Here is a 57106-nt window from a genome sequence, read left to right as displayed (position 1 = left end):
CAAGATTATCGCGGAGGTGGACATTTCTCAGGAAGATTAACAGCTCCTATTGTAGCGGCCGGTAGTATTTGTCGACAAATCTTAGAAACAAAAAACATTTTAATTGGCTCACACATTGAGCAACTTTATGCCTTGTATGATGCTCCTTTTTCAAATAACATTGATGAATTAAAAAAACAAATCCAAACCTTAAACAAAAAAGAATTTGCAACCTTAGATGAACAAGTAGCTCAAAACATGGAACAAGCCATCCTGGAAGCTAAAAATGAGCAGGATTCCATTGGAGGGATCCTTGAAAGTGCCATCATCAATCTTCCAGCTGGAATTGGCGAGCCTTTCTTTGATTCCATCGAAAGCATCCTGGCCCATCTATTATTCAGCATTCCAGCAGTAAAAGGCGTTTCTTTTGGAGCTGGTTTTCAAATGGCTTCTAAAAAAGGCAGCGAAGCCAATGATGCCTTTATCATGAATGATACCATTCAAACAAAGACCAACAATAATGGTGGAATCAATGGTGGTATCTCGAATGGAATGCCTATCATCATTCACACTTGTATCAAACCTACACCATCCATATATAAAACTCAGGAGACGGTGGATTACAAGACCAAAGAAAGCCAAACGTTAAATATAAAAGGAAGACACGACCCATGTATCCTTCATAGAGCTCGTATTGTCGTTGACTCTATGATTGCCTTTGGCATTTTAGATCTATTGATGTCTAGCAATGCCAATAATATCTTAGAAAAGGAGATCCAACATGAAAGTTAAGATCACACCATCTAAAGTAAATGGAACCATAGCCATTCCCGCCAGCAAATCCATCAGCCATCGTGCGATTATCTGTGCATCTTTAGCACAGGGAAAATCAACAATTACAAATTTAACATTTTCCAAAGATATTGAAGCTACGATCAGCTGTATGAGATCCTTTGGAGCTAAGATTGAAGTACAGAAAAACAGCTGTATCATTGAAGGCTGTAATTTATTTGATTTACAAGATGGAATTTGCTGCGACTGTAACGAATCAGGATCTACCCTGCGCTTTTTAATTCCAGCAGGTGCTTTATCCAATAAGAAAGTTACATATCTAGGAAAAGGCAGATTATTAGAAAGGCCTATGGGAATCTATCAAAAAATATTTGATGAGCAAAAGCTGTTATTTGAACAATCACAAGATGCAATCCGAATTCAAGGGAAACTGCAGTCTGGTCATTATCAAATCGACGGAAACATTTCCAGCCAGTTTATCAGTGGCCTGCTCTTTGTTCTTCCTCTTTTAGATTCAGACAGTACGCTTACAATTAATGAACCCTATGAATCAAGATCTTATGTTGATCTAACGCTGGATATGTTGAAATGCTTCGGCATTGAGATCAAACAAGATAAAAATACTTACTATATCAAAGGAAACCAGAAATATATTGCTCATGATGTAAAGATCGAAGGAGATTATTCTCAAATGGCATTCTTTGGTGTTCTTGCAGGCTTGAACAACTCTTTGACCTGCTCAAACATGAACTTAAATTCTGTTCAAGGTGACAAGGCCATCCTTGATATCTTAGCCAGTGCTGGATGTAGTATTAATTCTAAAAAAGACTTTATTACGATTCATCCATCAAAGTTGCAACCAAAAACCATTGATCTATCCGATTGTCCAGATCTTGGACCTATTTTATGTGTACTAGCCAGCTATTGTGAGCAAACAACGACGATCATTAACGCACAAAGGCTTCGCATGAAAGAAAGCGACCGTATCGAAGCTATGGAAGTAGAACTTAAAAAATGGAATGTCGATATTCAAACTACTTTTGATACAATTACGATCCATGGAAAGAGTGGATATGCCTTAGATGATATTCCAATCATTGATTCACATAACGATCATCGTATCGTAATGGCTATGTGTGTATTTGGTTTATGTGCCAATACACCATGTATAATTGAAAATGCGCAGGCCATCACAAAATCATATCCAGATTTCTTTGAAGATATCCAACGTATTGGTGGAAAGGTAGAAATTTTATGAATATAGGTATTATCGGACTAGGTTTAATGGGTGCCAGCTTTGCGAAAAGACTCAGTCCTCAAAAAGATAAAACGATTTATGGCATTGACCAAAATGAGCAAACAATACAAACCGCTCTTGAATTAAACATTATCAAGGAAGGTAGTACCGATCCAGACAAGCTTATCAAAAAATGTAACTTGATCATCCTTGCCTTATATCCAACCATGATCAAACCATGGATCGTAGAAAACCAGCAATATCTTGAGTCTGGAACGATACTAATGGATATCAGCGGAGTAAAAACAAACATTGTAGAACCTGTTCAGGCAATTTTAAGAGAAGATCTTGAACTCATCAGCATCCATCCAATGTGTGGTCGTGAATCTAGAGGGATCGATTTTGCCCAGGCAGATATTTTTGATAATGCCAACTATATTATCGTGCCTACCGACAAAAACACGCCAAAGGCCATCAAAGCCGCTAAACAGTTAGGAAAAGATCTTCGCGTTAAAAATATTTCCATCCTATCTTGTGAAGAACATGATCGCATGATTGGCTTTTTATCCCAGCTTACCCATGTTATTGCAGTTAGCTTGATGAATACCCATGATAATTCCCATCTTGTCGAATATACAGGCGACAGCTTTCGTGACCTTACTCGCATCGCTACCATTAATGAAGATCTATGGAGCGAGCTCTTCTTATTAAATAAAGATATCTTATTAGATGAAATCGATCAGTTTTTAGATGCAACCAAACATTTTAGAGATTCTTTAGAAAAAGAAGATATTGATGAAATGAAGCGTTTGTTCATCCAATCGACAAACCGAAGAAAATTATTTAACAAATAACTCTGGAGAAATCTAGAGTTTTTTTATCAAATATCGCTAAATTATGGAAAGTTATGTGAAATTAGCACTCTTCTTGAAAAACTGCTAATTTGATGTATAATCTTCCTATAAAAATACTTTAGGAGGTTAAATATTTTCATGAATAAACAAAAGAAACCTTTGTATTGGTACTATTTCATCGTACTGATCATTCTTTTATTATTAGACTTTGTATTCATACCTATGTATACCAATAGCCGCATTGAAGAAACCAGCTATTCTTCTTTCTTAAATCAAATTGAAGAGAAGAAAGTGGATGAAGTACAAATTGAAAATACCGATATCTATTACACGCTCAAAAATGATGATAATGATAAAACGTATCAAACCGGTGTCATGAATGATCCTGATCTTGTAAATCGATTACAAGATGCAAACGTTGAATTCACTCAAGTCTACACAGAAGCAACCAACCCACTTCTTTACTGGTTTGCGACATTTGCAATCTTTGCCTTCTTTATATGGCTGGGTAACCGCATGTTTAAAAGAGCTCAAAAAGCTGGCGGAAATGATTCCATGTCATTTAATCAAGGTGGATTTGGCTTAGGAAATCTAGGCAAGAGCAATGCTAAAGTTTATGTTGGCCAACAAACAGGAAAAACATTTAAAGATGTTGCCGGACAGGAAGAGGCCAAAAACAGCCTAAAAGAAATCGTAGACTTTTTAAATGATCCTAAAAAATATCAGGCAATTGGTGCTAAGATGCCAAAAGGAGCTTTATTAGTAGGTCCTCCTGGTACTGGTAAAACTTTATTAGCTAAAGCTGTAGCTGGTGAAGCCGGGGTTCCTTTCTTCTCTATTTCTGGTAGTGAATTTGTTGAAATGTTTGTCGGACGTGGTGCTGCCAAAGTTCGTGATTTGTTCAAACAAGCCAGAGAAAAAGCACCATGTATCGTATTTATTGATGAGATCGATACCATTGGTAAAAAACGTGATGGCCAAGGATTAAGCGGTAATGATGAACGTGAACAAACATTGAACCAGTTATTGGCAGAAATGGATGGATTTGACGGTTCAAAGGGTGTTGTTTTGCTCGCGGCAACAAATAGACCGGATACATTAGATCCTGCCTTAACAAGACCAGGGCGATTTGACCGCCGAATTCCTGTAGAATTACCAGATCTAAAGGGTCGTGAAGATATCCTGCGATTACATGCAGGCAATGTAAAATGTTCTCCATCTATTGATTTTAATGTCATCGCCAGAGCCAGCGCTGGTGCCAGTGGTGCTGATCTAGCCAATATTATCAACGAAGGAGCCTTACTTGCAGTACGTGATGGGCGTAAGATGGTCGTTCAAAAAGACTTGGAAGAAGCCATTGAAACAGTCATTGCCGGTGAGCAGAAAAAAGGTGCCGTTATTTCTAATCACGAACGCATGATCGTTGCCTATCATGAAATCGGCCATGCCTTAGTGGCCGCAAAATGTAAAAACACAGCTCCTGTACATAAGATTACGATCATTCCTCGAACCAAAGGCGCTCTAGGATACACGATGCAAGTTGAGGAAGAACAGCACAATCTTGTATCAAAAGAAGAAGCATATCAAAGGATCATGGTGTATACAGCAGGACGTTGTGCAGAGGAATTGATCTTTAATTCAATCACAAGCGGTGCTTCCAACGATATTGAACAGGCTACAAAACTAGCTCGTGCCATGATCACGCGTTTAGGTATGAGCGACAATTTTGGTATGACAGCTCTAGAAACAGTAAACAATGCATATCTTGGTGGAGATACTTCATTAGCTTGTTCAAGCGAAACAGCTTCAAAAATTGATGAAGAAGTCGTCAACCTGATTAAAAAAGCACACGATGAAGCTTATCAAATCTTAAATGACAATAAGATGAAATTACATGAATTGGCAAAATTCTTATATGAAAGAGAAACGATCACAGGAGAAGAATTCATGGAAATCTTAAATAAACCAGCTGAAATCCCAGTTCAATCTACACGAGCATAAAATTGTCTTATATTTTCCCATTTTCTTTTGATTTTTTATACAATATTTTCTGATAGAGTCTAGACATAAGGTGGTAGAAATTTATGATTCAAAATGTATTCTTTTTTCTAAAAAACAAAGGGGAAGTCAAGTTTCTATACGATAATTTAAGTATTAGTGACGGCTTGAAACTCATGAATGAACATGGCTTTACCGCCATGCCTGTCATCAATAAAGATGGCATTTACAAAGGAAGCATATCAGAAGGAGATTTTCTGTGGTATTTATTAAACCACTCTTCAATTACTGCAGAAGATCTAGGAACAATTAAGATCAAAGAACTAATTCGCAAAGATTACATGCCTGCCGTAAGGATTGATGTGGATTTAAAGACATTGATTGAACGATCTTTAGAACAAAATTATGTTCCTATCGTTGATGACAGAGGAATCTTCATTGGCATCGTTACTCGTAAAAGCATCATCAAATACCTAATGAACCATACGATGAATGAAGCAATTCCATATGATTCAGAATGGAGTACTACTTTTGATGCAAGGCCTTCTAATTAACTTATATGCATAGAGATATAAATTCTCTATGCATTTTTTATCTTCTATTTATAATTTGAAAATATATGTATTTTATTGTTCAATCGCACAGGATAAAGTTTACTTTTTGCATAAAATATCTTAAAATTTAAGCGTATGTAGAAAACTAAGAGGAGGCTAATTATGAAAATTTCATCACTACAAACAGCTAGATATGAGTATTCTCCAAAATTGCCTGGAATGTTAAGACATGGAATTGCTGATATCTGTGTTAAAGAAGGTGAAGAAACTCAAAGTGTTGCAGATCAGGAAAAAATCAAAGCCCTTTTCCCTAACACTTATGGAAAAAAAGAAATCACTTTCGAAAAAGGAACAAACACTTCTGAAGCTAAAAAACAAGTTGTTGGTGTTATCCTTTCTGGAGGACAGGCTCCAGGAGGACATAATGTTATCTGTGGTCTATATGATGCTTTGAAAGCTACAAACAAAGAAAACGTATTATACGGATTCAAAAACGGTCCTATCGGATTGATCGAAGACGACTATATCATCTTTGATGATGAATATATCAACCAATACCGTAACACAGGTGGTTTTGATATCATCGGTTCTGGTAGAACTAAACTTGAAACAAACGAACAGTTTGCGATCGTTGCAGAAGTATGTAAAAAACATGGAATCACAGCTATCGTAATCATCGGTGGTGACGATTCAAATACAAACGCTGCTGTTCTTGCAGAATACTTTGCTGCACATGACACTGGTGTTCAAGTAATCGGATGCCCTAAAACAATCGATGGTGACTTGAAAAACGAAGACATCGAATGTTCTTTCGGTTTCGATACAGCTACAAAGACTTATAGCGAAATCATCGGTAACATCGAACGTGATGCTAACTCAGCTAAAAAATACTGGCACTTCATCAAAGTTATGGGACGTTCTGCTTCTCACGTTGCTCTAGAATGTGCTCTTGAAACGCAGCCAAACATCTGCTTGATTTCTGAAGAAGTTGCTGCAAAGAAAATGTCATTATCTCAGATTGCTGACTACATCGCTGATTCTGTAGCGAACAGAGCTGCAAAAGGAATGAACTTCGGTGTTGCAATCATCCCTGAAGGTGTTGTTGAATTTGTTCCTGAATTCTCTACATTGATCCAGGAAATCAATGAATTGCTTGCTGGCAGCAAAGCAGATGCATTCAATGCTCTACCAACTTGGAAAGACAAATACGAATTCATCGAAAACGGATTGACTAAAGAATCTATGAGCGTATTTGCTATTCTTCCTGAAACAATTCAGCAGCAGTTATTCTTAGAAAGAGATCCACATGGAAACGTACAGGTTTCTTTGATCGAATCTGAGAAATTATTCTCTGCTCTTGTTAAAGACAAATTGGAAGAAAGAAAGAAAAATGGAACTTATAATGGTAAATTCAATCCATTACACCATTTCTTAGGATACGAAGGAAGATGTGCATTCCCTTCTAACTTTGATTCTGATTACTGCTATTCGCTTGGATACAACGCATTTATGTTGATCCAATACGGATACAATGGATATCTATCAAAAATCTCTAACTTGTCTAAACCAGCAAGTGAATGGGTTGCAGGTGGTATGCCAATCACTAAGATGATGAATATCGAAAGAAGACATGGTGAAGACAAACCAGTTATCAAGAAAGCTCTTGTAGAACTAGATGGAAAACCATTCAAATATTTCGAAGCACATCGTGAAGAATGGGCAGTAGAGACTAGCTTCGTATATCCAGGTGCTATTCAGTACTATGGACCTACTGAAGTATGTGACATCACTACAAAAACTCTTGCTTTAGAACAGGAATAATCAATACTTACCATTTATTGGATCAGTTTGCATTTGCAGACTGATCCTTTTTTTCTGCCTTGACAAATTTAGTTAGTGTATGTTAACTTTTAGAAGTTAGTTTTATCTAACATTTTTAGGAGGGAAAAAATGAAAAAAACAGTCAATATGATCATGTTATTATCTTTGATTGTTGTATTTATATCTGGCTTATTATTAAAGCCAATGCCTATTACTTCAACTCGAATCCTGCATGTAGTATCCGGCTTTATTTTTGTGATCAGCGCCATTGTTCACATGCAACAAAACCATATGTTTAAAAGGAGAAAAGCATGATCAACAAGCGACTTATCAATACAGTCAAAGACAGTAAAAAATACATATTCTCAAATGTACTGTGTCAATGGGTCTCCCTATTAAGTAATTTTGTCTTTGTCACCTGCCTTGCCTTGATGATCGAAAAGCTCTGGCTTAAAGAACAATTTAATATCTTTGCATACTTGATTTACATGCTTATCAGCATTCTAGTCCGTGCAATCATGACAAAGCTTTCGATTCGAATGGGATATTTAGCTTCAAAAGAAGTAAAAAAAGTATTACGCGAAAAAATCTACCAAAAATTACTTTCTTTACAAGGCTCCTACAAAGAACAAATCAACACAAGCGAGCTTGTACAGATTGCCGTAGAAGGAGTGGATCAACTGGAAGTTTATTTCAGCTCATATTTACCTCAATTCTTCTATGCTATGTTAGCGCCACTTAGTCTATTTATTTACCTTTCATTCATTGATATAAAAAGTGCTATTGTCCTATTTATCTGTGTTCCATTGATTCCAGTATCGATCATTATCGTACAAAAATGGGCAAAGAAGCTCTTATCAAAATATTGGGGACAATACACAGCTTTAGGAGATACTTTTTTAGAAAACCTACAAGGATTAACAACTTTAAAAGTCTATCAAAGCGATCAGTATAAAAATGAAAAAATGAATGAAGAAGCAGAGAAATTCCGTGTTGTTACCATGAAAGTTTTGACCATGCAGTTAAATTCCATTACGATCATGGATTTAGTTGCCTATGGGGGTTCAGCCCTTGGTATCATTGTCGCCCTATTACAATTGAATAGTGGAAACATCGGTTTATTTGGATGCTTGTTAATTATCTTATTGTCTGCAGAATTTTTTATACCTATGCGGCAACTTGGTTCATTTTTCCACATTGCGATGAACGGTATGGCTGCCAGTGATAAGATCTTTCGCTTTTTAGATCTGCAAGAGCCAAAAAAAGTTAAAACCCCATGTCCAGATATCGATTCCATATCGATCAAAAAGCTAAGTTTTTCTTATGATGAAAACAAAGAAATTTTGCATAATGTTTCTTTAAACTTCAGCAAAGGATCCTTTAGTGCTATTGTAGGAGAATCCGGTTCAGGAAAGTCGACCATATCATCCATTTTGATGAAACGAAATCGAAAATACACAGGCCATGTTTTAATCAACGATACTGATCTTAATCAGATTTCTGAATCGTCTTTAATGGAAAACATTACTTACGTCTCTCATCAAAGCTATCTGTTTAAAGGAACGATCAAAGATAATTTATTGATCGTAAAACCAGATGCATCCGATGAAGAACTTTGGAATGTACTTGATAAGGCAAAACTTTCTGCATTTTTAAAACAGGAAAATGGTTTAGAAACATTTGTTGAAGAAAAAGGGTCTAACTTTTCAGGTGGTCAATGTCAAAGACTAGCCTTTGCTAGAGCCTTGTTACACGATAGTCCTGTTTATATCTTTGATGAAGCAACATCCAACATCGATGTCGAAAGCGAAAATGATATCATGCAGTTGATCCATGAATTGGCAAATGAAAAAACTGTGATTCTTATTTCACATCGTCTAGCCAATGTTAAGGATGCTGATACGATTTATGTTTTGGAAAACGGAAACATTGTCGAATCTGGCAAACATGAAAAATTGCTTCAAAATCAAAGTGTATATGCATCCTTATGGAATGCTCAAGTATCTCTAGAATCATATATAGGAGGTGGCAATGCATGAAAAAAAGAAATAGTCTACAAATCATGTTCCAACTTGCTGGTTTGATCAAAGGTTTGACTGGTTATATGTTATTAGCTATTTCTATGGGAACCATTGGTCATCTTTGTGCAACCTTTATTCCTGTTCTAGGTGTCATAGCCCTTTTAACGATTTTAAATGAGATTCATATCTTCTCAATCACAACATTATTTATTCTATTGATCATCTGTGGAATTCTTCGAGGTGCCTTGCGATATGGTGAACAGGCATGTAACCACTATATTGCCTTTAAACTTCTCGCAATCATCCGCGATAAAGTATTTGTTGCTCTTAGAAAATTATGTCCTGCCAAGCTTGAAGGAAAAGATAAAGGAAATCTAATTTCCATCATTACTTCGGATATAGAACTTCTTGAAGTATTTTATGCCCATACGATTTCTCCCATTATGATTGCTATCTTATTTGGTATCATCATGTGTACATTTATTGGAAGTTTTGATCTTGTACTTGCTATGGTCATGCTAATCTCTTATATAGTTGTTGGATGCATAATTCCTATCTTGATTTCTCGATCAAATAAGGATTATGGTTTGATCTTTCGTACAAAAACAGGTGATTTATCAAGCTTTGTCCTAGATAGTTTGCGTGGCGTCAATGAGACCATTCAATATGATGATGGCAAAAATCGTTTAAATAAGATCAAAGAAAAAACAGATTCCCTATCCATTGAAGAAGGAAAAATGAAGGATATCACAGGAACCAATATGGCTATTACGAATACTGTTATCTTACTTGCTGATTTGGCAATGTTATTTGTATCGATTCATTTCTATACAAACTTGCAAATTACATTTGCTCAGTTAATTATTTCCGTTGTTTCCTTGATGAGTTCCTTTGGCCCATTTGTTGCTTTGGCGAATTTAGGTTCTACTTTACAAAATACATTTGCGGCAGGAAATCGTGTGCTGGATATTCTGGAAGAAACGCCAGTTGTTGAAGATATTCAAGGGCAAAAAGAAATTAAATTTAATGATGCTAGCGTTAACAATGTTTCTTTCTCCTATGACAAAGAATTAATTTTAGATAATATTTCACTAACCATCCCAAAAGGAAAAATCATTGGAATTACCGGAAGAAGCGGAAGTGGAAAATCCACATTGTTAAAATTAATGATGCGTTTTTGGAAAGTTGATCAAGGTGAAATCAACATCTCAAATACAAGTATTGAACAAATTAATACAGATAATTTACGCAATATGGAAAGCTTTGTCAGCCAACAAACACATTTATTTCATGATAGCATTGCCAATAACTTAAGAATTGCTAAATTAGACGCCAGCGATGAAGAACTCATTGAAGCCTGCAAGAAAGCTTCTGTTCATGATTTCATCATGAGCCTTCCACATGGATACGATACGATGGTGGAAGAACTAGGTGATTCTTTATCTGGTGGTGAGATTCAAAGAATAGGTTTAGCTAGAGCTTTCCTACATGATGCCCCATTCATGTTACTGGATGAACCTACCAGTAATCTTGATAGTTTAAACGAAGCTGTGATCTTACGCTCCCTTCACAAAGAACATAAAAGCAAAAGTGTTGTTCTTGTTTCTCATCGTCAATCCACTATGAATATAGCTGATCAAGTATATTCAGTCGAAAATGGGAGAATGAGTTAATGAATATCGAAACAAAAAGACAAAAAGAAAAAGATACCGTTGCCTTGATGATCGAAATCTATTGTAAGAAACATCATAAATCCAAACACTTATGCCAGGAATGCCAACAGTTAAAAGACTATGCTTTTACAAGAAGTGATAAATGTCCTTTTATGGAAACAAAAACATTCTGTTCAAACTGCAAAGTTCATTGTTACAGATCTGATATGCAACAAAAAATTCGTGAAGTTATGGCATATTCTGGACCTAGAATGTTATTCTATCACCCTGTTATGGCAATCAAACATGTGATCGAAACACAAAAAGAAAAACGTAGATTGGAGAATGCTAAATGAATATTAAAAAAATCTTATACATTGTTCTAGGTACGATTGGATTGATCCTAGGTGCTATTGGAGCCGTTTTACCTTTATTGCCGGCCTTTCCTTTCCTGTTACTGGCAACCGTATGTTATGCAAAGAGTTCAGAAAGATTACATAATTGGTTTATTAATACCAAACTTTATAAAAATAATTTGGAAAGCTATGTAAAGGGCAATGGTATGAGCTGGCCGGTCAAATTTCGTGTGATGGGTATGATCACGATCGTTATGAGCATCGGTTTTATCATGATGGCTCTTAAAGAAATCACATATGGATGTATCATCCTTTTCATTGTCTGGATCTTTCATATCTTATATTTTAGTTTCCGCGTCAAAACATCCTAACTCGTTATCTGGTAACGAGTTTTTTTGATATACTTTTATCAAAAGGAGAACAAGTCATGATAGATACAGTAATATTTGATTTTGATGGTCTATTGGTTGATACAGAGATCATAGCCTACGAGACCTACCATCAAATTCTTGATAAACACGGTTTTGTTTTTACCAAAGAAGAATACACTCAATATTACAGTGAAAAAACAGATACTTTAAATGCCGAAAATATAATAAAGCATTATCATTTGCCTTATACGATCGAAGAGCTTTTGCAGATGACCTTTGAATTAGAAGAAAAGATATCCTCTAAAGGAGTTAAATTAAAGCCAGGTGCCAAAGAACTTTTAGCTTATTTAAAAGCCAATCATTATCATATTGCTTTGGCTACTTCAAGTTTTAAGAAACGAGCTGTCAACATCTTACAAGAACATGGTATTTTAAAGTATTTTGATACCTGTGTATTCTTAGAAGATGTCAAACATTCTAAACCTCATCCCGAGATCTTTTTAAAAGCATTAGAAAAATTGAATGTATCCAATAAAAATGCAATCGTACTAGAAGATAGTGAAAATGGGATCAAGGCAGCAATCAATGCCAAGATAGACGTCATCTGCATTCCTGATATGAAGATACCATCAAAAGAGTATCTTGATAAAACACTTTTTACAGGAAGATCATTGTTTGATATTCTGACTTATTTGCAAACAAATTCTTCTGATGATTTTACAAAGAAAGATGAGCAAATGAAAATCATTGAAATATTCAACAGAGATCCTTTGTTGATACAAAAACTTTTAGAAGTATAGGAAAGTTCTGTAAGAGCAACTCATTTATTTCTTTCAGACAATGATATCAATCATATCAAAGAGTATGTTCCCCAAGCTTTAAAAGAAGTTGATCATTTGTTGATCATTGAAACCATAAGAAAGTCCCTGTTGGTTTTATAGGAATTGATAATCAACATCTTGAAATGCTCTTTATTTCTAATAAAGAAAGAAAAAAAGGACTAGGAAAAATGCTTTTGAAATATGGAATCGAAAATTTTGGGATCAATGATCTAGCCGTAAACGAACAAAACCCTTTGGCAAAAGAATTTTATGAACATATGGGATTTATAGTCTATAAGCGAACAGAAACAGATGAACAAGGAAATCCCTATCCCTTGTTATATATGAAAAGAAAACAAATATAATGATTTTTCTTTTTTACAGAATATAAATGCGCCTTGGACCCAGTAAACGATCATACCTTCCAAGAGCTTAATCAAAATTACATTATAGAAAAAAGACTTGTATTTGACATCCAGATCAAATCAAGTCTTTTTCTTTTATAAAATCATTATAGATTTTGAATATAAACATAAGCTTCTAAAAAATCATCAAAAATATGATCTGCCAATGTCTGATCAAAATTAAATCGAAGATCTCTATGTGCTAAGGTATACATACCCGCTCTTTTAGCCGCCGTGATCCCAATTGTAGAATCTTCTAAAACAACACATTCATCGGATGATACCCCAAGTTGTTTTGCGGTATAAAGATATATCTCCGGATTTGGCTTACTTTCTTTAAAATCTCTTCCTGTGACCACCAAATCAAAATAACTATCGATAGAACACTCTTTTAAACATTTTGATATCAGTTCCATAGAGGATGATGACGCAATCGCAAGCTTATAGTCAGGCTTTAGTTTTTTTAAAATATACCGTATATATGGATTTAACATATCTGAATATGAATAAGTTACATCTTGCATCGTATCGTGATATAAAGATTCTATTTGTTTGCTAGTAATTCCTTTTCCATACCATTCAGCCATTTTTGAAAAGGTGAATTGATGAGAAGAGCCAGCTAATTGATTTATCTCTTTTAATGGTACATCGATACCTTGCCGTCTATAAAATTCAAACACTTTATTTCGAAAGAAGGGTTCTGAATCAACCAGAACCCCATCCATATCGAATATCACTGTTTTAATTTTCATAAAACAGCCCCTTATTTTAATAATCTAATGCTTTGTAGTAGCGGCGAATATCGATTGGATGTCTTCTACAATGTTCAAGATGAACATTCAATCGCATAAATGCTGAACGCATTACAATTGGAGACAACATTCCTCTAAATTCATCACTGATACCGTTCAACTTAAAGTCTTTTGTATCAAATGTAGTAACTTTAGCACTAACACGATGAACAAACTTTTCAGCACGATCCATTTCTGGACGTGTCTTATCTTCTCCCTTGATCAAAATAACCGGAATATCTCTTTCAATAACTTCCAAAGTTCCGTGGAAGAAGTTTGCTGCTGAGATTGGTCTTGTTCTCATCCATTGCATTTCTTCCATGATACACATTCCATAACATACAGCCCAATCTTCCAAGTTTCCTGAACCAATCAAATATGTTAATGGTTCATCACAATATTTTTCAGCATATTCCTTCATCATTGGATCTGCATCTTTATAGATTTGTACAACATTTTCTGGCATATTCTTTAATTCAGAATAGAATTTGTCATATTTATCAAATTGTCCTGCATTTTTCATGAAGCGAAGAACAACAGTATACCACCAGTAATATTCTCCACCAAAAGTATTAACTAAATGATCGACTTTTTCTGCTAATGGTGTACCTAGCTTTTCTACATAACCAATAACTCGGGCCCCAACTTCATGTGCTTTGTCAACCGCTGCTTCTACTTCTACAGTATGTCCTGAAAGAGATGAGATAACAACAACAGAATCTTTGTTGAAGTTAGCATTTCCTTCATACATAAAGTCCTGAGCATTTTCCAAATAGATTGGTAAAGTACAGCCTAATTGTTTTGCTGTATGCATGATCTGCCCAGCATATAACAATGTTCCTCCAATTCCAAACAAGAAGATATTTGAATATCCTTCTTCACAGATCTTATCAACGATCTTCTCTACTTCTGGTACTAGATTTACTCCATTTGTGTGTTCTGTACGAACTCTATTTTCATCAAAATTTAACATAGTTTTCTACCTTTCTTATTCTACTATTCACCTTGAACTTGTATAAATATATTTCTTGTTTGTGGTCCATCAAACTCTGCAAAATATACATCTTGTGCTTTGCCGCATTCTAACTTTCCATTTTCTATGACCATAACCGTATGATTACCGCAAAGCATCGATTTTAAATGCCCGGGAGCATTGCCCCCTGTTGCTCCATAACTCAACAGAAAGTGAGAATGAGCATAGTCATGATCAAGTGGAACAAGTCTTTCCAATGTCTCTTCAATGTCCGTCATCAAACAAGGAAGATTCTCATTGACCATGATTCCAGAGGAAGTATGCGCTGTTATAACAAAGACCAAACCTTCTGTAATCCCGGATTGGCTGATACATTTTCTAACTAATTCAGTAATAGGAATAATTTCAAATTCCTTATGTGTGATAACTTTTTCTTTAAATGTTTTGACCATACTCACTCTTCCATTCCAAGAAATCTCAAAGCATTTTCTCCCATGATCTTTGATCGGGTAGCTTCTCTTAAATTCAATTGATCAAGTCCATATTTGATTCTTCTTGGTTTAAAACGTGGACTGTTAGAACCAAACATAACTTTATCTTTTAAATTATTTTCCAACCATAAAGAGCCTAACTGATTTTCAAATATATCTTTCATGAACTTTCTAGGCGAATCCATATACAACATTGCCGTATCTGCATATACATTCGGATATTTAAGAAGCAGTGCTGCTGTTTCATGGATCCAAGGCCATCCAAAATGTGCTAAACTAAATCGTAATTCCGGATATCGAATTGCCACTTCTTCAAACTCTAAAGGTTTAGCGTATTTCATTGGTGCATCACTTTCCCATGACATACCTGAATGAAAGACAATCGGCTTATTCTTTTTGATACAATATTCGTAAATTTCATTCATCATAGGATCTGAAGGATAAAAATGTTGTTTAGAAGGATTCAGCTTTAATCCACTCAAATGATATTGATCAAAAGCTTTTTCCAATTCTATCATTCTATCTTTGCGATACGGATCCACACTTGCAAATCCAATAAAGATATCCTGATTATCTTGTACAAGTTTATATATTGTTTCATTATCTGGAATTTGAACCTTACGAGTTGTTGTTAGATCAAGTGGCAACAGCACCATTTTATCAACTTTAGCATCCTTAAGTTCTATTCTGGTCATTTGCATGTCATGGCCAGACATCAATCCCCATCCCATTTCTTTTTTACTGATTTCTATTGCTTGTGAAGTTTTAAATGCTTCATTCATCAACCAAGGATGAGCATGCATATCTATGATCATATTATCTACCCTAGAATACCTAACCAAGAACAAAGAATACCAAATACAACCGTTCCTAAAAGAATTACAATGACATTCACTTTTTTATTTAATAATTTGTAGTAAACACCTAAAGCAGCCAAGCTTAGCATTCCTGGCATCAAACCATCTAATACTCCCTGGATTGCAACAGCTCCTTCACCAGTACCAATGGTCAGCGGTGTTGATACAACGACGAGTTCATTTGTCATTCCACCGATAACCATAACTCCAATGATCGATGCAGCATACATGAACTTTTCCATCAATCCAGATTCTTGGATCTTATTCAAATAATTAGCACCAATTTCATATCCTTTAAAGGCGCCGATATAACGAACTAGCATAGCAGGAACATTAAATACCAACAAGAATAAGATTGCTCCTAAAATGCTGCCTTGCATCGCGATAGAAGTACCAATACCTACTGCCAAAATTCTCAAAGTTCCTAAGAACAATGAATCTCCGATTCCAGCTAAAGGCCCCATCAAAGCAACCTTGACAGCACTGATAGAAGATGTATCAAAATCTTTATCCTTGGCATTCATTTCTTCCATTGCCATGGTAATACCACCAATGAAAGTACTAATATACATATTTGTATTAAAGAATTCCATATGACGCTGCATAGCATCTTTTAATCTTTCTGGATCATCTTTATATAACTTCTTGATCGTAGGAAGCATCATATATTCAAATCCCATATGCATTTGGCGTTCATAATGCCATGAGAACTGAATCGTAAATGATCTCCAGAACATCTTCATTATATCTTTTCTAGTGATCAATCCTGTTTCATTATTTTTAGAAGTCATCATCGTCTCCTCCATTTTCTACTGCAACCGGTGCAGATTCTTTAAAATCAACTTTGATCAATGCGGCCAATACACCAAAGGCGGCAATACCTACTACTGGTACTCCCAGATAAGCAGATAACAAGAAACCTAGGAAAAAGAATGCGATAACTTTCTTATTCATGATCATCTGTGCCAACATTGCAAATCCTAGTGCAGGCAATAATCCCGTAGCAACTGTTAATCCATTGGTAATTACTTCTGGAATAGAATTCACAACATTCTCAATTGCAGTACTTCCCAATAAGAATCCGGCAGCTACAAGCACTGCTAAGATCGTACATGTCAAGAAACCAGCTCCCATATGTACCATACCAACAGCTTTTGCATTCCCTTTTTCAGCATAACTATCAGCTAAACGTCCTAGCATTGGACGAACCGTTGTGAAAATAAAATTATCAATCACACTTGCCAATAAAGCAATTGGATATGCCAACGTAACAGCAACTTCAGCTCCACGACCTGTTGTGATCGCAAAGGCTGTACCCAATACACCACCAACAATAACATTTGGCGGAATAAAAGCTCCTATAGATTGAGAACCAATAAAAGCCAATTCTAGGAAAGCGCCAATTGTAATTCCACTTTCTACATCCCCTAACACAAGACCAACCAATGGTCCTAAAACGATTGGCTTTTGAATCAAGCAATCTCCTAAAGCCAAATCACATTTTCCGATAAATGCTATACATCCTAATAAAATCGCCTGAACAACCATTACTTACACCTCTTTTCTATTCAATGACTGTTTTTGCATCAATGCTTGTATCATTTGGAACCATACGAATTTCTACATCAATTCCTTTATCGATCAATTCTTTGATCATCTGTTCCTCTTCTTTAGTAACATTGATTGCTTTAGAAACATTTCTTGTTCCTTCTCTAGGTTTTGTTCCCCCTAGATTTAATGATTTGATCTGACTGCAATTCTCTGCAAGTTTGTAAGCATCCGCTATGCTTTCTACTACGATAAATAATTTGTATTTATCAGTAACACCACTGTTAATGGCTTGAATAGAATCATCTACATTTTTGATAACAAGCTTAACACCTGCAGGTTTAGCCAGTTTGATAGAAGTTTTTCTAAGATCATCTTTCATAACAGCATCATTGGCAATCAAGATACAGTCAGCGCCTAACGCACTTGTCCATGAAAATGCAACTTGTCCATGCAATAGTCTGTGATCTACCCTAAATAATTTGATCATATTCCTCTCCTTTAGAAATCTTCATCTGTTTCACTAACTAAATTTGTCAATAAAGTAATTCCTTCTCGAGAACTATCCAATAATTCTTCGTAATCTTCACTAGGAATACCTTCCTGATATCTGAGCACGATATCCAATGCCATACCCAGATTCATCCCGGATAAAACAATAACGTTATTAAGTTGTGTTAGCTGGGCCAAAGTCGTGTGAACACTTCCTCCCTTGATATCACACAAAATTATTACTTGCTCATCACTATTAGGAATTTCTTTTAGCAATTTCTGGTAATAATCGTTGGGGCTTTCTCCTGGATACAAGCTATATGTTTCTACTTTATCCGATAAAGAACCTGCCAACATATTCACTGAATTTTTCATTCCTTTAGACAAATCCCCATGTGAGGCAAATATAATCCTACACATTGTTTCCCTCCTTTCTCCTGTAACGTTTCACCTATATACAAGCAATTTTCGTGCCATAGAGAAGTTTTTTAAAAAAAGATGTTGAAATAATCAACATCTTTAGCCTTAATTGTTCTTTACATAATTATAAATATATGTAATTTCCTCTACTGGAATCGAAACTCCATAAAAATCTTCAACTTTCTTGAATGATCGCTTCATATAATTAATAAAGTCTGGATGCTCTTTTTGAAAATCCAAACATTCAAGATAAGATTCATTCCCTCTAAACAAAACAAGTCGTTCGATCAGACAACTTATATGTACATATAAGCCAAAACAAGCACGATTTGACAATTTGATCTTTAAAAGAGTTTGTAACTGATCTATAGCATCGGCAACTTGCTCCAACAATTTATTTGGATTCAATATCGTTAAATGACTCATAATGTTTGATAATGAAAAATTACGTAATATGTTTCGATTAAATTCCTGAAGATCTGTTTCATCTAGATATTCATTGAAATACTCATCTAGTTTATTGTCTGAATTGCCCAAGATCAAATCTTCAATACCTATAAACTTGATTTCTTCTATATTGGGATCTAAAGTACCAATGACACAAAGTACATTATACTGTTCAAAGACAGAAGCTTTTGCTCCTTGAGATAACAGTTCATTATAATTATAGATCTGTACTTCAATATGACATTGTTCCGGTATCGAATCTTCGATCGTAGATTTTAATTTTCTAGCTGTATCATAGCCACTAGCACAAGAACAAAGAATCAAAGGAAGTTTATCTTGATTCTTTTCAATATGGTACATCAAACTAGCTTTTACATTAGAAATCGTATTTTTTAATAGTTCTTCCATCGGTATGTTCATACGAACACCATTTCCAATTTCCAAAGCCATAGGAGTACTTGCATTATTGAGTATACCTATACTCATTTTTTCTAAATTCAATCCTTTATATATTTCCTCCAAACTTCCCATGTCGACCAAAAGATATAATTCTTTGATTTTCTCAAGTCTGCCTAAATAAATCTTTAGTTTTTCGACCATAGTAGCTGTATCAACATGTAAAGGCATATCGATCGCATCAAATATATATTCCCCTAAAAAATGATTGGCTGCATTAGCGATACTGCTTGCGGTAGAGAATCCATGAGCCAACACTACACAAGCTTTTTGTTGGAGCCTTTGATCCGACTGAAGATTATAGACATAAAAAATAAACAGACAAACAACGATTGGATAAACTTCCATTTCTAAATAAGATTTCAAATACGTACATATTTCTAAAGAAATATTGGCAGCGCGGAAAAATTCCGATTCTAAAAGTTGATTGAGATCTTCACAATCTTCTTCATGTTGAAGACTCCATTTTCGAAAATCATGACAATCAAGATTCAATTCTTCTAGATAACAGGCAATGGCCAAGATATCATTATTTGTTAGCTTGATGCCATATCGGCTTTCAATCATATCAAAGATTCTTTGAACACCTCTTTTATAATATTCAATTTGTGGTGTTTCTTTTTTTCTAAATATCAAATTATCAAAATAATTTTGAACGATCTGTTTGCCCGTATTCACCAATTTCCCAATATCGCGTTCTTTGCGATATGTTTGATACGTTTGAATGATTTCATCATTTAACTGAATGATTTCCTTATCATGACTATAAAACATTTGAAGATCATCCACTGAAACGTATTCTTCTGTATCTTGTAATGTTTTAGGATTTTCATAAAGTTTTGTAAGAACATGCAAAGGCAAACTTGAAAGATGTATCAATAAATTGTTTCCTTCTCTATCAAACAAGGAATTGACACAGCATGATTGTATGATGCTCTTTAGTTCACCAATATTTCCTGCTAATTTACTCGATAATAAAGTGTTATATACTTTATTGCTCATTTTTATCTTGCATTGCAATCTCTGTTCCTCATCACGAAATAATTTATAGATCAATTCGATTTTTTCCTGAACGCTTCTTTGACCCATTGAAGGTATCGTTATTGTCATAGGTATACGTCTGAGCAAAGTTTTAAGAAGAACATTTTCAGGGTTTTCTGTTGTCGCAAAAATCAATCGAACTTTTGATTTATACCATTTATCATTATCTCCTACCCTATGATAAATTCCCTTATCCATGAAGAGAAATAATTTTTCCTGACATTCAGATTTCAATTCATGAACTTCATCTAAAAATAATACTCCCTGATCAGCTAATGCGATCAGCCCGGCATTATCTTTATCCGCCCCGGTAAAAGCTCCTTTTACATGTCCAAACAAGTTTGCCGTTAACAATTCAGGATTATTGGCATATTCACTACAGTTTACTGTAACAAATCTGCCTTTAATTATATTATTATTTTTAGCCCATTCATACGTTAATTGAGCAATATAACTTTTCCCTGTTCCGGTTGCTCCATATAACAACAAGGGTAAGCCTTCCGGCGGATAAGCAATCGTTGCCTTACATTGTTTTACAATTTCTCTAAGTGATTGTTCATGGCCTACCAGTTTTTCAAAATCATGCAATTCTTGTTTTTGAAGCGCTGTTTCTAATGAAGAATAGCTTGTTTCAACCATAGGTTTTCCTTTTTTATGAAGGTATTCTGTTGTCAGATATTTATAAGGTTTTTCTTCGATCCTTGTCAATTTTTTTTGATTTATGAGGCTTTTTAATAAAAGTGCACATTTATTACGTCCAATTTGGAATTTTTCACTAATTTGATCCAATGTATTTTTTTCAAAGTCTTCATTTTGACAATTTTGGTCTATATATTTCAACAGCTTTTCTTCCATGATCATCCACTCCCTTTACGTTTTATATCATATACTAATTTTAAATCGAAAGAAATATTTATATAATTACAACATCATTAATTTCCTTTAGCGACTTGTCAGATCTATTTGATAGAAATATAATCAATTTAAGACGGAATAAAGGGAATATATCATGAAGACCAACTTAAAACTTCAACCAACTTTAAAACAAACTCTCCATTTAAGCACTTCTATGAAGAATCACTTAGAAATCTTAAATATGAGCTCTGAAAAAATAATAGATCATATTCGCCAGCTGGCAGATAGAAATCCTTTTATCGAATTTAATCCCAATGAAGACATTCATGAACTTTTAATGAATAATATTTCTACAGCTCCTGTTTTAAAAGATGAGTTATATTTTCAACTGCATACATGTAATAGAAAATATGATTCAGCTATTACTTCTTATATTATTGAATCCCTTGATGAAAATGGTTTTTTTAACATTCCTATAGAGCAAGCTTGCAATGACCTTCATGTTCCTAAAGATAAATTTATACAGAATCTAAACTTGATCCAAACATTTGAACCATGTGGTGTAGCTGCAAAAAACAGTATTGATAGCCTCTACATCCAACTATCTAGAAACAATCAAACTCCAGCTCTAAAACTATTAAAAAACTACCAAAATGAACTATTGAACAACGATCTTTCTTCCATATGCAAACAAATGAATCTTTCTTTTGATCAAGTAGAAAATATTTTGTTAGAAATAAGAAAATGTAATCCTTATCCTTGCAACATGTACACCACACAAAAAACACAATGGATCTTACCTGATGTAGAAATCAAGATAGAAGATGGAGATATCATAATCGAACCAAAAGAAATTGGAGATGTTAAATATATCAAGCCACAAGAAAAGATCATTGATCCAGAATTAAAGCAATATCTAAATCAAGCTAAATTCACTATTGATAGTTTAAATAAGCGAAATAAAACATTATTAGTCGTTGCCAATGAAATCATAAATAAACAAAAAGGATATTTTTTGTATAGTGACGAATTAAAACCTCTCACCCTTAAAGAATTAGCTAAGTCAACCAGTCTGAGTGAATCAACGATTTCAAGAACTGTGAACAGTAAATATTATCTGTATCAAAACCAAGTTTATCCTTTTAGAAGCCTTTTTACTTCCAAAACAAAAGAAGGAACCTCAAGAGATTCCATACAAAAAGCATTATTATATCTAATAGAAAATGAAGATCCTAATGCTCCATTACTAGATGAAGAAATTGTAGAACAACTAAAAGATCTGGAACTCTTTGTTTCTAGAAGAACAATATCAAAATATCGCAAGGAAATGAGAATTTTGAATTCTAAACAACGCAAAAAAGCATATAATTCTCATACATAATAAAAAGAATAAAGTTTTAAAATGGATCCTGTAAACATCATTCTTTATAATACCTTGTAATATGGACAACAATATTAAAAGTATCTTGAAGAAATTAAACCCCATATCGTTCTTTAAACTGGTCATACCGTTGCTCTTTTAGATCTTCGATATTTTGTTTTCTTGCCTGATCGACAAAATGCAATGGGATCGATGCGGTTGCCAAAATCATGGCACCGCCAATCGCCATGATAATCAACCAGCGAAGCCCCGATCGAAGCATGAACTTTTCTGTCATGCGGTTGATCTCATTGACATTGAGGACTTGGGCGTATTGTTTTTTACCGCACTTTGGACAGTGAAGCTTTTTGGCATAATAATTATAATGAGGCCGATTAACCAAGGCCCCTTTCTCAACCTTGGTTTTCGTTACGCTTCGGTGTTTTGAAAAATGGGTTTTTGTAAATTCTGAAGCATCGACATCGTAATGTGTGCCACACGTTTCACACTGTACATGTGCAACAAAATCTTGCGAAACAATGACATCTTTGCTATGCCGGATAAAACAGATCCCGCAAAAGATCACCCATACCATCAAAACAACACCCATGATGATCAGTATAATTACATTTGGTGCCAAAAACATCCCTTCTTTCCTTTTATGTTCTTTTTTGATTTTTTTCAACATAACAATTAACGTTTTGTTAACTGTGTAGTCCCTTAAATAAAGGCTATTTAAAGAGTTTTGCGTGCTACTAGCGTGCTTAGATTGTTTTATTCAAAATCGAATGATTAAAGATTCCTTATTCTTTATCGCTCCAGACTTCTTTTGCCATACGGAACACCGCCCAGGCCTTAGGCCAGCCGCAATAGAACGCAGCATGAGTAATGATCTCAGCAATTTCTTCACGTGTAATGCCGTTTTTCTTGGCACTCATTAAATGATAACGAAAAGATTCATCTGTTAGTCCCTGAGCCATGAGAGCAACTACGGTAACCAACGATCGATCTCTAAGTGACAGTTTATCCTCTCGACTCCACACTTCCCCAAAAAGCACATCATCATTAAGCTCAGCAAATTTAGGGGCAAATTCTCCCAAAGAATCTCTTCCTGCCGTTTGTTTTATAGCCATATCTAATACCTCCCTACAGCTTATTATACTCTTCTTCCGTTACAGGTTCACACCACTCGTTGTCGCAGTTTTCACCCGGTACTTCTATGGCGATATGAGAGAACCAGCTGTCTTTTTTTGCTCCGTGCCAATGTTTAACATTTGGCGGAATCATTACAACACTTCCAGCTTTTAACCCGACTGCAGATTTTCCTTCTTCCTGATACCATCCTTCACCAGCGATGCAAAGAAGAAGTTGTCCGCCACCTTTTGTCGAATGATGAATATGCCAGTTATTGCGACATCCCGGTTCAAAGGTAACGTTAGCAGCGAAAAGGTCACTTTGAGGATCGGTTAAGGGATTCAAAAATGATTCCCCGATAAAATATTTAGCATATGTCGTATTTGGTTCACCCATACCAAATACGTTTTGTTTTTCAAAGATTTCCTTGTTATTACACTTCATATTGCTGACCTCCTGCGTTTTCTTTTCAACTTAGGTTGAGTTCGTTCAGCCATTCGACGATCTCATCTTCATCGACATTTGAACTAAATCTTCTTGCTTCGCCCCAATCGGCATTAGCCGCAAGCGGAGTTAAGTTATCGAGATTGAAATCAGATGATGCAGATGTCGCAAATGGAATGATCGTCTTATCCGAGAAATCATTTTCTTTCACAAAATCTTCGACAACCCAACTCAGTTCTTGCCACCAAACAGGAGCTCCTAAAAAGATATAATCGGCATCGCTAAATTCATCAAAATCAGTAGTTGTAAGTTCAACTTCTAAATCCCCATTTATATGTTCTTCGTATTCAATAGAAACTCGACTTTGCTCATCACTGTAATTTAGATCCTCTTCGCTATAAGGGTCCACAGGTTCTAATTCATAGATAGGAATATCGAAGTGATCTGAAATTGTTTGGGCTACTTTTTCTGTGTTTCCGGTAGCTGAATAATAAACGACAATTGCGTTTATTTCATTACTGTGCGAGCTGGTTTCTTCAACACTTTCATCTGTGCTGCAGGCACATAAAGAGAAGGTAATCAAAATAGCGGTAAGCAATGATATAAATTTCTTTAACATCTTATTGTCTTCTTTCCTGGATCAGTTGACCAAACCATTCGATAATGCCTGGATCTTGATGGCTGAAGAAAGAAGATGTCTTGGTATCAAGCGTTTCAATTTTCTTCATATCATCATTATCAAGTTCAAACGAATAGATATCAAAGTTTTCTTTGATTCTTTCTTGGTGCACAGATTTAGCCAAAGATACGATGCCTCTTTGATACAACCATCTAAGAATCACTTGAGCTACACTCTTATTATGTTTTTCTCCGATTGCTTGTAAAACCTCATTGTGGAACATGTTGTTTCTACCTTCCGCAAACGGTGCCCAAGCTTCAAGAACAACACCATATTTGTCGGCCCATTTCTTGGCTTCGACCTGTTGATTAAAGACATTTACTTCGATTTGATTGACCATTGGTTTGATCTTGGCAAACATACATAAATCAACTAACCGGTCTGGATAAAAGTTTGACACACCGATTGCCCGTACTTTACCTTCTTCGTATAACTTTTCAAGATCACGATAAGCCGCATAATAATCACCCACCGGCTGATGCAAAAGAATAAGATCTAAATAATCTGTTTGCAATTTTTTTAAAGACTCTACGACCGAATCATAGGTCTTACCCTCTCCATAATTATCGATCCAAACTTTAGTCGTTAAGAAGATCTCTTTTCTTGGAACATCACTTTCTTTTAAAGCTTCTCCCACTTCGCTCTCATTGAAATAAGATTGCGCTGTATCAATATGACGATAACCTGTCTTTAAGGCTGTTAAGACACTTTCTTTACAGTCTTCTTTACTGACTTGATAAACACCAAATCCGTTAGCTGGAATCTCTACACCATTATAAAGTTTCATTGTTTCCATTCTAAATCTCCTCGCTTTCTATAAATTGAATGTGTTCTTCTTCACTTTTGTTGAATAATCCTTCTTTAAACTCGATATTTTGATCAATCTTTCTAAGATCTTTCATACTATTGATCATATATTGGGAATCATTAGTATAGCTGTTGGCAAAGATATACACTTTCCCTTTATAACCTTTAATGGATTCAATAAATGTGGCAATCGGCATTGGAAATGTATACCACCAAATTGGGAAAAACAGAAAAATCTGATCATAATTTTCAAAATCAATATCCATCGGCTTGATTGCTGGATGAATCTTTTTGTTTACTTCTTCTTTCGCTTCTTTGTAAGCACAGATGTCATAGTCATCGGAATAAGGAATCGCTCTTTCGATTCGAATGACATCATACTTTTTCTTTTCATTGATCTTATCAACCAGCTTTTTTGTGTTGTTTGACCAACTAAAATAAGCTACAAGCGTCTTCATCTTCATCACCTCCACTTGCATTGTAATATGTCGATGTTTAAAACGTTTATATCGATTTAGAAAGATAGTATAATAAAATCGAATACTGAAAGAGGTGTTAATATGATCGATTCCCAGCTTTTATCCTATCTTATCGTTTTTTCAGAGACAGGTTCACTATTGAAATCTAGTGAAATTTTACACTTATCGCAACCGTCTTTATCGAAGGCAATGCAAAAACTTGAAGCTGAACTTGATCTTACTATTTTTGACAGAACCGGAAATAAGATCACACTCAATGATGATGGTAAAGAAATTCTTTATTATGCTAAAGACATCATGATGATGATCAATAAATTAGAAACTAAAGCAAAAGATTTAAAAGAGAAAAATCAAAGTTTAAATATAGGCTTAACAGCCCCTGGCCCAATGTTCAAATTTCCTTCATTGTTTGCGCCGACCAGTTTGAATAAAAAGATTTCCGTTTCAACAGAAGATGAAAAAGATCTTTTAAAGAATCTTTTAAACAATATCTATGATATCGTCTTTGTTAATAACCCGATAAGCATTGATAATGTGATATGCAGAAAGGTAATGACCGAACATCTGTATGTTTCAGTCCCTGAAACGCATTTTTTATCAAGATTTAAAGAAAGCATTCACTTTAGTGATATAGATGGCCAAACTTTCCTTTTATCTTCAGATATAGGGTGTTGGACTAGCATCTTAGACAAACATATGAATAAATCGCGTTTCTTAAAACAAAGTGATCCTAACGAATTGAAAGAGATTGCAGAATATTCATCAATTCCCAGTTTTGTTACAAATATAAGTATGAATGCAAATTCCATTAAGAATCGAATCAATATTCCAATCATTGATGAAGATGCGTATATGGATTTTTATGCAGTATGTAAGAAAGATAAATCAGAACTTATCAATTTATTGAAACAAAACCGGTAGAATGGTATTAAAAATTAGAATCCTGTGTCCTGAAAATACGGTTGCTGCACAGCAATATAAAAACACACAATCCTTGTTTTCATTCTTGCAGGTTTTCGTATATTAAGAGAATTGATTAAAAGTGGCAAATGTGACAAAAAAAGTCAATATAAATATTGATTTCCCATCTGGCAGAGATCATAATAAAAGAAATAGTTGTTCTTTTGATTAAAAACGGCAAATGTGACAAAAATAATCAGCGAGGTGAACCTTGTGAATATAGCTAGAGATAAATACTTAAGAGATTTGATCAATCGCATGAACAACGGAATGATCAAAGTTGTGACCGGTATAAGAAGATCTGGGAAATCATACTTATTGTTTAAACTGTTTTATGAGTATCTTTTAAGTCAGGGTGTTTTGGAATCTCATATTATCAAGATCGAATTAGATCAAAGAAAAAATCGGATATACCGGGATCCGGATGTCATTCTTGATTATATCGAAACTCTTATTGAGGACGATAAACAATACTATATTCTTTTAGATGAAGTACAGATGCTCAATGATTTTGAAGAAGTTCTCAATTCTTTATTACATATCTCTAATGTCGATATCTATGTAACGGGTTCCAATTCTAAGTTCTTGTCAAAAGATGTGATCACGGAGTTTAGAGGCAGAGGTGACGAGATTCATGTTTTCCCACTCACTTTCAAAGAATTTATGCAAGTATATGACGGAGACATGTATCGTGGCTTTGCGGATTATATTGTTTATGGCGGACTGCCGCTTATTTCGACTATGAAAACAGAAACTCAAAAAGTAAATTATCTAACCAACTTATTTAATGAGACTTATTTAAAAGATATTATTGAACGTAACCATATTGAAAAGACTCAGGAATTAGAAGATCTAATCAATGTACTAGCTTCAGCTATTGGTTCTTTGACCAATCCTCCTAAGATCCAGGCTACTTTCAAAAGCTCTATTGGATCAGCGATAAGTATAAATACGATTCGACAATATATTGAATACCTGGAAGATGCCTTTATTATCTCTAAAGCACAACGGTATAATATCAAAGGCAGAAAATATATCGGAACGCCTTTAAAATACTATTTTGAAGATATCGGTCTTAGAAATGCAAGGCTCGGCTTTAGACAAGTCGAAGAAACGCATCTTATGGAAAATATCATTTATAACGAATTAAGATATCGGGGATATAGTGTTGATGTAGGAGTCGTAGAAAAAAGAGAAATGAGTGAAAATGGAAAGCAAATTCGGAAAGCGCTGGAGATCGATTTCGTTGCGAATTTAGGAAGTCAAAGATACTACATCCAATCAGCGCTCAGTATGCCGACACCTGAAAAACAGATACAAGAAAAAACTTCGCTCATAAACGTTGCAGATTCTTTTAAAAAAATAATCATTGTCAAAGATATTGTGAATGTCAAAAGAGATGAAAATGGCATTGTGACAATGAGTATCTATGATTTTCTATTAAAAGAAAACAGTCTGGATCTATAGAATCGCACATTATTTTTGATATCAATACTTTAGCCAGTAGTAGACAAACATATTTAAAGAGACTTTATTTAAAGGCGGGTACAGTTCTCAAAACGTGGGTCGTTGTATTGAGAAGATCAAAGAAGCTTTTAGACGATTTTGAAATCAAAAAAGATCTAAACGGAAAGAAGGGGATGCTTTTGGAATCGCATGTAATTATATTGATTATCATGGGTGTTGTTTTGATGGCATGGGTGATCTTTTGCGGGATCTGTTTTATCCGGCATAGTAGAGATGTCATTGTTTCAAATGATTTTGTTGCGCATGTACAGTGTGAAACGTGTGGCACACATTACGATGTCGATGCTTCAGAATTTACAAAAACCCATTTTTCAAAACACCGAAGCGTAACGAAAACCAAGGTTGAGAAAGGGGCCTTGGTTAATCGGCCTCATTATAATTATTATGCCAAAAAGCTTCACTGTCCAAAGTGCGGTAAAAAACAATACGCCCAAGTCCTCAATGTCAATGAGATCAACCGCATGACAGAAAAGTTCATGCTTCGATCGGGGCTTCGCTGGTTGATTATCATGGCGATTGGTGGTACCATCATTTTGGCAGTCGCCTTTATCCCAATGCATTTTTTCGATCAGGCAAGAAAACAAAGCATCGAAGATCTAAAAGAGCAGCGTTATGACCAGTTTAGAGAACGATATGGAATTGAGAAAAATTAAGCTCTAATCCTATAACTCTTTCGGCATTGAAAAAAGGTCTGGCACCTTGTATAGATCCTTCCTTTTTAAAGATTTGTCGGATGTATGCGATTTACAACGCAAAAACATTAAGAAATCTTAATATATAAAAGAAAAACGCTTGTCATTATTATTATTATGTATAATGTCCTCGCGCATTTGCGCAGGGAGGATATATGAAATCAAATTCTACTATGAAAGTATCAGGGATCTTAATGATTCTGTTTGGCATTGTTTATGCTATCTTAGCGATTATGGCATATACAGGAAGCGTGCAGGGACTTTTACCAGGACATGAAAGTCAGGAAGTGATGGTTGCGGTTTTATCTGCAGCGGTAGCTCTTTTGGCATTGATTGGTGGTATCTGTGCCGTTATGGGAAATAAACCGGTCGCAAAAGTGATTGGATTTGTTTTTGCTGCTGTTGGTTTAGTTTCTTTGATCTACCTTCAGTTCACTCAGAATGCTTTTAATATTGCGGACTGCATTGCCGTGGTATTAGGAGTAATGCTGTTTACTTCTGCAAAAGAATAATTTTATGATCAGATCATGTTCGTGATCTGATTTTTATTGTAAAAAAAAGAGGAAAGGAAACCTATTCTATGAAATTTAGTACAGTTAAAGAATTTCCGTTTTCAATGGAAACGGCATGGAAGGCCTTGCAGGATCCTGCCAAATTAGATGTTGAACCAGGGACAGAAGTACGGATCATTTCTCCGACAAAATGGGAAGCAATCAATGACGATGTGGGTTCTGTATCGACATATTGGGCTACATTTGATGAAGAGAACAAAATCGTAAAGATCGAAAGCACCAGCAATAAAAAACACGATCATGATTTTATCTATTTCAAGTTAAAAGAATTGTCAGACAATGAAGTGAGTTTGGAAATGGATGTTGAAATCAATACCGGTGTTCATTTGATTGCCAAAGCTCTTTCAAAACTGATTGAAAAACCAACAAAGAATATTATGTCCAAACATGTATATCATAATTTTGAAGCCTTGTGTCTGGGAAAAGAAACCAAAAAGATGACACAGGAAGAACTCAAAGCCGCTGCCCAGAAAGAATACGAAAAGAAATAAGAAAAATATTCTGAATTTGGTATTTTAAGCTTTCAAAATGTGAAAGCTTAATTTTTTTATAATATGATTAAAGGCGAAAATTATAGGTGGTGCAAAAGATGATCAATCGAAAAGAACTTAAGAAAAAAGCCTCAAGACTTTTATACTTGAGGCTTTTCTTTAGGTGTGCGTGCTGAAAATTAATTGTGGAGTTAATATTGTTGCCTACTAGCGTGCTACGTGCTGCCTACCGTTTAAAATTCAGCACTGCCCAGAGTTTTTCAGAAGAAACAAAAAACCACCCGAAACCCCATAAAATAGGGCTTTGAGTGGTTTTGAGTCTCTTTGCGTTTTCCTGAGAAATCCAAGAAAATTAACGTTTTGAGAACTACGAAACCTTATAAAATAAAGGTTTTCATGTCTTTTTGTTGCATACTTGTTGCATTGCCAAAACAATCCAGGCAATTAGAGTTAAAGAAATCATCATATTTATTAAACAATAAGAATACTAAAAAGCATTAATCTTATTCAATATTGGTTTTAATTAACCACATCACAATCTCTTTATCTTCGGCCTTGAAATTGCTACTAATCTTGTTAAAGTCGCTAAAGCAGCGTTATTAATTCTTTTTTCCTCCCTTTTATAACACACTTTATTATTTTCTAAGAAGTATGAAAATATGGCTACACTAACCCCTTAAAAAAACAAAAATTTCGAGAAGATTGCTTATTTAACTAAAAAACATTTAATTTATATTTAATAATCGATCTATATTATCTATAAAACTAGGGCTTTTAGCTACTTGCGCATTTCCTCCAAGTTTTTTATATTCTTCGTATATACAGATTTCCAATTCATCAATAAATTCAAGGGTTATTGTTTCAATATTTAAATCTTTAAAATCTGCAAAACATATACGTTTCTTATTTAGTGTTTTAGCTACTACTGCATAAATTAGATAAAATAAAATATCATTCACCTCTGTAGACTTTAAATTTGCATTCTTTTTTAGATGCAATTGAATTTTTCTACCTAATGAAGCAATCTTAAAATAAGCATCTAGATCCTGATTATCTTCATATAAAAACTTATATGTATCATTATCTGATAAAATCGTTGAAGGCCTAGCTCGTGAGAAATCTGGTTTGCGCAAAATAACACTTATCATACATTGTGCTAAAAAAGAAACGCTGATAATATCAGAAGCTTTTATATTTAAATTCTTATAGTAATTTTTCCTTCTATCATAATATAATCCTCTATTTTTAAAATACATCTCTATTTGCAAATGTATTGGATCAGTAACTCGTAAAGAAGATTTTGGTATATTAGTTTGATTGTTAGTAGCAAAAATAATTCTATCTCTAGATTCTTCACTTGACGGAACAATTATTCTTACTAATAAATTTCTTTTTTCATTTTCTAGTAAATCTTGATTGTTTGTAAAATAATTATATATCTCTGTCGATGTTTGTAGTCCATTAACAATTTCAGGATTTAACAGTACTAATTCTCTATTAGTTACAGGTGTCACTTTTTCAGTTAAAATTGTAACTCCATTATTTAACCACCAAAAATCTTCTGTTAAATCATTCGACAATGTATCAGCAATGCTTTTATTTACTGTATTTTTCCCTTGATAATCTCGAACATTAGCTTCAAAAAAACTCTTTCTTAAATTATTTTCATCAGTAATAAATTGATAATATTCAGCTAAATTAATTAATGCAACATACTCAGTATTACGTCCTAATGTAATAGGTTGATCTGACAATTTCAAATTAATGTTTATTTCACTATTAGTATTATATAATTCCATTAATTTATCTGCACCTATAAATGTAACTCCAACATTTGCAGAAGGATACATAGATTCTACATCTAAACATAGTTCATCTGCTTGATTTCTTACATTAGGGTGAACTTCATTTGCTAATGTCACATAGTAATATTGTATATTAATTTTTATCTGTGCACGGATAAACTTAGTAACAACATCTCTAAACATCTTAAAAGCTTCTCTTACATTCTCATTATACCTACTTGAAAATTCATCAATATTTTTTGACATATCCATTAAATTAGAAGAAGTAGTTTTCCACTTCATAATAGAATCTTCTTTAAAACTCGTAGTATTCTTTGATTGAATGATAACAAAATTCAATACCGCTCCTCTTGGTGAAGTCAAGGTGGTGACTTGATCCTGTGTTACTAATTCACTATTCAAAAAAAGAAATACTGCATCGCATCCTCCATCATTTCCATCGCCCATCACATGATTTTCAATTTCTTCATCACTTAAGGAATAATTTTTCAAAACTTGTGAAGCTGAAAAAAACTCGAAATATGATGATTCATTTGTATACGAAATTGACTCTTGATATTCTTGTTTAACACATTCTTTCAATAGTATTTGAGTATTTGATAAACTTCCAGACACTCTTCTACACCTCCAAATATTTGATTTTTGTTTGTTACATTATACTATATAACATTACAATAAATCGCAAAAAATAATTACAATAAGTTTTTTATATTTTATTTACCCATATCAAAGAATTGTCATGAAGTTTTTGTCACTCACTTATCACATTGCTAATACCTGCTCCAATAACTAAATCCTTCTAAAACATAAGGATTGATGTTACATATGCTTTCTCACTTAATCATCTTTACTTTTATCAAATTCTCTTAGCATATTTTCTGTTTCAAAACTCATTTTATGTGACTCTTCAAATTCTTTTACTTGCACATTTTCGATATAAAATGCTGTTTCACCTTTTAATTTCTTATCAATTATTTATTTATACTTTTCCCATATATACTTTAATTGATGCTCAATATCCGGAAATAGACTTTGTTCATTTATACCCATTAAATCTAATTGTTTTAAAATTTTTTGTTTTGAGTTAGATGGAATTATTATCTTTTTACTTGCGTGCCATAATTTTGTGTTATCTTCAAACTCAATAGGCCCAAAATCGTAGTATTTTCTACCGTACGTTCCTATATTATTACTTATTCTTGAATTAATTTGTTTCATTCCAAACAAGAAAAACGCTCCATCTTGTGCAGAAAGCCTAGTGTTTTGTTTTTTAGGAATTACCGCAAATTCCGGTATTGTTAAAATTTGTAATAATGATTTTGAGTTATCTGGTATCGTTATTCCAACACAAGAAGAATATCTTTTAGTAACCTCCTCAACAAATTTGTCAAGCCATAAGTTTTGTGGAGTATGTTCAAAAATAAAATCCATTACTATACTAACAAGCAAATCATCTGACCATGATGCTGGTATATTAGGAAATATATAAACAACTCCATCATTATCTAATTCTCCTTTGCCTGAGCAAGCAAAATATAATGCTACCAAAGGATTGGCGGATACATCTAGTAATCTTGTAGGGAAACCAAAATGCTGTAATTTAGCTAAAATATTAAATCTATCGGTATTAAATTCTTCCGGGTATTTGTGAAGTATTTCTTGAATCATAATGCCCTCTTTTTCCAACATTCCTTCACGATATAATTTTGGAGATAATTTCCAATCTTTATTTGCTTGACCTCGAAAAAAAGTAGATGGTACAACATAACGTTGCATAGGGTACAATGATTCTAAACCATCCAAGAAATTTATGTATTCTGAAACAGATTTAATTTCATCCATAATTCTAAACAACTCTCCTTTCGATTTACTACTCCTTGTGTTAGCTCACGAATATTAATTTGATTGGAATTTGTAGATATGCATTATTCTAAATTAATACTATTAAAGATAAATCATTTGATTTCTAGAGATTTCTTTATTTTCGCTATTTGTTGTTCAATGTTTCCTATCCATATTTGTATCACTGGATCCAACGAATCCTTTACCTCGTTCATTTTCCTATTGAATAGATCTAGAGATTCAAGATTTTCCTGTAGCGCCGGATTACTTTCCCATTCGTTTATTCTAGATAGATACACTTTATTTAATGAATCAAAAATACAACATAATTCTGAACCGTAATTTGAATTTTGAATCTTGTACAACAATCCATCTACAATCTTATCACTTAAATAATTAATATTTTGTATAGTAAAATCATCTAAATTACGTACTGCTTCTTTTTCAATCGAACAACAATCATCAAAGGGATTGATAATATATTCATCCATGTTATCAACTGATTTTAATATTTTAATATATTTTTCACGAATATTCTTCTCAACATTGTTCTCAAGGAACAAATTTTGTAAATCTATAATCACTGTTTTTAATTCATTTCGTTCATGAATAAACAATCTTAATCGATTAAGAAAACCATTTATTAAACTATCATCAACTATATTCTTTTCTTGCAAATATACAAAACTACTTAATATTTTTTTATACATAAATGGATCAATTTCATATATATGTGTAGTTAAATAATTAATATTTTTTCTAATCTCTTCTGTATTCCAATTAAACCAATTGTAGATAACATTTATTGCTGAATCTATTTCACTTTTAGAATTAACACTATCATAGTATTTCCAAATTGTCTGTACAAAATTGATATCAACAACATTAACACGCCCTCTGATATAATCAACCAGATAGTCTTCTAACAGATTTAATTTATTACTTCTTTTTATACTTACCTTAAAAAATAAACACTCTTGAAAAAAATGAATATTTATATCTTTAATAAGCTTATCTATTTCTCTATTTGAAGATGCTTTACTATTTTTTAAGCATTCAAACAATCCTATTATTTTACTTAAATAGAATTGATAAGTTCGCAAATTTTTGTGCTTATTATTAATCATGATTTTGGCAATTTTTTCTGTAGAAGAATCGAAAATATTAGTCAATTCTCTGTAATAACTCTTATTACCTTTTGACGATAGAACATCATCATGAATTTCTTTAATTACATTATTCAACCTTAAGTCAAAAGTATATGTTATTCCTATTACTTTTTCCTTAATTAAGGAGTATTTACTCTTTTCTGAAAACAAATCTTTAGCTCGCTGTCTTAATTTTTCATCATCAATCAGCTCTTTAGGCACATTTTTATGTTCATCATCATTTCTTAGAAAGACATCCTTTAATAATTTTTCCATTTTATCGGTTGAATCGTCTTGTTTTTCCTTAATAATTATATTTGAATCTTTCGCAACAAGATACTTTAGTTCTAGATTACTTGTTTCATAATCAATTTCTTCTTCATTAGCCAAAATTATGACTTTATATTTTTGATGTTCAACTAATCCATTTACATATCCCAGGGTCTCAACGACCGGGATTGTAGATCTTTCTAAATCATCTAAAATTAATACGAGATCATTCCCTTCAAGAGAGTTTTTTTTAATCAAGTTCAGTGCCTGATCAACATACTTTCGATCTATTCCTTTTGATTCTAAAAGATCTAAAGCTATAGAGGTCCCAATCTTTGTTATCTCATATTTTTTCTTATATTCTTCCCCAAAAATATATTGAAGTTTTATCTGTTTATTTAAATCATTAATACTCTCTAATCCATATAACGATATATAAATACATTTCTTATTCTTTGCAACAACAGATTCATTTATGTATTTTTTTATAAAGAAAGTTTTTCCGCAGCCCCATACACCATCTATCAGTATTGCATATGAATATGTATTGTCCTCTAAATATATATCTAGCAATGAATTTAAACTATTTTGATTATTCACGCTATTCCTCCTTCTTACTAAAGTATATAGCACATTCATTTGATTTTACATAGCCAATCCACACAGTTGGATTTTTTGTTAGAAAGAAGACAAAAACCCTTCACCTTGATTAATTTTTGTTTTAGAGTAACTTTGTTTATGACAATTGGCATAAAGCCTTCATTCCTCTACCACAAAATTATATCGTATTTTCTATTATTATTTTATCTATTGCATATATGAGAATGTGTACTGGGAGTTTTTCATCTTATGCATTTATTACCATATTTACTTTGTTTAAACAAAAAAACTCAAATATATTAAAAGCTGATAAATAAAAGCTTTTGTAGATTTGAGTTTCTTTTAATTTATCTCTGACAAACATTAAATTAACGTTATTGTACTACTAAATACGATAGATAGGAGTTATAGAGATTTTGTAGCTAACTTGCTGCATTTTACCAAACCGAAAGATTGAACTTATATTTACATTATGTAAAAAAAATATCTATTAAAAAAGCCAGATTCAAAATTATGAGTCTGACTTTTTTATCAAACATTACACTGTAAAAAAATATGTGTTGCATACCGTTCGAAATACAGCCTAACACAAAAAAACTCAAATCGAGTTTTAGCCGATAAATAAAGGCTTTTGTCGATTTGAGTTTCTTTGAATTGTTTTGAATATTCCCAAAAATTAACGTTTTGAGAACTGTGGAGCTCTACGAGCACCTTTAAGACCGTATTTCTTACGTTCTTTAGCACGTGGATCACGAGTAACGAATCCTGCAGCTTTTAATACTGGACGATAGTCTTCATTACATTCCATCAATGCACGAGTAATACCATGACGCATTGCTCCTGCCTGACCTGTGTATCCACCACCATACACATTGATCATTACATCGAACTGATCTAAAGTGTTTGTCAATTCCAATGGTGATTTAACAACCATACGTAAAGTTTCCAATGGAAGGTATTCTTCCAAAGTCTTTCCGTTTACTTCGATATTTCCTGTTCCTGGGCGTAAAAAGACACGAGCAACAGATGTCTTACGACGGCCTACACCGTGGTACTGAACGCTATTTGATTTCTTTGCTGGCATTCTCTATTCCTCCTTATCCTTTCACCTTTAACTCAACAGGCTGCTGAGCTGCATGTGGATGTTCACTTCCTGCATAAACAAATACGTGAGTACGTTGTTTATCACCTAATTTAGTGTGTGGAAGCATACCCTTGATTGCTCTTTCTACCCATTCAACTGGATATTTTTCTTTCATTTCTTTGGCAGTACGAACACGTAATCCCCCAAAGTATCCAGAATGATTGTAGTATTTTTCTGTGTTAAGTTTGTTTCCAGTCATATCGACTTTGTCAGCATTCACAACGATTACATAATCACCGCAGTCAACATTTGGTGTATATGTAACTTTGTGTTTACCTCTCAATACATGAGCACAAGTTGTCGCAAGACGACCTAAGGTTTGTCCTTCTCCGTCAACTACATACCATGTACGTTTTACATCGGCAGGTTTTGCCATTGTTGTTTGACGCATATTTATTCCTCCTTGATTTGAGCGTTACCGGGGCTCAAAAGGCCAGAGTTTAGCCATCTACTATCATATTCAAAACGACTTTAATTGTCAATCAGAATTCAAGGTTATTTAGTGCTTTTTTTGCTTTTATTGCTAAATAATCCACTCTTTTTATATCATCTATAATTTCCACATTATATTTTGATAAATTATCCAATGCCTTCATATAGTTTGTCTTGTTTAAATCAAATGGCTGGTGGGAATCCATACCAATGATTGCTTTATTCTTATATTGAGATGCAATCTTCCAAAAACGTGAATTTGGATATGCATCGACTTTATATCGTTCATTATACATCATACCTAGAACATTATATTCTAAAGGCATATCTAATTCTTTTGCTGTTTGACAAATACGATGAAATCCAATTTCAACCGTTTCATTCCAGCCTAAATACTTATTTCGCATGATCAATTCAGGATGTGCCAAATAAGCGTACATTCCTGTTCTCATTCCTTCAATACAACTATCAAAGTAAGATTGCACATATTCTGGTTCAATGGAACCATAATAAATCCCTGTTTCATCACTTTGATAATAATGATTACCAAAAATCAAATAATCAATGTCTTCATCTATACAAAAATCTAACATCCAATCCATCTTATCAGGAAAATACTCTGCTTCCATTCCTAATCGGATATTGATGTCTTTTGCATATTTTTTCTTCAGATTCATGATACTGCTTTTGTAATGAGGAAATTCCTGTTCTTTCATTCGAATCCAGGGAACAAATCCCGAATCATATTTCCAACAACAATGATCCGCAAAACCAAGGATTTCAAAATCATTTTCTATGGCTTCCAGTACATATTCCTCATCACTTCCATTAGCATGATTACACCGCCATGTGTGTGTATGAAAGTTTGTCTGCTTCATCTTTTACCCCTTTAATAATTAACATGTACTAAATACAATCCATTTGGACTTGCGTTATAACGACAAGCACTCTTATCCTTTTTATCGAGTATTCTTTTTACTTCTTCTATATCTATTTTATTTGAACCAACCATGATCAAAGTTTCTGTCATCATACGAACTTGATATCTTAAAAAACCTGTTCCTTCATAAATAAAACGAATATCCTGATTCTCTTCAAAGATATCAATTCGTGTAATGGTCTTGATTCTAGGTTTTTTTGGATCAATCTTAGATGAAGAAAAACTTGTAAAATCATGCGTTCCCACAAGATATTCAGAAGCCTTTCTCATAGCTTCTATATTTAAAGTATGATTTAATATTTCCTTATATTTATATACGAATGGATTTGCTTTTTCATACGTGCAAATATAGTCATATCGTTTTGATTTTGCACTAAAACGAGCATGAAAATCATCTGCTTCCATGCTGACTTTTAAAATACGAATATCTTCTGGCAACAATGCATTCAAGGCCATCTTATAACGATCCGGTCCAATTTTTTTATCTGCCTCAAAATGAAACACCTGACCTAAGGCATGAACTTTGGCATCGGTTCTTCCACTGGCTGTGATAAAAGTTTCTTTTTTATGAATCGTAGTAAGTGCTTTTTCAATCACTTCTTGAATACCTAATGCATTTTCCTGCTTTTGCCATCCTGCATAGTTTGAACCATCATATGCAAGTATTACTTTGTATATCATAATATAACCGCCAAAACGATACACAATACTAAAAGTGCTATTGAAGAAAGTAATCCAACATAGTCAATCCCAGTCATCTTTAAGACTTTATATCTTGTACGCTCCTGCATAGGATTATATCCTCTTGCTTCCATTGCATTGGCTAATTGATCAGCACGATCAAAGCTGGATACAAATAAAGGTACGATCAACGATAAAATAGCCATTACTTTCTCTTTGATCGTTCCATTTTCCATATCTACCCCACGAGAAGCCTGTGCATTCATGATTCTTTGCGTTTCTTCAATTAATGTAGGAATAAAACGCAAGGCAATAGAAATCATCATCGCAATAATATGAGATGGCAAACCAATCTTTTCAAAAGGCTTTAATAGCTTTTCAATTCCCAATGTTAGATCTAATGGTTTTGTGGAAGCAGTCAATATCGTTGTCATAATGATCATTAGAGTTAAACGAACAACAATATAAAGAGTTTGATAAATCGCATCTGAATAAATGCTAAACCAACCAAGCTCAAACCAAAGTGTTCCAGTTTTTATAACTAAAATATTGATGACCAAAAGAAATACCATCATCCAGATCATTGGTTTCATAGCTCTTAAGGCAAAACTTAGTTGTAATTTTGATAAAAATAAAGCTACCAGAATAAACAATGATAACAACACATATCCCCAAACACCTGCTGGAATAAATACCGCAATCATCAAGAACAATAGAATCATGATCTTAGCACGTGGATCCATTTTATGAACAACAGAGTTTAAAGGCATATATCTTCCTAAGGCAATATTATTCATGAATCTTCACCTGCCTTTTGATGCATTTTAAAAGTCCATCTTCATCAATGATTTCATCTGGAATATCAAAGCCAGCCTCTTTTAAACGCATCTTCAAACGAATGATACTTGGTGGATTGATTCCGATATTGACGATCCATTCAGGATGTTCAAAAAATGTTTTTACATCGGAAGTCTGTTTAACCGCACCATGATCCAATACAATAACATGATCACAATACTTCATGACATGTTCCATATCGTGCGTTACCAGAAGAACCGTCTTATTCTGTTCACGATTTAAGCGCATAAATAATGTCATCATTTCCTTAGCGCCCTGTGGATCTAAACCAGCTGTAGGTTCATCCAATACTAGTACCTTAGGATCTAAGACCAAGATACCTGCAATTGCTACACGACGTTTTTGACCACCTGACAGTTCAAAAGGAGATCGATCTAAATACGACTCATCCAATCCAACAACCGGCAAAATATTGCGAACAAGCTGACTTGCTTCAGTCTCTTCTACACCAAAGTTTTTAGGTCCAAAGGCAATGTCTTTTTCAATCGTTTCTTCAAATAACTGATATTCTGGAAACTGAAAAACCAACCCAACCTCTTTTCGTAACTGTTTTACATCTTTTATTTTCAATAATGGCTGGATATGATAACCACAAATATCTAAAGTACCTGCCGTTGGAATCAATAAACCATTTAAATGCTGAACAAGCGTAGATTTACCAGAACCCGTTTGCCCGATAATCGCAGTTACTTTCCCTTCTGGAATCTCAAGATTGATTCCTTTTAAAGCAGCATGCGAAAATGGTGTATTTGGATTATACACATGTTCTAATTGGTGGATCTTAATTGACATAACTCATTCACCACCTCGTCTAATGTACAATAACTATCCTTAAAAATACCTTCATTTTTTAACTTTTCAGAAAAAGAAAGTGCAAAAGGTAGTTCTAACTTCATTTCTTTTAATTTACCTTTGTGTTCAAAGATTTGTTTTGGTGTCCCCTGCATTTCCACTTTTCCATCTTTTAATACTATTACATATTCACTTTGAGCTACCTCTTCCATATCGTGTGTAATAGATAAGATCGTTATATTACGCTCATCATGAAGTTTTTGAATTTGTTCGTTGATACTTGCTTTTCCTTGTGGATCTAACATGCTTGTAGATTCATCAAAAATGATTATATCTGGTGCTATAGCCAAAATACCAGCTATTGCAACTCTTTGTTTCTGTCCACCTGAAAGCTTAGTAGGTTCACTATCTAAAAAATCGCTCATATTTACACGAGCAGCTACATCTTCTATAATTGCCTGCATTTGTTCTTGAGGAACACAATGATTCTCTAATCCAAACGCAATATCATCGGCAACCGTTGAGCCGATAAACTGATTATCCGGATTTTGAAAAACGATACCTACATGATTTCTTAATGAATATACATTTTCTTCATTTAAAGTATTACCTAAAATCTTTATTTCCCCGCTTTTAGCTTTTAAAAGACCAATCAAGAGCTTAGCAATCGTACTCTTCCCGGATCCATTATGACCTACGATCGTAGTATAACTTCCCTTGGGAATCTCAAAAGATACATCTTTTATAACATCATTTTGTCCATCGTATGAAAAGGATAAATGCGAAACTTCTACAGCTGACATTTTAAATCCTCCTATTCTTTTTAAACGTTATAATTATACAAGCCTATATAAAAAAAGCCAAGGATTTACTTGGCAAAGTAACGATATCCTTGGTATGTAACTTGACTTTTCTCCATGGCTTCTTTGAAATCGTTCAATAGAACAGTGAATGCATCATGTGTGATGGCATCATTATAAATCACTTCAACAAAACGATCTTGATCATTAATTGTAGAAGTGATCGTTCTTAAAGTTAATTCATTCTTAAATTTATTTGCTTCTTCAAAATTTTCAAAACTAAAAGTGAACGTTAATGGTAGAATGTTTTCCTTCTCATTTTCCAAAGCATACAAATCAGCTTCTAACTTTGTTAATGACTCTGGTTCTTTCTTTGGAACATCGATGATAACTGTATCATCTTCTGGCATTAAAAATTCATCTAATTCTGCTTGACGTTTTTTATCGCGCGATTTCTTTGTGGCAATAGCTGCCCCGGCAGCTCCAATAACGCCTACACCTAATAAGAACTTAAGAAATTTCATACTTATTTCCTCCTTGTTACGGCAACTCCATCCCCCTTTGAATATAGAGTAGTCTCAAATTCATCAAGAGAAGATAAGAATTCGTGATAGTTACGAATCTTTCGTACCAAATCCTTGGTATTCTTATTATTTGTATTTTCCGGATGTTCAACCAATCCATGAAAATACATGTTGTCTGTAACAATTATACCATTAGAATTTAAAAGTGGAGAATATTTCTTAAAAAAACGTGTATATTGTGCCTTCGCTGCATCAATAAAGATACAGTCAAATTTTTGATCAGGAAGTTCTACTTCTAAAGCGTCTCCTTCAATGAGAGTAATCTGATTTTGATATCCAGACTGCTTAATGTTAATCTTTGCCTGTTCAATCATTTCAGGATTTCTCTCAATTGTCACAACACGCATTTCAGGATCCAAAGAAGCAACACGAATTGCTGTTCTAGCTATTGCAGTTCCTAATTCAAGAAACGACTTACAATTATATTCCTTAACTTTTGCAATCAAAAGCTCCACACCTTCATCCATCATTACAGGAACATGGTTAGCTTTTGCAAATTCATTCATCTCTTTTTCTAAGTTCATTTTTTCACCTTTTAAAAAAGTGAAGTAGTTTCCTACTTCACGAATTGAACGATTGCCATTGGTGCTGCATCTCCACGACGGATTCTTGTCTTGATCACGGTTGTGTATCCACCGTTTCTTTCAGCATATCTTGGCCCGATTTCATTGAACAATTTCTGCAATGCTGTTGTTCCTTCGTCATCCACTTCCACATTTCTTACATATGCTGCTGCCTGACGACGTGCATGTAGATCATTGCGCTTTGCCAATGTTACCAGTTTATCCATCACTGCACTTAATTCTTTTGCCTTCATCTCTGTTGTTTCGATCTGTTCGTTTTCAATCAAAGATGTTGCCATGTTTCTCAATAGTGCTTTTCTGTGATCAGCTGTTCTTCCTAATCTACGATTCCACATAGTTGCTCCTCCTATTCATTACTTGCTTTAAAAGATAAACCTAGTGAATAGATTTTCTCTTTAACTTCCTTTAAAGACTTCTTCCCTAAATTACGAACATGAATCATTTCATCTTCCGTTTTCTGAACTAATTCTTCTACTGTTGTTATACCTGCACGTTTTAAGCAGTTGTAAGAACGAACCGATAGTTCAAGATCTTCAATCATTTTATGTTGAATAGAATTTGAGGAATCCTCAACTTCCGTTTCAACATTTTCTACTTCTTCCAAAGCAGATTCATTCATATTCGCCAAAATCTCTAAATGATCTCTTAAAATCTTTGAAGCAATAGAAAGTGTTTCAGATGGCTTCAATGTACCGTCTGTTTCAATTCCCATTGTTAAAGTATCATAGAATGCTCCTTCTTTTTCTACAGAATCTGAGTTGTAATAAACTTTCTTAACTGGAGAATAAAGAGCATCGGTATAAATAACTCCAAGAGGTTGTCCTTCATTTTGATACAGACGTTTGTTTACATCTGCAGAAACAAATCCTCGCCCTAAGCGTGCCTGAAGTTCCATTTCAATAGATCCACCTTCTGATAAAGTACAGATTGGCAAATCTGTATTCAATACTTCTACACCTGTTGGGCACTCAATATCCTTGCCATAAACAACGCAAGGCCCTTGTTTATTAATTCTAAGGGTATAAACGTCATTGTCATTGATGTCAATTTTTAAGATAAGTTGTTTGATATTTAAAATGATAGAGGCTACATCTTCCTTGACACCATCGATTCCCGTAAATTCGTGATAAACACCATCAATTCGAATATTGTACACAGCAGCACCAGGAATTGATGATAATAATACACGACGCAATGCATTTCCCATTGTTGTACCAAAACGTGGTGATAATGGTTCAAAAAGGAATTTTCCATTTGTATTTGTTTCTTCTATTGTTTTAATGGCATAGTCTGTCATTGGGACACCTCCTTATTATTTTCTCTTATCCACGAGGTCGTTTTGGTGGACGACATCCGTTATGTGGAATTGGTGTTACATCATTGATCATTGTGATATCTAGTCCAGCTACCTGCAACGCTCTTACCGCTGCTTCTCGTCCTGGTCCAGGTCCTTTTACTTCTACGCTCACAGTCTTCATTCCATGATCCATTGCCGCTTTCCCGGCTGCTTCTCCTGCCAGCTGCGCTGCATATGGTGTGCTCTTTCGGCTTCCCTTGAATCCTAAGGCTCCTGCACTGCTCCATGCTACTGCATTTCCCGCCTCGTCTGTGATCGTTACGATCGTATTATTGAAAGTTGAGTGGATGTGTGCACATCCGCGTGCTATATTCTTCTTTACACGACGTTTTCTTGTCTTCTGTACCTTTGCCATATCCTTCTACTCCCCTTTCTTACTTCTTCTTGTTGGCTACTGTCTTAGCCTTCCCTTTTCTTGTTCTTGCGTTTGTCTTCGTTCTCTGTCCGCGAACTGGCAATCCTTTTCTGTGGCGGATCCCTCGGTAGCATCCGATTTCCATCAATCGCTTGATGTTCAGCTGTACTTCTCGTCTTAGATCCCCTTCGACCTTGATCGCATCGATCGCCTTACGGATCGCGTTCAACTGTTCTTCGCTTAGATCCTTTACTCGGATGTTTTCATCTACGTTTACTTCTTCCAATACTTTTTCTGCAGTTGGTCTTCCGATTCCATAGATATATGTCAATGAGACCACTACTCGCTTATCGTTTGGAATATCTACTCCTGCTATACGAGCCATGTTTTTCCTCCTACTTTACTTAGTTTCCTTGTCTCTGTTTGTGTTTTGGGTTCTCACAGATTACCATGATGCGCCCCTTGCGTCGGATTACGCGACACTTGTCACAGATTGGTTTTACAGATGGTCTTACTTTCATTTCTCTGTCCTTTCCTATCACGTATTTAAAGTACCTTCTAAAATGCGTATATAAATATACGGATTTTAGCAGAAACGTGATATATAAAATAACGCAAGCAAATTGCGCCTATTTATTATAAGCGCAATCTACTTGTTTTTCAAGGTTTCTTTTAATTCAGGCCATATCGCATCGATAGCTTTTGAAGCATCAATACGAGAAACCATGCCTTTTTCTTCATAATATGCGATTACCGGTTCGGTATTTTTTGCATATTCATCTAAACGAACTTTCAAGCTTTCTTCATTATCATCTTTTCTTTGAGTCAATGCACTACCACATTCATCACAAACACCTTCTGTTTTTGGAGGTTTTGAATAAATGTTAAAGATAGCTCCACATTTTTTACAAAGACGACGACCTGTGATTCGGCGAGTCAGTTCATCAAATGGAACATCCATAACTACGATTTTTTCAACAGCTAAGTCTGTTCCTTTTGTCATTTCTTCAAATGCTTTTGCCTGATCTAAAGTTCTTGGATATCCATCCAACAAATATCCATTCTTTTTATCAGCTAAATGGCTCAAGTATTCTTTAACCATATTATTAGTAATCTCATCAGGTACAAGCAAACCTTTTTCAGTGTACGATTTTGCCTGCAACCCAAGCTCAGTCTCGTTAGCAATATTTTCTCTGAAGATATCACCGGTTGAGATGTGATTCAAATTAAATTCCTCTTTGATACGGCTTGAGAATGTTCCTTTTCCTGAACCAGGAGCACCCATGATAAAGATATTCATACTTTTACTCCATAGACTACTTAGTCTTCAAAATATTTTTTATAAGATTTTTGTGTGATCAAACCTTGTACTTGTCGTACGGTCTCAATTGCAACACCGACAACAATGATCATTCCAGTTCCACCAAGAGCCATGCTAGTTGGCATATCAGTCCAGATAAGTGGCATGATATGAGGTAACACCGCAATCAAAGCCAAACAAATTGAACCCAGTACTGTAATTCTTGATAACACCTTATTTACATAGTTCTTAGTTTCTGTTCCTGGTCTAACACTTGGAATGTAAGCACCAGATTTTCCAAGATTTTCACTAATTTTTTCAGGATTGATCTGCATCTTCGTATAGAAGAATGTAAAGAATAAAATTAACAACACATAGATTACTAATGAATACCATGTTTGTAATCCCAACCAATCCTGCATCGTACGAATGATGTCATTAGTCGGGAAAAAACTTGCAATTTGTAATGGTGCCATCATCAAAGATGAGGCGAAGATTACTGGAATAACACTTGCCGAGTTAACCTTTAGTGGAAGATAATTACTCTCACTACGTTTGCTTAACTGAATTGAACTTGAAGTATATTGAATTGGAATTCGGCGCTCTGCAGTATTGATCAATGTAACAAAAATAATGATCAATAGATAAACCAAAATATATCCTGCAAATAACCAGGCTCCATTTTCAATTGTACTTTCTGCACCAATAAGTGTTGTCCATGCATCTGCAAATTGTTGAGGCATACGACCTACGATACCAGCCATAATTACCATTGAAATACCATTACCAATTCCTTTTATCGAAATTTGGTCACCAATCCATACAAGGAACATACTTCCTGCAGTAAAGATCGTAGCAATGTACATGATCTTAGCCATGGTAACTCCACCTTCGATCAAAGTCGTATAGGTTTGAGAGAATCCATAAACTAAAGAGAATGATTGAACAAAAGCAAATACAACAGCTAAATAGCGAGTGTATTTATCCAATGTCTTTCTTCCCGTTGCCCCATTCTTTGCAAGCTCAGATAAATGAGGCACTACATCCATGCTTAATAATTGAATGATGATAGAAGCTGTAATATATGGTGTAACACCCAACGCAAATATTGAGAACTGCTCCAAGCCACCACCACCAAGCAGATTGATCATTGCGAATAACGAATTATCTTCGATACCCGCAACAAGATCTGCTGTATTTACATCTGGTACTGTAATAGCTGAACCTAATCGGTACACAAGAAAGGCAAATAATGTAAACAAGATACGATTACGAATATCTTTGTTTGTAAATATTGCCTTGCCACGGAATGCCATTTTAGATCTCCTCGGCTGTTCCGCCTGCTTTTTCGATTGCTTCCTTTGCAGATTTAGAGAATTTAACAGCTTGAACTGTTAATTTTTTAGTTAATTCACCATTGCCTAAAACTTTTAATCCACAAAGTTCTTTCTTAACAATTTTTTCTTCAATTAGAAGAGCCATATTAACAGTTGTTCCATCTTCAAAACGGTTTAATGTTTCAACATTTACAACTGCATATTCTTTACGATTGAAGTTAGTGAATCCACGTTTTGGTAAACGTCTTGCTAATGGTGTCTGTCCACCTTCGAAACCAAGACGAACGCCTCCACCGCTTCTTGCTTTCTGACCTTTCTGTCCACGGCCAGATGTTTTACCATTTCCGCTTCCAGGTCCACGACCTACGCGGTTTCTACTCTTGCGAGCTTCGGTACTAGTCATTTCATGTAGTTTCATTAACTTTGTCCTCCTTACCCGCGAATTTCTTCTGGCTTCTTACCACGAAGCGCAGCAACTTCATCTAATGTTCTTAAGTTCTGCAATGCATCAACTGTAGCACGAACAACATTGATCTTAGTACGTGAACCTAAGCATTTAGTCAAGATATCATTGATACCTGCAAGTTCAAGAACTGCACGGGCAGCACCACCTGCGATAACACCAGTACCTTCTGTAGCTGGGCGCATAAATACGCTACCTGCTCCATAGTTACCTACGATATCATGAGGAATTGTTGTCCCCACAATAGGAACTGTAAACACATTTTTCTTAGCATCTTCGATTGCTTTTTTGATTGCATCAGGTACTTCATTTGCTTTACCAGTACCGATACCAACACGCCCTTTACGATCACCAACAACAACTAGAGCTGCAAAGCGGAAACGACGTCCACCTTTAACTACTTTAGTAACACGGTTGATCGCAACAACTTGTTCTTCAAATTCTTTTTGGTCTCTTCTAGGTTTTCTTTCCATTGCCATGATGTGACCTCCTAAAATTCTAAGCCAGCTTCGCGAGCTGCTTCTGCAAGTGCCTTAATACGACCTGTGTAGATATATCCACCACGATCAAATACGACCTTCTTGATATTCTTTTCGCTTGCACGTTTTGCAATTTCTGCACCAACTTTGCTAGCGGCTTCGATGTTTCCACCATTTTCCAATTTCATGTTTACACTAGAAGCACTGACCAATGTGTTTCCAGCAACATCATCAATGATTTGAACTTCGATGTTTGCGTTACTTCTGAATACGCATAGACGTGGGCATTCAGGAGTACCGCTAATTTTTCTACGAACGCGTTTATGACGACGAATACGTTGTTCATTACGTGATACTTTATTAATCATACTCTTACTCCTCTCCCACTACTATTTCTTACCAGCTGTCTTACCTTCCTTACGACGGATATGTTCACCTTTATAGCGAATACCTTTTCCTTTGTAAGGTTCTGGTTTACGTACAGCACGGATGTTTGCAGCAAATTCACCAACAAGTTGTTTATCAATACCTGCTACTGTAATTTCAGTAGCGCTTGGACATGTTACCTGAAGTCCATCAGCAATTGGCATTTCTACCTGATGAGAATAACCAACATTCATTGTCAATACATTCCCTTTAACTGCTGTACGGAATCCGATACCAACAAGTTCAAGACTCTTTGTAAATCCTTCAGAAACTCCAACTACCATGTTATGTAACAAAGCACGAGTTGTACCATGTAGCTGTTTTGTGTGTTTTTCGTCATTTGGACGTACTACAGTGACTTGATTTTCTTCAACTTTGATTTCCATCAAATCAGAAAATTTACGAGTTAAAGTTCCTTTAGGACCTTTAACAGTCACCTCATTCCCAGCTGCAACTTCAACAGTTACACCAGCAGGAATGGTAATCAGTTTATTCCCGATACGTGACATTACTTATTTTCCTCCTATATTACCAAACGTAAGCAATTACTTCGCCACCTAAGTGGTTTTTCTTTGCATCTCTGTCTGTCATCATACCATTACTTGTAGAGATAATGGCAATTCCAAGTCCGTTCAATACGCGTGGTAGATTATCTACTTTAGCGTAAACACGAAGTCCTGGTTTAGAAATACGACGAAGACCTGAAATTACTCGTTTGTTGTCTTCAGCATATTTCAAAGTGATCGTTAAAGTTTTCTTAACATCACCTTCAACACTGTAATCTGTGATGAAACCTTCATCTTTTAAAATCTTAGCGATTGCTTGTTTTTCCTTTGATGCAGGCATACTAACAGATTCATGTTTTTGTTGCAAAGCGTTGCGAATTCTTGTAAGCATATCCGCAATTGGATCAGTCATAATCATATTTAATATGCCTCCTTACCAACTAGCCTTCTTAACTCCAGGAATCTGACCTTTATAAGCCAATTCTCTGAAGCAAATACGACATAATTTGTACTTTCTTAGTACTGAATGTGGACGTCCACAACGTTCGCAGCGAGTATACTCACGAACTTTAAATTTCTGAGGACGCTGCTGTTTATTGATCATTGCTTTCTTTGCCATGTTGTTCCTCCTACTTTTTGAAAGGCATGCCCATCTTAGTTAATAGAGCTTTTGCCTCTTCGTTTGTTTTCGCTGACGTTACGATTACTACATCCATACCACGAGAACGATTTACTTTATCGAAATCGATTTCTGGGAAGATGATCTGTTCTTTGATACCTAGTGTATAGTTTCCACGACCATCAAAGCTTGTGTCACTAACACCACGGAAGTCACGAACACGTGGTAAAGAGATATTGAATAATTTGTCTAAGAATTCATACATTTTCTGACGACGTAAAGTAACTTTACATCCAATTGGCATTCCTTCACGAAGTTTGAAGTTAGCGATTGATTTCTTAGCTTTTGTAATAACTGGCTGCTGTCCAGTGATTGCTGCCAATTCTTCAACAGCTTCATCCAATAATTTTGAATTCTGGATCGCATCACCGACACCAATATTAACAACTACTTTTTCAATTGCAGGAACTTCCATAACTGATTTGTAGTTGAATTCTTTCATCATAGCAGGGACTACTTCGTTTTGATATTTATCCTGTAAACGGTTCATTATTTCTTCCCTCCTACTTCTTTACCGCTCTTTTTAAATACGCGGACTTTAACTTTGTTTCCTTCTTTATCTTCTTTAATCTGCATTGAAACACGAGATGCAGCTTTAGCTTTTTCATCATAAAGCATTACATTTGATACGTGAATCTTAGCTTCCTTTTCAATGATTCCACCATCTGGATTAGCCTGTGTTGGTTTCAAATGTTTTTTAACCATGTTTACGCCTTCAACGATGACTTTATCTTCTTTTGGGAAAGCCTGTTTTACTTCACCGATTGTGCCTTTGTAAGCACCAGTAATGACTTTAACTTTATCACCTTTTTTAATTCTCACTTGGCACACCTCCTATAGTACTTCTGGAGCCAAAGAACAGATCTTCAAGAAATCCTTGTCACGTAATTCACGAGCAACTGGCCCGAAAATACGAGTTCCCTTTGGCGTATTATCATCTTTGATAATTACACAAGCGTTATCATCGAAACGGATATATGAACCATTTTCACGACGTACACCACGTTTAGTACGAACGATAACAGCTTTAACTACATCACCTTTTTTAACGGATCCACCAGGAGTAGCCTGTTTTACAGTACATACAACGACATCACCGATATTTGAAAATTTTCTAACGCTACCACCTAAACAACGGATAACTAAAACTTCTTTAGCTCCTGTATTGTCGGCGACACGCATTCTACTTTCATTTTGAATCATTGTTTCGCCCTCCTAGTCTCTTATACACGCGCTTTTTCAACGATTTCAACAAGACGGAAACGTTTTGTAGCTGATAATGGACGAGTTTCCATGATAACTACGCGATCTCCAACATGTGCTTCGTTATTTTCATCATGCGCTTTGAATTTCTTAGAATATTTAACACGTTTTCCATACAATGGATGTGTTTTCTTAGTTTCAACAACTACTGTGATAGTTTTATCCATAGCATCGCTAGTTACAACACCACGATATACTTTACGAGCATTTCTTTCCATCGATTGGTCCTCCCTAATCCTGTTGAGCAGCGTTTTCACGTTCAGTCAACACTGTCTTAATACGAGCAATCGTTTTCTTGACAGCTTTTAAACGAGCTGTGTTTTCCAACTGTCCAGTTGCCTGCTGAAAACGGAGATTGAAAAGTTCATCTTTTAGAGTATCGATTTCTTGAAGAAGCTCTTCATTTGTTTTTTCACGAATTTCTTTAGCTAACATTATTCAACTTCTCCTTTTCTAGCAAAACGAGTTTTTACAGGAAGTTTGTGAGATGCAAGACGTAATGCTTCACGAGCAACTTCTTCGCTAACTCCACCAACTTCAAACATAACTCGACCAGGTTTTACAACTGCAACCCAACCTTCTGGAGCACCTTTACCTGAACCCATACGTACTTCAAGAGGTTTTTTAGTTCTAGCCATATGAGGGAAAATACGAATCCATACTTTACCTCCACGTTTCATATAACGTGTCATGGCAATACGGGCAGCTTCGATCTGACGGTTAGATACATAGTTACCACTTTCGGCAACCAATCCAAATTCACCAAAGTCAATAGTACGTCCAGCCTTGCTACGACCTTCATAGCTTAGACGATGAGGACGTCTATACTTTGTACGCTTAGGCATTAACATCAGTGTTACCTCCTTTTTCTACAGGAGCTTCTGCATTCTGTGCAGGTGCTGCTTGTCTAGGGTTACGAGCAGGACGACGACGTCCTTTACCCTTACGCATTGGGCGTTGTTTTGGAGCTTCAGGTTCTTTAACCATTTCACCAGGCAATACTTCACCACGACAAATCCAAACTTTAACACCTAAACGACCATAAGTTGTAGATGCTTCTTCCCAAGCGTAGTCAATATCACTACGAAGTGTATGCAAAGGAACAACGCCTTCACTATATCCTTCAGTACGAGCCATATCAGCTCCACCTAAACGACCAGAAACTGCAGTTTTGATACCTTTAGCTCCAGCACGCATAGTGTTCTGAATTGCTTTTTTCTGAGTAGCACGGAAACTCTTACGAGCTTCAAGTTCATTTGCAATCCAACGAGCTACTAAACGAGCATCTAAGTTTGGATTAGCAACTTCTACTACATTGATCTGTACATTTTTGGCACTCGCCATTTTTTCGATTTTCTTTTTCAATCCTTCGATTGATTTTCCATCCTGACCAATTACAACACCAGGATGAGCTGTACGGATAATTACAGTCATACGACCTTTTGTACGCTCGATTTCGATACGAGAGATCTGAGGATCTGCTTTTCGTTTGTCCTGCGCTTCATTTGACAATTTAGCATAGTAGCTTTCGATGAATTCACGGATCTTAACATCTTCCATCAATAAAGTTCCGAATTCTTTATCGTCAGCGTACCATCTTGACTGCCAGTCACGAATGACACCTACGCGCATCCCGATTGGGCTTACTTTCTGTCCCATAGCTTACCTCCTACTCCTTTTCAGCCACTACAACTGTAATGTGGCTTGTACGTTTGTTAATTGGGCTTGCACTACCTTTTGCACGAGGCATGTAGCGTTTCATAGTGATACCTTCATCAGCCCAGCAAGCTTTAACATAAAGTTTGCTTTCGTCTAAATCATTGTTATTTACTGCGTTGCTAACTGCGCTTTTCAATACTTTACCTACAAGGTAACCGCCTTTGTTAGGTGTGAATTTACAAATTGCAGCTGCTTCTTCTACGTCTTTTCCACGGATCAAGTTCAAGACAAGTCTTGCTTTACGAGGCTGAATACGTAGAGTTTTCGCTGTTGCTTTTACTTCCATTTCTTCTCCTCCTACTATCTCTTAGATTTCTTGTCATCAGAAGCATGACCAGTGTATTTACGAGTTGGAACAAATTCACCTAATTTATGTCCAACCATGTCTTCTGTTACATAAACTGGAACGTGTTCTTTTCCGTTATAAACGGCAAATGTATGTTCAACAAAGTTAGGGAAAATAGTTGAACGACGGCTCCAAGTTTTGATGACTTCTTTTTTGTTGTTAGCATTTAAAGCTTCAACTTTTTTCATTAGATGGTCATCACAGAAAGGTCCTTTTTTCAAACTACGACTCATGTCTTTTTACCTCCTTTGCCTACTTGCCGTTACGGCGACGTACGATCAATTTCGTACTAGCTTTCTTATTACGACGTGTCTTAACACCCAATGCTTTTTTACCCCAAGGAGTCATTGGAGATTTACGTCCGATTGGTGTACGTCCTTCACCACCACCATGAGGGTGATCATTAGGGTTCATAACAGAACCACGAACTGTTGGACGGATACCTTTCCAACGGTTACGACCTGCTTTACCAATATTTACCAATGAGTAATCTTCATTACCAACAATACCTACTGTAGCACGGCAGTTACCTAATACCTTACGAACTTCACCAGAAGTTAAACGTAAAGTTACATATTTTTCTTCAATACCTAGGATCTGAGCAGAACATCCAGCACTACGTGCAAGCTGTCCACCTTTACCAGGTTTTAATTCTACGTTGTGAATGAATGTACCTTCTGGGATGTTACGAAGTTCCATTGCATTACCAACTTTGATATCAACTTCAGCACCAGAAATAACAGTCATTCCAACTTTTAGATCTTTAGGTGCGATGATGTATCGTTTTTCACCATCTGCATAATTCAACAATGCAATGTTTGCAGAACGGTTTGGATCGTATTCGATCGTAGCTACTTTAGCTGGGATACCATCTTTATTTCGTTTGAAATCGATGATACGGTAAGTTCTTTTATGTCCAGAACCTTGATGACGTGTTGTAATACGTCCTGTGTTATTACGACCACCTTTTGATTTAAGTGGAGCCAACAAGCTTTTTTCTGGCTTAGAAGTTGTAATTTCTTCATAAGTCAAAGATGTCATTCCACGACGTCCAGGTGTCGTTGGTTTATACGTTTTAATTGGCATAAACTTTCTTTATCCTCCTTATCGCAATATTTATTCAGGAAATAGCGTCTTCTCCCTGATTATTCAGCTTCACCAAACAAATCGATTGTTGAACCTTCAGCCAACTTAACGATTGCTTTATGAACTGCGTGTGTTTTACCTGTGTATCTTCCAACACGTTTTGTTCTTGGCTTTACATTTAGCATGTTAACTTTTTCAACTTTAACATTCCAAATAGCTTCAACTGCCTGACGAACTTCAATTTTGTTAGTTCCTTTTGCTACTTCAAAAGTGATCTTGTTGTCATCAGCCATCAACTTCATACTTTTTTCAGTAATGATAGGGCGAATGATTACATCTCTAAAGTCTTTCATTATGCCAAGGCCTCCTCAACTTCTTTAACGGCTGCACTAGTCATAACGATTGCATTTGCATTTACTAGATCAAATACGTTGATTCCTGTAGAAGTTAACATCATAACTCCTGGAATATTACGTGCTGACAAGTAAGCATTTGTAGCTTCTTCGTTTTCAGCTACAACGAACAATGTTTTCTTAGGCGCCTTGATTGCTTCCATGATTGAAACAAATGTTTTTGTTTTTGGTTCAGAAATTTCGAACTTATCTAGTACGCTTAAAGCTTGAGCAGCAAGTTTTTCACTTAATGCTGATTTAACTGCCAAGCGACGAACTTTTTTATTAATTGTGTATTTGTAGCTGCGTGGTGTAGCACCAAATACTGTTCCACCACCTCTGAACTGAGTGGCACGGATTGAACCCTGACGAGCACGTCCAGTTCCTTTCTGACGGTAAGGTTTACGTCCACCACCAGAAACTTCGCTGCGTCCTTTTGTGTCAGCTGTTCCCTGACGACGACTTGCCTGCTGCATTACCAATGCATCAAACAAGCTCTGTTGATTTGGTTCAATTCCAAATACGGCATCGTTAAGTTCCATTGAACCAACGACAGCACCAGTTTGGTTAATAACGTCGATTGTAGCCATTATTCTTGAACCTCCTTAGTAGCACTGTAGTCAATTAAAGTTACTGGTTCTTTGTCACCCTTAGAAGTCTTAGCAGTGCGAACCATTACTAATCCTTTTTTAGGTCCAGGAACATTTCCTTTAATTAACAAGTAGTTATTTTCCTTATCAACTTTGATAACTGTCAAGTTAGGGTTAGTTGTTGTATAACCACCTTCCTGACCAGCCATGATAGTACCCTTCATGATACGTCCCTGACGTGAAGTGATACCGTTTGTAGCCAATGAACCGATGTGTCTAATGTTCTTAGAACCACCGTGTGATTTTGGCCCCTGGTGAGCATTGTTACGAACGATAGTACCGTTGTAACCTTTACCCTTGCTAGTTCCAATAACGTCAACTGTTTCACCAGCTGCGAAGATTGTTACGTCAATTAAATCACCAACGTTAACATCCATATCGCAGTTACGTACTTCTTTGATAAAGCGTTTTGGACTAGTGTTTGCTTTTTTGCAGTGTCCGATGTTTGCTTTTGTAGTACGTTTTTCTTTGATTTCTTCAAATCCTAACTGAACTGCATCATATCCATCACTCTGTGCTGTTTTCTTCTGTAAAACAACGTTTGGAGTTGCTTCAACTACAGTTACCGGGATCAAGACACCATCTTCTGTGAAGACCTGTGTCATTCCTAATTTTCTTCCTAAAAGTCCTTTCATCTCAAGACACCTCCATTAAAGTTTAATTTCGATGTCCACACCACTTGGAAGTTCCAATCTCTGTAATGAATCGATTGTTTCCTTAGTAGGTGCAACGATCTCAATTAAACGTTTGTGTGTACGCATTTCGAATTGTTCACGTGAATCTTTGTATTTGTGAACAGCACGAAGAATTGTTACAACCTGTTTTTCCGTTGGTAACGGTACGGGACCAACAACTTTTTTAGCTCCGTGTTTAGTTGCAGCTTCGACGATTTTTTTAGCACTATCATCCAAGATGCGATGTTCATACGCTTTTAAGCGAATTCTCATAGTATTTTTTGCCATGTTTTACTCCTTTCGTTTATTCTAGATAAACATGCTCCATACGAATTACCTGACTCCACCCATGACAACGCTTTTCAGTGGGTCAGCAACCTCGCACTTCCTCGCAATGCCCATAGAGTTTACCATAAATAAAAAGGGCATGCAAGCCCTATTTTTAAAAGATTTTTAAGTAATGTCAAACACTTAAATTCAACCCTTTTTCATGTGTTTTTTCTATTAATTTCTATCCAATTTCATATATTTAATGATTTTTTATTTCATAAACTTTCCTAGTAAAAAAAGCTTTCGGTTTTATCCGAAAGCTTAAGATTAAATCGTAAATTCATCCAACATCTTATCGAATTTCTTCTTTGATACAAAATGTGCGATAAACAAGATGATCAAAGAGAAGTCAAATGATACTGGAAGCCATATCTTTAATAAGAAGCACAATACAAAACTTGCTATATCCAAATATAAGTAATCTCTAGATGACGTATAGCGTTTAACCAAACGATACTTGATCTTCATATTACGATATAAGAATACGATTGATAAAGCACCTACGATACCATCTACCCAAATATTAAACAAGAATTTTCCTGTCAATACCGCTACCAGGAAAAAAACCAATAATGTTCCTGTCATAACTATAACGATACCAGACATTACAAATTTACCTTTATCACTTTGAACCACTTGCTCCACCATCTTCTTAAAAGAAGAACTTTTTGGCCATGAGCGAAAATCACGAGTTAAGTTGGAATCAAGTTTAATTTGATCAAGGCGATCTTCCTGAGCATATTTTTCACACTGATCAAAATAATATCTAGCTAAAATATCTTTTTTTGCTGGTGTAAAATCTTTCTTATCTAATGTATCTAGAAGTCGTTTGGCTTCTTTTTCTTTAATCTGTGCACTTTCAGGCAAGCTTGCCTGTACATCCAGCCA

Annotated in this window: 72 protein-coding genes and 2 pseudogenes (2 of these 74 only partly in view); 19 read left to right on the top strand and 55 right to left on the bottom strand. The window is 35.1% G+C overall.

The annotated features are described in order from the left end of the window. The 13 genes from aroC to PND65_RS00640 form a co-directional block, all read left to right on the top strand. Positions 1-771: the 3' portion of a chorismate synthase gene (gene aroC, locus PND65_RS00700; RefSeq protein WP_271990003.1), read on the top strand. 348 nt of this gene lie to the left of the window's left edge; the window shows 771 of its 1119 coding nt (coding positions 349-1119); its start codon lies off the left edge, out of view; it ends in the stop codon at positions 769-771. Further along, positions 761-2029, top strand: a complete 1269-nt coding sequence (gene aroA / locus PND65_RS00695; RefSeq protein ID WP_271990005.1) for a 3-phosphoshikimate 1-carboxyvinyltransferase — start codon at positions 761-763, stop codon at positions 2027-2029. The genes aroC and aroA overlap by 11 nt, the downstream gene beginning before the upstream one ends. Then, positions 2026-2862, top strand: a complete 837-nt coding sequence (locus tag PND65_RS00690) for a prephenate dehydrogenase (RefSeq protein WP_271990007.1) — start codon at positions 2026-2028, stop codon at positions 2860-2862. The genes aroA and PND65_RS00690 overlap by 4 nt, the downstream gene beginning before the upstream one ends. Before the next feature lie 138 nt (positions 2863-3000). Beyond that, positions 3001-4863 carry an ATP-dependent zinc metalloprotease FtsH gene (gene ftsH, locus PND65_RS00685; protein WP_271990009.1) on the top strand — a complete coding sequence of 621 codons (1863 nt, stop codon included), beginning with the start codon at positions 3001-3003 and terminating at the stop codon, positions 4861-4863. 83 nt (positions 4864-4946) lie between these two features. Beyond that, entirely contained in the window at positions 4947-5414 is a 468-nt protein-coding gene (locus tag PND65_RS00680) for a CBS domain-containing protein (RefSeq protein WP_195376373.1), read from the top strand. A gap of 162 nt (positions 5415-5576) precedes the next feature. Continuing rightward, complete coding sequence (locus tag PND65_RS00675; RefSeq protein ID WP_022356272.1) at positions 5577-7235, top strand: diphosphate--fructose-6-phosphate 1-phosphotransferase; 1659 nt, start codon at positions 5577-5579, stop codon at positions 7233-7235. Between the two features lie 129 nt (positions 7236-7364). Next, positions 7365-7550 carry a DUF4405 domain-containing protein gene (locus PND65_RS00670; protein WP_271990011.1) on the top strand — a complete coding sequence of 62 codons (186 nt, stop codon included), beginning with the start codon at positions 7365-7367 and terminating at the stop codon, positions 7548-7550. Further along, complete coding sequence (locus PND65_RS00665; protein ID WP_271990013.1) at positions 7547-9274, top strand: ABC transporter ATP-binding protein/permease; 1728 nt, start codon at positions 7547-7549, stop codon at positions 9272-9274. Before PND65_RS00670 ends, PND65_RS00665 begins: the two co-directional genes overlap by 4 nt. Further along, positions 9271-10929: an amino acid ABC transporter ATP-binding/permease protein gene (locus PND65_RS00660; protein ID WP_271990016.1), complete on the top strand. Its 1659-nt coding sequence runs from the start codon at positions 9271-9273 to the stop codon at positions 10927-10929. The genes PND65_RS00665 and PND65_RS00660 overlap by 4 nt, the downstream gene beginning before the upstream one ends. After that, positions 10929-11264 carry a nitrous oxide-stimulated promoter family protein gene (locus PND65_RS00655; protein WP_195294938.1) on the top strand — a complete coding sequence of 112 codons (336 nt, stop codon included), beginning with the start codon at positions 10929-10931 and terminating at the stop codon, positions 11262-11264. Before PND65_RS00660 ends, PND65_RS00655 begins: the two co-directional genes overlap by 1 nt. Then, complete coding sequence (locus tag PND65_RS00650) at positions 11261-11635, top strand: YbaN family protein (RefSeq protein ID WP_271990018.1); 375 nt, start codon at positions 11261-11263, stop codon at positions 11633-11635. The genes PND65_RS00655 and PND65_RS00650 overlap by 4 nt, the downstream gene beginning before the upstream one ends. Positions 11636-11691: 56 nt before the next feature. Further along, positions 11692-12435 (top strand): HAD family hydrolase, encoded by a 744-nt coding sequence (locus PND65_RS00645; RefSeq protein ID WP_271990020.1) that lies wholly within the window; start codon positions 11692-11694, stop codon positions 12433-12435. Positions 12436-12599: 164 nt separating this feature from the next. Then, complete coding sequence (locus PND65_RS00640) at positions 12600-12821, top strand: GNAT family N-acetyltransferase (protein WP_270459766.1); 222 nt, start codon at positions 12600-12602, stop codon at positions 12819-12821. Between the two features lie 146 nt (positions 12822-12967). Here the strand turns inward: PND65_RS00640 and PND65_RS00635 are convergent, their stop codons facing one another. The 9 genes from PND65_RS00635 to PND65_RS00595 all read right to left on the bottom strand — a co-directional run bounded on the left by PND65_RS00635 (position 12968) and on the right by PND65_RS00595 (position 21231). Continuing rightward, positions 12968-13612 (bottom strand): HAD family hydrolase, encoded by a 645-nt coding sequence (locus tag PND65_RS00635; protein ID WP_022356264.1) that lies wholly within the window; start codon positions 13610-13612, stop codon positions 12968-12970. A 16-nt stretch (positions 13613-13628) separates the two neighbouring features. Further along, positions 13629-14624, bottom strand: coding sequence for an SIS domain-containing protein (locus PND65_RS00630; protein WP_271990022.1), 996 nt, complete (start codon positions 14622-14624; stop codon positions 13629-13631). A 23-nt stretch (positions 14625-14647) separates the two neighbouring features. Continuing rightward, positions 14648-15076, bottom strand: coding sequence for a secondary thiamine-phosphate synthase enzyme YjbQ (locus PND65_RS00625; protein ID WP_271990024.1), 429 nt, complete (start codon positions 15074-15076; stop codon positions 14648-14650). A 2-nt stretch (positions 15077-15078) separates the two neighbouring features. Further along, positions 15079-15930, bottom strand: coding sequence for an amidohydrolase family protein (locus tag PND65_RS00620; RefSeq protein WP_271990026.1), 852 nt, complete (start codon positions 15928-15930; stop codon positions 15079-15081). A gap of 5 nt (positions 15931-15935) precedes the next feature. Further along, positions 15936-16766: a PTS system mannose/fructose/sorbose family transporter subunit IID gene (locus PND65_RS00615; protein WP_423782548.1), complete on the bottom strand. Its 831-nt coding sequence runs from the start codon at positions 16764-16766 to the stop codon at positions 15936-15938. Beyond that, complete coding sequence (locus tag PND65_RS00610; RefSeq protein ID WP_195295509.1) at positions 16753-17520, bottom strand: PTS mannose/fructose/sorbose/N-acetylgalactosamine transporter subunit IIC; 768 nt, start codon at positions 17518-17520, stop codon at positions 16753-16755. The genes PND65_RS00615 and PND65_RS00610 overlap by 14 nt, the downstream gene beginning before the upstream one ends. 16 nt (positions 17521-17536) lie before the next feature. Continuing rightward, on the bottom strand, positions 17537-18010 hold the full coding sequence (locus PND65_RS00605; RefSeq protein ID WP_022356258.1) for a PTS sugar transporter subunit IIB: 474 nt from the start codon (positions 18008-18010) through the stop codon (positions 17537-17539). Positions 18011-18021: 11 nt separating this feature from the next. Then, positions 18022-18432, bottom strand: a complete 411-nt coding sequence (locus PND65_RS00600) for a PTS sugar transporter subunit IIA (protein ID WP_195295507.1) — start codon at positions 18430-18432, stop codon at positions 18022-18024. 105 nt (positions 18433-18537) lie between these two features. Then, on the bottom strand, positions 18538-21231 hold the full coding sequence (locus PND65_RS00595; protein WP_271990029.1) for a sigma 54-interacting transcriptional regulator: 2694 nt from the start codon (positions 21229-21231) through the stop codon (positions 18538-18540). 154 nt (positions 21232-21385) lie between these two features. Here PND65_RS00595 and rpoN point away from each other — a divergent pair, with 154 nt between their 5' ends. Further along, positions 21386-22612, top strand: coding sequence for an RNA polymerase factor sigma-54 (gene rpoN / locus PND65_RS00590; RefSeq protein ID WP_271990032.1), 1227 nt, complete (start codon positions 21386-21388; stop codon positions 22610-22612). A 94-nt stretch (positions 22613-22706) separates the two neighbouring features. Here the strand turns inward: rpoN and PND65_RS00585 are convergent, their stop codons facing one another. The 6 genes and pseudogenes from PND65_RS00585 to PND65_RS00560 form a co-directional block, all read right to left on the bottom strand. Then, a complete protein-coding gene (locus PND65_RS00585) occupies positions 22707-23237 on the bottom strand; it encodes a hypothetical protein (RefSeq protein ID WP_270459783.1) in 531 nt (176 codons plus the stop codon). A gap of 160 nt (positions 23238-23397) precedes the next feature. Further along, a pseudogene (locus tag PND65_RS00580) lies at positions 23398-23724 on the bottom strand (carboxymuconolactone decarboxylase family protein); the annotation flags it as partial. A 13-nt stretch (positions 23725-23737) separates the two neighbouring features. Beyond that, a pseudogene (locus PND65_RS00575) lies at positions 23738-24139 on the bottom strand (cupin domain-containing protein); the annotation flags it as partial. Positions 24140-24194: 55 nt separating this feature from the next. Further along, positions 24195-24788, bottom strand: coding sequence for a flavodoxin (locus PND65_RS00570; RefSeq protein WP_271990035.1), 594 nt, complete (start codon positions 24786-24788; stop codon positions 24195-24197). A gap of 1 nt (position 24789) precedes the next feature. After that, positions 24790-25644 carry an aldo/keto reductase gene (locus PND65_RS00565; RefSeq protein ID WP_035403754.1) on the bottom strand — a complete coding sequence of 285 codons (855 nt, stop codon included), beginning with the start codon at positions 25642-25644 and terminating at the stop codon, positions 24790-24792. Between the two features lies 1 nt (position 25645). Continuing rightward, a complete protein-coding gene (locus PND65_RS00560; RefSeq protein WP_271990038.1) occupies positions 25646-26113 on the bottom strand; it encodes a flavodoxin in 468 nt (155 codons plus the stop codon). Between the two features lie 102 nt (positions 26114-26215). Here PND65_RS00560 and PND65_RS00555 point away from each other — a divergent pair, with 102 nt between their 5' ends. From PND65_RS00555 to PND65_RS00535, 5 genes are all read left to right on the top strand, one after another. Then, complete coding sequence (locus PND65_RS00555) at positions 26216-27055, top strand: LysR family transcriptional regulator (RefSeq protein WP_271990040.1); 840 nt, start codon at positions 26216-26218, stop codon at positions 27053-27055. Between the two features lie 252 nt (positions 27056-27307). Next, positions 27308-28561: an ATP-binding protein gene (locus PND65_RS00550; protein WP_035403768.1), complete on the top strand. Its 1254-nt coding sequence runs from the start codon at positions 27308-27310 to the stop codon at positions 28559-28561. A 107-nt stretch (positions 28562-28668) separates the two neighbouring features. After that, positions 28669-29274, top strand: coding sequence for a hypothetical protein (locus PND65_RS00545; RefSeq protein ID WP_271990042.1), 606 nt, complete (start codon positions 28669-28671; stop codon positions 29272-29274). A 194-nt stretch (positions 29275-29468) separates the two neighbouring features. Next, positions 29469-29825 (top strand): hypothetical protein, encoded by a 357-nt coding sequence (locus PND65_RS00540; protein WP_271990044.1) that lies wholly within the window; start codon positions 29469-29471, stop codon positions 29823-29825. 68 nt (positions 29826-29893) lie between these two features. Next, positions 29894-30376: an SRPBCC family protein gene (locus PND65_RS00535; protein WP_087159196.1), complete on the top strand. Its 483-nt coding sequence runs from the start codon at positions 29894-29896 to the stop codon at positions 30374-30376. 725 nt (positions 30377-31101) lie between these two features. Here the strand turns inward: PND65_RS00535 and PND65_RS00530 are convergent. The 40 genes from PND65_RS00530 to PND65_RS00335 all read right to left on the bottom strand — a co-directional run. Then, on the bottom strand, positions 31102-32796 hold the full coding sequence (locus PND65_RS00530; RefSeq protein WP_271990045.1) for an AIPR family protein: 1695 nt from the start codon (positions 32794-32796) through the stop codon (positions 31102-31104). A gap of 360 nt (positions 32797-33156) precedes the next feature. Next, positions 33157-34023, bottom strand: coding sequence for an FRG domain-containing protein (locus tag PND65_RS00525; RefSeq protein WP_271990047.1), 867 nt, complete (start codon positions 34021-34023; stop codon positions 33157-33159). Between the two features lie 113 nt (positions 34024-34136). Next, the gene (locus PND65_RS00520) at positions 34137-36041 is read right to left on the bottom strand and encodes a P-loop NTPase fold protein (protein WP_271990049.1); all 1905 of its coding nucleotides are present in this window, start codon (positions 36039-36041) and stop codon (positions 34137-34139) included. 676 nt (positions 36042-36717) lie between these two features. Then, entirely contained in the window at positions 36718-37125 is a 408-nt protein-coding gene (rpsI, locus tag PND65_RS00515; RefSeq protein ID WP_035403826.1) for a 30S ribosomal protein S9, read from the bottom strand. A gap of 13 nt (positions 37126-37138) precedes the next feature. Beyond that, positions 37139-37576 carry a 50S ribosomal protein L13 gene (gene rplM / locus PND65_RS00510; RefSeq protein WP_015535540.1) on the bottom strand — a complete coding sequence of 146 codons (438 nt, stop codon included), beginning with the start codon at positions 37574-37576 and terminating at the stop codon, positions 37139-37141. Between the two features lie 91 nt (positions 37577-37667). Continuing rightward, positions 37668-38495 carry a histidinol-phosphatase gene (locus tag PND65_RS00505; RefSeq protein ID WP_035403824.1) on the bottom strand — a complete coding sequence of 276 codons (828 nt, stop codon included), beginning with the start codon at positions 38493-38495 and terminating at the stop codon, positions 37668-37670. 11 nt (positions 38496-38506) lie between these two features. Then, on the bottom strand, positions 38507-39238 hold the full coding sequence (gene truA / locus PND65_RS00500) for a tRNA pseudouridine(38-40) synthase TruA (RefSeq protein ID WP_271990052.1): 732 nt from the start codon (positions 39236-39238) through the stop codon (positions 38507-38509). Continuing rightward, positions 39235-40035, bottom strand: a complete 801-nt coding sequence (locus PND65_RS00495; protein WP_015535543.1) for an energy-coupling factor transporter transmembrane component T family protein — start codon at positions 40033-40035, stop codon at positions 39235-39237. Before PND65_RS00495 ends, truA begins: the two co-directional genes overlap by 4 nt. After that, positions 40028-40888, bottom strand: coding sequence for an energy-coupling factor transporter ATPase (locus PND65_RS00490; RefSeq protein ID WP_015535544.1), 861 nt, complete (start codon positions 40886-40888; stop codon positions 40028-40030). Before PND65_RS00490 ends, PND65_RS00495 begins: the two co-directional genes overlap by 8 nt. Next, the gene (locus PND65_RS00485) at positions 40864-41691 is read right to left on the bottom strand and encodes an energy-coupling factor transporter ATPase (protein ID WP_087158637.1); all 828 of its coding nucleotides are present in this window, start codon (positions 41689-41691) and stop codon (positions 40864-40866) included. The genes PND65_RS00490 and PND65_RS00485 overlap by 25 nt, the downstream gene beginning before the upstream one ends. A gap of 65 nt (positions 41692-41756) precedes the next feature. Next, complete coding sequence (locus PND65_RS00480) at positions 41757-42212, bottom strand: hypothetical protein (RefSeq protein ID WP_271990055.1); 456 nt, start codon at positions 42210-42212, stop codon at positions 41757-41759. Between the two features lie 2 nt (positions 42213-42214). Next, positions 42215-42796, bottom strand: coding sequence for an O-methyltransferase (locus tag PND65_RS00475; RefSeq protein WP_015535547.1), 582 nt, complete (start codon positions 42794-42796; stop codon positions 42215-42217). Between the two features lie 32 nt (positions 42797-42828). Beyond that, positions 42829-43191: a 50S ribosomal protein L17 gene (rplQ, locus tag PND65_RS00470; protein WP_015535548.1), complete on the bottom strand. Its 363-nt coding sequence runs from the start codon at positions 43189-43191 to the stop codon at positions 42829-42831. An 11-nt stretch (positions 43192-43202) separates the two neighbouring features. Further along, a complete protein-coding gene (locus PND65_RS00465) occupies positions 43203-44153 on the bottom strand; it encodes a DNA-directed RNA polymerase subunit alpha (protein WP_271990057.1) in 951 nt (316 codons plus the stop codon). A gap of 25 nt (positions 44154-44178) precedes the next feature. Then, the gene (gene rpsK / locus PND65_RS00460) at positions 44179-44568 is read right to left on the bottom strand and encodes a 30S ribosomal protein S11 (RefSeq protein WP_022356035.1); all 390 of its coding nucleotides are present in this window, start codon (positions 44566-44568) and stop codon (positions 44179-44181) included. Positions 44569-44587: 19 nt separating this feature from the next. Next, positions 44588-44953: a 30S ribosomal protein S13 gene (rpsM, locus tag PND65_RS00455; RefSeq protein WP_035400116.1), complete on the bottom strand. Its 366-nt coding sequence runs from the start codon at positions 44951-44953 to the stop codon at positions 44588-44590. A gap of 19 nt (positions 44954-44972) precedes the next feature. After that, positions 44973-45089 (bottom strand): 50S ribosomal protein L36, encoded by a 117-nt coding sequence (gene rpmJ, locus PND65_RS00450; protein WP_081683596.1) that lies wholly within the window; start codon positions 45087-45089, stop codon positions 44973-44975. A gap of 128 nt (positions 45090-45217) precedes the next feature. Next, positions 45218-45868 carry an adenylate kinase gene (locus PND65_RS00445; RefSeq protein WP_035400114.1) on the bottom strand — a complete coding sequence of 217 codons (651 nt, stop codon included), beginning with the start codon at positions 45866-45868 and terminating at the stop codon, positions 45218-45220. A gap of 20 nt (positions 45869-45888) precedes the next feature. After that, positions 45889-47184, bottom strand: a complete 1296-nt coding sequence (gene secY / locus PND65_RS00440) for a preprotein translocase subunit SecY (RefSeq protein WP_015535550.1) — start codon at positions 47182-47184, stop codon at positions 45889-45891. A gap of 1 nt (position 47185) precedes the next feature. Then, positions 47186-47623, bottom strand: a complete 438-nt coding sequence (gene rplO, locus PND65_RS00435; protein WP_015535551.1) for a 50S ribosomal protein L15 — start codon at positions 47621-47623, stop codon at positions 47186-47188. Positions 47624-47637: 14 nt separating this feature from the next. Beyond that, complete coding sequence (rpsE, locus tag PND65_RS00430) at positions 47638-48141, bottom strand: 30S ribosomal protein S5 (protein WP_187365566.1); 504 nt, start codon at positions 48139-48141, stop codon at positions 47638-47640. Between the two features lie 17 nt (positions 48142-48158). Then, the gene (gene rplR, locus PND65_RS00425; RefSeq protein WP_015535553.1) at positions 48159-48515 is read right to left on the bottom strand and encodes a 50S ribosomal protein L18; all 357 of its coding nucleotides are present in this window, start codon (positions 48513-48515) and stop codon (positions 48159-48161) included. 21 nt (positions 48516-48536) lie between these two features. Further along, entirely contained in the window at positions 48537-49082 is a 546-nt protein-coding gene (gene rplF / locus PND65_RS00420) for a 50S ribosomal protein L6 (RefSeq protein WP_015535554.1), read from the bottom strand. A 19-nt stretch (positions 49083-49101) separates the two neighbouring features. Next, a complete protein-coding gene (rpsH, locus tag PND65_RS00415; RefSeq protein WP_015535555.1) occupies positions 49102-49497 on the bottom strand; it encodes a 30S ribosomal protein S8 in 396 nt (131 codons plus the stop codon). A 15-nt stretch (positions 49498-49512) separates the two neighbouring features. Then, on the bottom strand, positions 49513-49698 hold the full coding sequence (locus PND65_RS00410; RefSeq protein ID WP_015535556.1) for a type Z 30S ribosomal protein S14: 186 nt from the start codon (positions 49696-49698) through the stop codon (positions 49513-49515). Positions 49699-49708: 10 nt separating this feature from the next. Then, positions 49709-50248: a 50S ribosomal protein L5 gene (gene rplE, locus PND65_RS00405; RefSeq protein WP_015535557.1), complete on the bottom strand. Its 540-nt coding sequence runs from the start codon at positions 50246-50248 to the stop codon at positions 49709-49711. Beyond that, entirely contained in the window at positions 50248-50580 is a 333-nt protein-coding gene (gene rplX, locus PND65_RS00400) for a 50S ribosomal protein L24 (protein ID WP_022355606.1), read from the bottom strand. The genes rplE and rplX overlap by 1 nt, the downstream gene beginning before the upstream one ends. 12 nt (positions 50581-50592) lie before the next feature. Beyond that, positions 50593-50961, bottom strand: a complete 369-nt coding sequence (gene rplN / locus PND65_RS00395; protein WP_015535558.1) for a 50S ribosomal protein L14 — start codon at positions 50959-50961, stop codon at positions 50593-50595. A gap of 20 nt (positions 50962-50981) precedes the next feature. After that, positions 50982-51239: a 30S ribosomal protein S17 gene (rpsQ, locus tag PND65_RS00390; RefSeq protein WP_015535559.1), complete on the bottom strand. Its 258-nt coding sequence runs from the start codon at positions 51237-51239 to the stop codon at positions 50982-50984. Between the two features lie 13 nt (positions 51240-51252). Continuing rightward, positions 51253-51456 (bottom strand): 50S ribosomal protein L29, encoded by a 204-nt coding sequence (gene rpmC / locus PND65_RS00385; RefSeq protein WP_015535560.1) that lies wholly within the window; start codon positions 51454-51456, stop codon positions 51253-51255. Then, positions 51456-51872 (bottom strand): 50S ribosomal protein L16, encoded by a 417-nt coding sequence (rplP, locus tag PND65_RS00380; RefSeq protein ID WP_015535561.1) that lies wholly within the window; start codon positions 51870-51872, stop codon positions 51456-51458. The genes rpmC and rplP overlap by 1 nt, the downstream gene beginning before the upstream one ends. After that, positions 51859-52680 carry a 30S ribosomal protein S3 gene (gene rpsC / locus PND65_RS00375; protein WP_015535562.1) on the bottom strand — a complete coding sequence of 274 codons (822 nt, stop codon included), beginning with the start codon at positions 52678-52680 and terminating at the stop codon, positions 51859-51861. The genes rplP and rpsC overlap by 14 nt, the downstream gene beginning before the upstream one ends. 10 nt (positions 52681-52690) lie before the next feature. Then, complete coding sequence (gene rplV / locus PND65_RS00370; RefSeq protein ID WP_015535563.1) at positions 52691-53026, bottom strand: 50S ribosomal protein L22; 336 nt, start codon at positions 53024-53026, stop codon at positions 52691-52693. A 14-nt stretch (positions 53027-53040) separates the two neighbouring features. Continuing rightward, positions 53041-53319: a 30S ribosomal protein S19 gene (rpsS, locus tag PND65_RS00365; RefSeq protein WP_015535564.1), complete on the bottom strand. Its 279-nt coding sequence runs from the start codon at positions 53317-53319 to the stop codon at positions 53041-53043. A gap of 19 nt (positions 53320-53338) precedes the next feature. Beyond that, the gene (gene rplB, locus PND65_RS00360) at positions 53339-54172 is read right to left on the bottom strand and encodes a 50S ribosomal protein L2 (RefSeq protein ID WP_015535565.1); all 834 of its coding nucleotides are present in this window, start codon (positions 54170-54172) and stop codon (positions 53339-53341) included. A gap of 59 nt (positions 54173-54231) precedes the next feature. Next, on the bottom strand, positions 54232-54525 hold the full coding sequence (gene rplW, locus PND65_RS00355) for a 50S ribosomal protein L23 (RefSeq protein ID WP_015535566.1): 294 nt from the start codon (positions 54523-54525) through the stop codon (positions 54232-54234). Further along, complete coding sequence (gene rplD, locus PND65_RS00350; protein ID WP_015535567.1) at positions 54525-55154, bottom strand: 50S ribosomal protein L4; 630 nt, start codon at positions 55152-55154, stop codon at positions 54525-54527. The genes rplW and rplD overlap by 1 nt, the downstream gene beginning before the upstream one ends. Continuing rightward, on the bottom strand, positions 55154-55849 hold the full coding sequence (gene rplC, locus PND65_RS00345; RefSeq protein WP_035403294.1) for a 50S ribosomal protein L3: 696 nt from the start codon (positions 55847-55849) through the stop codon (positions 55154-55156). Before rplC ends, rplD begins: the two co-directional genes overlap by 1 nt. 15 nt (positions 55850-55864) lie before the next feature. Continuing rightward, positions 55865-56176: a 30S ribosomal protein S10 gene (rpsJ, locus tag PND65_RS00340; protein ID WP_015535569.1), complete on the bottom strand. Its 312-nt coding sequence runs from the start codon at positions 56174-56176 to the stop codon at positions 55865-55867. Positions 56177-56485: 309 nt separating this feature from the next. Continuing rightward, positions 56486-57106 carry the 3' portion of a hypothetical protein gene (locus PND65_RS00335; protein ID WP_271990059.1) on the bottom strand. The gene runs 24 nt beyond the window's last position, so the window shows 621 of its 645 coding nt (coding positions 25-645); its start codon lies off the right edge, out of view; it ends in the stop codon at positions 56486-56488.

It is taken from the genome of Faecalitalea cylindroides, from assembly GCF_028321995.1.
Classification (GTDB): Bacteria; Bacillota_I; Bacilli_A; order Erysipelotrichales; family Erysipelotrichaceae; genus Faecalitalea; species Faecalitalea cylindroides.
Note: the sequence above shows the minus strand (reverse complement) of the source record. Positions and strands in the feature narration are given on the sequence as shown.

Bases quoted from the DNA above. Each gene is read 5' to 3' on its own strand.
- PND65_RS00490 (WP_015535544.1), bottom strand. From the start codon at position 40,888: ATGTCAATTAAGATCCACCAATTAGAACATGTGTATAATCCAAATACA.
- PND65_RS00525 (WP_271990047.1), bottom strand. From the start codon at position 34,023: ATGGATGAAATTAAATCTGTTTCAGAATACATAAATTTCTTGGATGGT.
- PND65_RS00540 (WP_271990044.1), top strand. From the start codon at position 29,469: ATGAAATCAAATTCTACTATGAAAGTATCAGGGATCTTAATGATTCTG.
- rplC (WP_035403294.1), bottom strand. From the start codon at position 55,849: ATGAAAGGACTTTTAGGAAGAAAATTAGGAATGACACAGGTCTTCACA.
- PND65_RS00640 (WP_270459766.1), top strand. From the start codon at position 12,600: ATGCTCTTTATTTCTAATAAAGAAAGAAAAAAAGGACTAGGAAAAATG.
- PND65_RS00485 (WP_087158637.1), bottom strand. From the start codon at position 41,691: ATGTCAGCTGTAGAAGTTTCGCATTTATCCTTTTCATACGATGGACAA.
- rplE (WP_015535557.1), bottom strand. From the start codon at position 50,248: ATGAACCGTTTACAGGATAAATATCAAAACGAAGTAGTCCCTGCTATG.
- PND65_RS00645 (WP_271990020.1), top strand. From the start codon at position 11,692: ATGATAGATACAGTAATATTTGATTTTGATGGTCTATTGGTTGATACA.
- rpsI (WP_035403826.1), bottom strand. From the start codon at position 37,125: ATGCCAGCAAAGAAATCAAATAGCGTTCAGTACCACGGTGTAGGCCGT.
- rplQ (WP_015535548.1), bottom strand. From the start codon at position 43,191: ATGTGGAATCGTAGATTAGGAAGAACAGCTGATCACAGAAAAGCACTA.
- rpsH (WP_015535555.1), bottom strand. From the start codon at position 49,497: ATGATTATGACTGATCCAATTGCGGATATGCTTACAAGAATTCGCAAC.
- PND65_RS00475 (WP_015535547.1), bottom strand. From the start codon at position 42,796: ATGAACTTAGAAAAAGAGATGAATGAATTTGCAAAAGCTAACCATGTT.
- truA (WP_271990052.1), bottom strand. From the start codon at position 39,238: ATGATATACAAAGTAATACTTGCATATGATGGTTCAAACTATGCAGGA.
- PND65_RS00635 (WP_022356264.1), bottom strand. From the start codon at position 13,612: ATGAAAATTAAAACAGTGATATTCGATATGGATGGGGTTCTGGTTGAT.
- rplR (WP_015535553.1), bottom strand. From the start codon at position 48,515: ATGATTAATAAAGTATCACGTAATGAACAACGTATTCGTCGTCATAAA.
- PND65_RS00690 (WP_271990007.1), top strand. From the start codon at position 2,026: ATGAATATAGGTATTATCGGACTAGGTTTAATGGGTGCCAGCTTTGCG.
- rplP (WP_015535561.1), bottom strand. From the start codon at position 51,872: ATGTTAATGCCTAAGCGTACAAAGTATAGACGTCCTCATCGTCTAAGC.
- PND65_RS00660 (WP_271990016.1), top strand. From the start codon at position 9,271: ATGAAAAAAAGAAATAGTCTACAAATCATGTTCCAACTTGCTGGTTTG.
- PND65_RS00585 (WP_270459783.1), bottom strand. From the start codon at position 23,237: ATGTTTTTGGCACCAAATGTAATTATACTGATCATCATGGGTGTTGTT.
- PND65_RS00445 (WP_035400114.1), bottom strand. From the start codon at position 45,868: ATGAATATCTTTATCATGGGTGCTCCTGGTTCAGGAAAAGGAACATTC.
- PND65_RS00595 (WP_271990029.1), bottom strand. From the start codon at position 21,231: ATGGAAGAAAAGCTGTTGAAATATATAGACCAAAATTGTCAAAATGAA.
- rplF (WP_015535554.1), bottom strand. From the start codon at position 49,082: ATGTCACGTATCGGGAATAAACTGATTACCATTCCTGCTGGTGTAACT.
- rpsM (WP_035400116.1), bottom strand. From the start codon at position 44,953: ATGGCTCGTATAGCAGGAGTAGATATTCCAAACGATAAGCGAGTAGTG.
- PND65_RS00675 (WP_022356272.1), top strand. From the start codon at position 5,577: ATGAAAATTTCATCACTACAAACAGCTAGATATGAGTATTCTCCAAAA.
- rpsK (WP_022356035.1), bottom strand. From the start codon at position 44,568: ATGGCAAAGGTACAGAAGACAAGAAAACGTCGTGTAAAGAAGAATATA.
- rplD (WP_015535567.1), bottom strand. From the start codon at position 55,154: ATGGCTACAATCGACGTTATTAACCAAACTGGTGCTGTCGTTGGTTCA.
- PND65_RS00665 (WP_271990013.1), top strand. From the start codon at position 7,547: ATGATCAACAAGCGACTTATCAATACAGTCAAAGACAGTAAAAAATAC.
- PND65_RS00565 (WP_035403754.1), bottom strand. From the start codon at position 25,644: ATGGAAACAATGAAACTTTATAATGGTGTAGAGATTCCAGCTAACGGA.
- PND65_RS00610 (WP_195295509.1), bottom strand. From the start codon at position 17,520: ATGGTTGTTCAGGCGATTTTATTAGGATGTATAGCATTTATCGGAAAA.
- PND65_RS00620 (WP_271990026.1), bottom strand. From the start codon at position 15,930: ATGATCATAGATATGCATGCTCATCCTTGGTTGATGAATGAAGCATTT.
- rpsE (WP_187365566.1), bottom strand. From the start codon at position 48,141: ATGGAAAGAAAACCTAGAAGAGACCAAAAAGAATTTGAAGAACAAGTT.
- PND65_RS00605 (WP_022356258.1), bottom strand. From the start codon at position 18,010: ATGATCAAATTATTTAGGGTAGATCACAGACTATTGCATGGACAAGTT.
- PND65_RS00535 (WP_087159196.1), top strand. From the start codon at position 29,894: ATGAAATTTAGTACAGTTAAAGAATTTCCGTTTTCAATGGAAACGGCA.
- rpsS (WP_015535564.1), bottom strand. From the start codon at position 53,319: ATGAGTCGTAGTTTGAAAAAAGGACCTTTCTGTGATGACCATCTAATG.
- rpsJ (WP_015535569.1), bottom strand. From the start codon at position 56,176: ATGGCAAAAAATACTATGAGAATTCGCTTAAAAGCGTATGAACATCGC.
- PND65_RS00465 (WP_271990057.1), bottom strand. From the start codon at position 44,153: ATGACAGACTATGCCATTAAAACAATAGAAGAAACAAATACAAATGGA.
- PND65_RS00650 (WP_271990018.1), top strand. From the start codon at position 11,261: ATGAATATTAAAAAAATCTTATACATTGTTCTAGGTACGATTGGATTG.
- PND65_RS00625 (WP_271990024.1), bottom strand. From the start codon at position 15,076: ATGGTCAAAACATTTAAAGAAAAAGTTATCACACATAAGGAATTTGAA.
- rplW (WP_015535566.1), bottom strand. From the start codon at position 54,525: ATGAAAGACTTTAGAGATGTAATCATTCGCCCTATCATTACTGAAAAA.
- aroA (WP_271990005.1), top strand. From the start codon at position 761: ATGAAAGTTAAGATCACACCATCTAAAGTAAATGGAACCATAGCCATT.
- PND65_RS00600 (WP_195295507.1), bottom strand. From the start codon at position 18,432: ATGTGTAGGATTATATTTGCCTCACATGGGGATTTGTCTAAAGGAATG.
- PND65_RS00680 (WP_195376373.1), top strand. From the start codon at position 4,947: ATGATTCAAAATGTATTCTTTTTTCTAAAAAACAAAGGGGAAGTCAAG.
- rpmC (WP_015535560.1), bottom strand. From the start codon at position 51,456: ATGTTAGCTAAAGAAATTCGTGAAAAAACAAATGAAGAGCTTCTTCAA.
- PND65_RS00615 (WP_423782548.1), bottom strand. From the start codon at position 16,766: ATGATGACTTCTAAAAATAATGAAACAGGATTGATCACTAGAAAAGAT.
- rplB (WP_015535565.1), bottom strand. From the start codon at position 54,172: ATGCCAATTAAAACGTATAAACCAACGACACCTGGACGTCGTGGAATG.
- rplM (WP_015535540.1), bottom strand. From the start codon at position 37,576: ATGCGTCAAACAACAATGGCAAAACCTGCCGATGTAAAACGTACATGG.
- rplV (WP_015535563.1), bottom strand. From the start codon at position 53,026: ATGGAAGTAAAAGCAACAGCGAAAACTCTACGTATTCAGCCTCGTAAA.
- PND65_RS00495 (WP_015535543.1), bottom strand. From the start codon at position 40,035: ATGAATAATATTGCCTTAGGAAGATATATGCCTTTAAACTCTGTTGTT.
- PND65_RS00570 (WP_271990035.1), bottom strand. From the start codon at position 24,788: ATGTTAAAGAAATTTATATCATTGCTTACCGCTATTTTGATTACCTTC.
- PND65_RS00560 (WP_271990038.1), bottom strand. From the start codon at position 26,113: ATGAAGACGCTTGTAGCTTATTTTAGTTGGTCAAACAACACAAAAAAG.
- PND65_RS00555 (WP_271990040.1), top strand. From the start codon at position 26,216: ATGATCGATTCCCAGCTTTTATCCTATCTTATCGTTTTTTCAGAGACA.
- PND65_RS00655 (WP_195294938.1), top strand. From the start codon at position 10,929: ATGAATATCGAAACAAAAAGACAAAAAGAAAAAGATACCGTTGCCTTG.
- rplN (WP_015535558.1), bottom strand. From the start codon at position 50,961: ATGATTCAAAATGAAAGTAGAATGCGTGTCGCCGACAATACAGGAGCT.
- PND65_RS00670 (WP_271990011.1), top strand. From the start codon at position 7,365: ATGAAAAAAACAGTCAATATGATCATGTTATTATCTTTGATTGTTGTA.
- PND65_RS00480 (WP_271990055.1), bottom strand. From the start codon at position 42,212: ATGAAATTTCTTAAGTTCTTATTAGGTGTAGGCGTTATTGGAGCTGCC.
- rpsC (WP_015535562.1), bottom strand. From the start codon at position 52,680: ATGGGACAGAAAGTAAGCCCAATCGGGATGCGCGTAGGTGTCATTCGT.
- rpsQ (WP_015535559.1), bottom strand. From the start codon at position 51,239: ATGGAAAGAAATGCTCGTAAAGTATATCGTGGTGTTGTAACTAGCGAT.
- secY (WP_015535550.1), bottom strand. From the start codon at position 47,184: ATGGCATTCCGTGGCAAGGCAATATTTACAAACAAAGATATTCGTAAT.
- rpmJ (WP_081683596.1), bottom strand. From the start codon at position 45,089: ATGAAAGTAAGACCATCTGTAAAACCAATCTGTGACAAGTGTCGCGTA.
- PND65_RS00410 (WP_015535556.1), bottom strand. From the start codon at position 49,698: ATGGCAAAGAAAGCAATGATCAATAAACAGCAGCGTCCTCAGAAATTT.
- ftsH (WP_271990009.1), top strand. From the start codon at position 3,001: ATGAATAAACAAAAGAAACCTTTGTATTGGTACTATTTCATCGTACTG.
- rpoN (WP_271990032.1), top strand. From the start codon at position 21,386: ATGAAGACCAACTTAAAACTTCAACCAACTTTAAAACAAACTCTCCAT.
- rplO (WP_015535551.1), bottom strand. From the start codon at position 47,623: ATGAAACTACATGAAATGACTAGTACCGAAGCTCGCAAGAGTAGAAAC.
- PND65_RS00630 (WP_271990022.1), bottom strand. From the start codon at position 14,624: ATGTTAAATTTTGATGAAAATAGAGTTCGTACAGAACACACAAATGGA.
- PND65_RS00505 (WP_035403824.1), bottom strand. From the start codon at position 38,495: ATGAAGCAGACAAACTTTCATACACACACATGGCGGTGTAATCATGCT.